The organism is Mesorhizobium sp. YR577 (genome assembly GCF_900116595.1).
Taxonomy (GTDB): Bacteria; Pseudomonadota; Alphaproteobacteria; order Rhizobiales; family Rhizobiaceae; genus Mesorhizobium_M.
Genome location: NZ_FPBI01000005.1, coordinates 169,899 through 226,149, shown reverse-complemented (window position 1 = coordinate 226,149; position 56,251 = coordinate 169,899). Strand labels below are relative to the sequence as shown.

At 61.1% G+C, this 56,251-nt stretch carries 53 protein-coding genes and 1 tRNA gene (1 of these 54 running past the window's edge); 25 read left to right on the top strand and 29 right to left on the bottom strand.

Features of this window, described 5'->3' with window-relative positions; translation table 11 throughout:
• Window positions 1-103: 103 nt before the first annotated feature.
• Complete coding sequence (locus BM413_RS09520) at window positions 104-6,916, top strand: hypothetical protein (RefSeq protein ID WP_091912686.1); 6,813 nt, start codon at window positions 104-106, stop codon at window positions 6,914-6,916.
• Between the two features lie 81 nt (window positions 6,917-6,997).
• Here the strand turns inward: BM413_RS09520 and BM413_RS09515 are convergent, their stop codons facing one another.
• The 4 genes from BM413_RS09515 to BM413_RS09500 all read right to left on the bottom strand — a co-directional run bounded on the left by BM413_RS09515 (window position 6,998) and on the right by BM413_RS09500 (window position 11,081).
• Entirely contained in the window at window positions 6,998-7,579 is a 582-nt protein-coding gene (locus BM413_RS09515; RefSeq protein ID WP_091912684.1) for an ABC-type transport auxiliary lipoprotein family protein, read from the bottom strand.
• A 110-nt stretch (window positions 7,580-7,689) separates the two neighbouring features.
• Window positions 7,690-9,063 carry an MlaD family protein gene (locus BM413_RS09510; RefSeq protein WP_091912682.1) on the bottom strand — a complete coding sequence of 458 codons (1,374 nt, stop codon included), beginning with the start codon at window positions 9,061-9,063 and terminating at the stop codon, window positions 7,690-7,692.
• Between the two features lie 14 nt (window positions 9,064-9,077).
• Window positions 9,078-9,902 (bottom strand): ABC transporter ATP-binding protein, encoded by an 825-nt coding sequence (locus BM413_RS09505; protein WP_175544290.1) that lies wholly within the window; start codon window positions 9,900-9,902, stop codon window positions 9,078-9,080.
• 3 nt (window positions 9,903-9,905) lie between these two features.
• The gene (locus tag BM413_RS09500; protein ID WP_091912680.1) at window positions 9,906-11,081 is read right to left on the bottom strand and encodes an ABC transporter permease; all 1,176 of its coding nucleotides are present in this window, start codon (window positions 11,079-11,081) and stop codon (window positions 9,906-9,908) included.
• A 78-nt stretch (window positions 11,082-11,159) separates the two neighbouring features.
• Here BM413_RS09500 and dgcA point away from each other — a divergent pair, with 78 nt between their 5' ends.
• Window positions 11,160-12,143 carry an N-acetyl-D-Glu racemase DgcA gene (gene dgcA, locus BM413_RS09495; RefSeq protein WP_091912679.1) on the top strand — a complete coding sequence of 328 codons (984 nt, stop codon included), beginning with the start codon at window positions 11,160-11,162 and terminating at the stop codon, window positions 12,141-12,143.
• On the opposite strand, the gene BM413_RS09490 is transcribed toward dgcA, so the two are convergent.
• Both BM413_RS09490 and BM413_RS09485 read right to left on the bottom strand, forming a co-directional pair.
• A complete protein-coding gene (locus tag BM413_RS09490; protein WP_091912677.1) occupies window positions 12,114-13,328 on the bottom strand; it encodes an MFS transporter in 1,215 nt (404 codons plus the stop codon). The genes dgcA and BM413_RS09490 overlap by 30 nt on opposite strands.
• A gap of 329 nt (window positions 13,329-13,657) precedes the next feature.
• Window positions 13,658-14,479 (bottom strand): UDP-2,3-diacylglucosamine diphosphatase, encoded by an 822-nt coding sequence (locus BM413_RS09485; RefSeq protein ID WP_091912869.1) that lies wholly within the window; start codon window positions 14,477-14,479, stop codon window positions 13,658-13,660.
• A gap of 121 nt (window positions 14,480-14,600) precedes the next feature.
• Here BM413_RS09485 and BM413_RS09480 point away from each other — a divergent pair, with 121 nt between their 5' ends.
• Window positions 14,601-15,380: an SDR family oxidoreductase gene (locus BM413_RS09480; RefSeq protein ID WP_091912675.1), complete on the top strand. Its 780-nt coding sequence runs from the start codon at window positions 14,601-14,603 to the stop codon at window positions 15,378-15,380.
• Window positions 15,381-15,545: 165 nt separating this feature from the next.
• On the top strand, window positions 15,546-17,876 hold the full coding sequence (locus BM413_RS09475) for an NADP-dependent malic enzyme (protein WP_091912673.1): 2,331 nt from the start codon (window positions 15,546-15,548) through the stop codon (window positions 17,874-17,876).
• A 275-nt stretch (window positions 17,877-18,151) separates the two neighbouring features.
• On the opposite strand, the gene BM413_RS33070 is transcribed toward BM413_RS09475, so the two are convergent.
• Window positions 18,152-18,451 (bottom strand): hypothetical protein, encoded by a 300-nt coding sequence (locus tag BM413_RS33070; RefSeq protein ID WP_165867612.1) that lies wholly within the window; start codon window positions 18,449-18,451, stop codon window positions 18,152-18,154.
• Between the two features lie 147 nt (window positions 18,452-18,598).
• Here BM413_RS33070 and BM413_RS33065 point away from each other — a divergent pair, with 147 nt between their 5' ends.
• Window positions 18,599-19,231 carry a DUF2865 domain-containing protein gene (locus BM413_RS33065; RefSeq protein ID WP_175544289.1) on the top strand — a complete coding sequence of 211 codons (633 nt, stop codon included), beginning with the start codon at window positions 18,599-18,601 and terminating at the stop codon, window positions 19,229-19,231.
• Here BM413_RS33065 and gltX read toward each other — a convergent pair.
• The 5 genes from gltX to BM413_RS09445 form a co-directional block, all read right to left on the bottom strand.
• Window positions 19,149-20,522 (bottom strand): glutamate--tRNA ligase, encoded by a 1,374-nt coding sequence (gene gltX, locus BM413_RS09465; protein WP_091912669.1) that lies wholly within the window; start codon window positions 20,520-20,522, stop codon window positions 19,149-19,151. The two genes, BM413_RS33065 and gltX, sit on opposite strands and share 83 nt — an antisense overlap.
• 83 nt (window positions 20,523-20,605) lie before the next feature.
• Entirely contained in the window at window positions 20,606-22,411 is a 1,806-nt protein-coding gene (locus BM413_RS09460) for an ABC transporter ATP-binding protein (RefSeq protein ID WP_091912867.1), read from the bottom strand.
• 381 nt (window positions 22,412-22,792) lie between these two features.
• Window positions 22,793-23,203: a GNAT family N-acetyltransferase gene (locus BM413_RS09455; RefSeq protein WP_091912667.1), complete on the bottom strand. Its 411-nt coding sequence runs from the start codon at window positions 23,201-23,203 to the stop codon at window positions 22,793-22,795.
• A gap of 5 nt (window positions 23,204-23,208) precedes the next feature.
• Window positions 23,209-24,894: an NAD+ synthase gene (locus BM413_RS09450; RefSeq protein WP_091912865.1), complete on the bottom strand. Its 1,686-nt coding sequence runs from the start codon at window positions 24,892-24,894 to the stop codon at window positions 23,209-23,211.
• Between the two features lie 111 nt (window positions 24,895-25,005).
• The gene (locus BM413_RS09445; RefSeq protein WP_091912665.1) at window positions 25,006-25,719 is read right to left on the bottom strand and encodes a DNA-3-methyladenine glycosylase I; all 714 of its coding nucleotides are present in this window, start codon (window positions 25,717-25,719) and stop codon (window positions 25,006-25,008) included.
• Between the two features lie 114 nt (window positions 25,720-25,833).
• On the opposite strand from BM413_RS09445, the gene BM413_RS09440 reads away from it, so the two are divergent.
• Window positions 25,834-26,397, top strand: a complete 564-nt coding sequence (locus BM413_RS09440) for a DUF1003 domain-containing protein (protein WP_091912863.1) — start codon at window positions 25,834-25,836, stop codon at window positions 26,395-26,397.
• Between the two features lie 11 nt (window positions 26,398-26,408).
• Here the strand turns inward: BM413_RS09440 and BM413_RS09435 are convergent, their stop codons facing one another.
• The 4 genes from BM413_RS09435 to BM413_RS09420 all read right to left on the bottom strand — a co-directional run bounded on the left by BM413_RS09435 (window position 26,409) and on the right by BM413_RS09420 (window position 28,770).
• Window positions 26,409-26,993 carry a hemerythrin domain-containing protein gene (locus tag BM413_RS09435; protein ID WP_091912663.1) on the bottom strand — a complete coding sequence of 195 codons (585 nt, stop codon included), beginning with the start codon at window positions 26,991-26,993 and terminating at the stop codon, window positions 26,409-26,411.
• Window positions 26,994-27,035: 42 nt separating this feature from the next.
• Entirely contained in the window at window positions 27,036-27,395 is a 360-nt protein-coding gene (locus BM413_RS09430; RefSeq protein ID WP_091912661.1) for a diacylglycerol kinase, read from the bottom strand.
• A 53-nt stretch (window positions 27,396-27,448) separates the two neighbouring features.
• Window positions 27,449-28,246 carry a DODA-type extradiol aromatic ring-opening family dioxygenase gene (locus BM413_RS09425; RefSeq protein ID WP_091912660.1) on the bottom strand — a complete coding sequence of 266 codons (798 nt, stop codon included), beginning with the start codon at window positions 28,244-28,246 and terminating at the stop codon, window positions 27,449-27,451.
• 104 nt (window positions 28,247-28,350) lie between these two features.
• Window positions 28,351-28,770, bottom strand: coding sequence for a GFA family protein (locus BM413_RS09420; protein WP_091912658.1), 420 nt, complete (start codon window positions 28,768-28,770; stop codon window positions 28,351-28,353).
• A gap of 378 nt (window positions 28,771-29,148) precedes the next feature.
• Between BM413_RS09420 and BM413_RS09415 the strand changes: the two genes are divergently transcribed.
• Window positions 29,149-30,222 (top strand): GGDEF domain-containing protein, encoded by a 1,074-nt coding sequence (locus BM413_RS09415; protein ID WP_091912656.1) that lies wholly within the window; start codon window positions 29,149-29,151, stop codon window positions 30,220-30,222.
• Window positions 30,223-30,308: 86 nt separating this feature from the next.
• On the opposite strand, the gene BM413_RS09410 is transcribed toward BM413_RS09415, so the two are convergent.
• The 4 genes from BM413_RS09410 to rpiA form a co-directional block, all read right to left on the bottom strand.
• The gene (locus BM413_RS09410) at window positions 30,309-31,682 is read right to left on the bottom strand and encodes a class II 3-deoxy-7-phosphoheptulonate synthase (RefSeq protein WP_091912654.1); all 1,374 of its coding nucleotides are present in this window, start codon (window positions 31,680-31,682) and stop codon (window positions 30,309-30,311) included.
• A 134-nt stretch (window positions 31,683-31,816) separates the two neighbouring features.
• On the bottom strand, window positions 31,817-33,208 hold the full coding sequence (gene gor / locus BM413_RS09405) for a glutathione-disulfide reductase (protein WP_091912652.1): 1,392 nt from the start codon (window positions 33,206-33,208) through the stop codon (window positions 31,817-31,819).
• 105 nt (window positions 33,209-33,313) lie between these two features.
• Window positions 33,314-33,901, bottom strand: a complete 588-nt coding sequence (locus BM413_RS09400; RefSeq protein WP_091912650.1) for a DUF2059 domain-containing protein — start codon at window positions 33,899-33,901, stop codon at window positions 33,314-33,316.
• Between the two features lie 19 nt (window positions 33,902-33,920).
• Entirely contained in the window at window positions 33,921-34,619 is a 699-nt protein-coding gene (gene rpiA, locus BM413_RS09395) for a ribose-5-phosphate isomerase RpiA (RefSeq protein WP_091912648.1), read from the bottom strand.
• Window positions 34,620-34,775: 156 nt separating this feature from the next.
• Between rpiA and BM413_RS09390 the strand changes: the two genes are divergently transcribed.
• A complete protein-coding gene (locus BM413_RS09390) occupies window positions 34,776-35,456 on the top strand; it encodes a phosphoglycolate phosphatase (protein ID WP_091912646.1) in 681 nt (226 codons plus the stop codon).
• 67 nt (window positions 35,457-35,523) lie between these two features.
• Window positions 35,524-35,598: transfer RNA gene (locus BM413_RS09385), tRNA-Val, on the top strand.
• Window positions 35,599-35,633: 35 nt separating this feature from the next.
• Here BM413_RS09385 and BM413_RS09380 read toward each other — a convergent pair.
• The 3 genes from BM413_RS09380 to BM413_RS09370 form a co-directional block, all read right to left on the bottom strand.
• Complete coding sequence (locus BM413_RS09380; protein ID WP_091912644.1) at window positions 35,634-35,822, bottom strand: hypothetical protein; 189 nt, start codon at window positions 35,820-35,822, stop codon at window positions 35,634-35,636.
• Between the two features lie 86 nt (window positions 35,823-35,908).
• Entirely contained in the window at window positions 35,909-37,825 is a 1,917-nt protein-coding gene (locus tag BM413_RS09375; protein WP_091912642.1) for a L,D-transpeptidase family protein, read from the bottom strand.
• Between the two features lie 217 nt (window positions 37,826-38,042).
• Window positions 38,043-38,951, bottom strand: a complete 909-nt coding sequence (locus tag BM413_RS09370) for an alpha/beta hydrolase (RefSeq protein ID WP_091912640.1) — start codon at window positions 38,949-38,951, stop codon at window positions 38,043-38,045.
• 47 nt (window positions 38,952-38,998) lie between these two features.
• Between BM413_RS09370 and BM413_RS09365 the strand changes: the two genes are divergently transcribed.
• A complete protein-coding gene (locus BM413_RS09365; RefSeq protein WP_091912638.1) occupies window positions 38,999-39,451 on the top strand; it encodes a MarR family winged helix-turn-helix transcriptional regulator in 453 nt (150 codons plus the stop codon).
• A 15-nt stretch (window positions 39,452-39,466) separates the two neighbouring features.
• On the opposite strand, the gene BM413_RS09360 is transcribed toward BM413_RS09365, so the two are convergent.
• Together BM413_RS09360 and BM413_RS09355 are read right to left on the bottom strand one after the other, a co-directional pair.
• Window positions 39,467-40,078 (bottom strand): pyridoxamine 5'-phosphate oxidase family protein, encoded by a 612-nt coding sequence (locus tag BM413_RS09360; RefSeq protein ID WP_091912636.1) that lies wholly within the window; start codon window positions 40,076-40,078, stop codon window positions 39,467-39,469.
• A 58-nt stretch (window positions 40,079-40,136) separates the two neighbouring features.
• Window positions 40,137-40,487, bottom strand: coding sequence for a gamma-butyrobetaine hydroxylase family protein (locus BM413_RS09355; RefSeq protein WP_091912634.1), 351 nt, complete (start codon window positions 40,485-40,487; stop codon window positions 40,137-40,139).
• Between the two features lie 205 nt (window positions 40,488-40,692).
• Between BM413_RS09355 and moaA the strand changes: the two genes are divergently transcribed.
• On the top strand, window positions 40,693-41,688 hold the full coding sequence (gene moaA, locus BM413_RS09350; protein ID WP_091912632.1) for a GTP 3',8-cyclase MoaA: 996 nt from the start codon (window positions 40,693-40,695) through the stop codon (window positions 41,686-41,688).
• A gap of 875 nt (window positions 41,689-42,563) precedes the next feature.
• Here the strand turns inward: moaA and BM413_RS09345 are convergent.
• The 3 genes from BM413_RS09345 to BM413_RS09335 all read right to left on the bottom strand — a co-directional run bounded on the left by BM413_RS09345 (window position 42,564) and on the right by BM413_RS09335 (window position 43,984).
• Window positions 42,564-42,830: a GIY-YIG nuclease family protein gene (locus tag BM413_RS09345; RefSeq protein ID WP_244537825.1), complete on the bottom strand. Its 267-nt coding sequence runs from the start codon at window positions 42,828-42,830 to the stop codon at window positions 42,564-42,566.
• A 101-nt stretch (window positions 42,831-42,931) separates the two neighbouring features.
• Entirely contained in the window at window positions 42,932-43,336 is a 405-nt protein-coding gene (locus BM413_RS09340; RefSeq protein WP_091912631.1) for a GFA family protein, read from the bottom strand.
• A 132-nt stretch (window positions 43,337-43,468) separates the two neighbouring features.
• A complete protein-coding gene (locus BM413_RS09335) occupies window positions 43,469-43,984 on the bottom strand; it encodes a winged helix-turn-helix transcriptional regulator (RefSeq protein WP_091912629.1) in 516 nt (171 codons plus the stop codon).
• A 132-nt stretch (window positions 43,985-44,116) separates the two neighbouring features.
• Between BM413_RS09335 and BM413_RS09330 the strand changes: the two genes are divergently transcribed.
• Genes BM413_RS09330 through BM413_RS09320 form a run of 3 tightly spaced genes read left to right on the top strand, consistent with a single transcriptional unit; the run spans window position 44,117 to window position 46,196 of the window.
• Window positions 44,117-44,776 (top strand): glutathione S-transferase family protein, encoded by a 660-nt coding sequence (locus BM413_RS09330; RefSeq protein WP_091912628.1) that lies wholly within the window; start codon window positions 44,117-44,119, stop codon window positions 44,774-44,776.
• 18 nt (window positions 44,777-44,794) lie between these two features.
• Window positions 44,795-45,466 (top strand): DUF899 domain-containing protein, encoded by a 672-nt coding sequence (locus BM413_RS09325; protein WP_091912626.1) that lies wholly within the window; start codon window positions 44,795-44,797, stop codon window positions 45,464-45,466.
• Between the two features lie 31 nt (window positions 45,467-45,497).
• Window positions 45,498-46,196, top strand: a complete 699-nt coding sequence (locus BM413_RS09320; RefSeq protein WP_091912624.1) for an alpha/beta fold hydrolase — start codon at window positions 45,498-45,500, stop codon at window positions 46,194-46,196.
• Window positions 46,197-46,209: 13 nt separating this feature from the next.
• Here BM413_RS09320 and BM413_RS09315 read toward each other — a convergent pair whose 3' ends face one another.
• Window positions 46,210-46,632, bottom strand: coding sequence for a DUF1801 domain-containing protein (locus BM413_RS09315; RefSeq protein ID WP_091912622.1), 423 nt, complete (start codon window positions 46,630-46,632; stop codon window positions 46,210-46,212).
• A gap of 242 nt (window positions 46,633-46,874) precedes the next feature.
• Between BM413_RS09315 and BM413_RS09310 the strand changes: the two genes are divergently transcribed.
• The 11 genes from BM413_RS09310 to BM413_RS09260 form a co-directional block, all read left to right on the top strand.
• Entirely contained in the window at window positions 46,875-47,795 is a 921-nt protein-coding gene (locus BM413_RS09310) for a DMT family transporter (protein WP_091912620.1), read from the top strand.
• Between the two features lie 10 nt (window positions 47,796-47,805).
• The gene (locus BM413_RS09305) at window positions 47,806-49,014 is read left to right on the top strand and encodes a multidrug effflux MFS transporter (protein WP_091912618.1); all 1,209 of its coding nucleotides are present in this window, start codon (window positions 47,806-47,808) and stop codon (window positions 49,012-49,014) included.
• 2 nt (window positions 49,015-49,016) lie between these two features.
• Window positions 49,017-49,634, top strand: a complete 618-nt coding sequence (gene mobA, locus BM413_RS09300; RefSeq protein ID WP_091912616.1) for a molybdenum cofactor guanylyltransferase MobA — start codon at window positions 49,017-49,019, stop codon at window positions 49,632-49,634.
• The gene (gene mobB / locus BM413_RS09295) at window positions 49,631-50,146 is read left to right on the top strand and encodes a molybdopterin-guanine dinucleotide biosynthesis protein B (RefSeq protein ID WP_091912614.1); all 516 of its coding nucleotides are present in this window, start codon (window positions 49,631-49,633) and stop codon (window positions 50,144-50,146) included. The genes mobA and mobB overlap by 4 nt, the downstream gene beginning before the upstream one ends.
• Window positions 50,147-50,349: 203 nt before the next feature.
• A complete protein-coding gene (locus tag BM413_RS09290; RefSeq protein WP_091912612.1) occupies window positions 50,350-51,132 on the top strand; it encodes an ABC transporter substrate-binding protein in 783 nt (260 codons plus the stop codon).
• A gap of 83 nt (window positions 51,133-51,215) precedes the next feature.
• The gene (locus BM413_RS09285) at window positions 51,216-51,929 is read left to right on the top strand and encodes an ABC transporter permease (protein ID WP_091912610.1); all 714 of its coding nucleotides are present in this window, start codon (window positions 51,216-51,218) and stop codon (window positions 51,927-51,929) included.
• Window positions 51,926-52,756, top strand: a complete 831-nt coding sequence (locus tag BM413_RS09280; RefSeq protein WP_091912608.1) for an ABC transporter permease — start codon at window positions 51,926-51,928, stop codon at window positions 52,754-52,756. The genes BM413_RS09285 and BM413_RS09280 overlap by 4 nt, the downstream gene beginning before the upstream one ends.
• A 107-nt stretch (window positions 52,757-52,863) precedes the next feature.
• Complete coding sequence (locus BM413_RS09275; protein ID WP_091912606.1) at window positions 52,864-54,018, top strand: GGDEF domain-containing protein; 1,155 nt, start codon at window positions 52,864-52,866, stop codon at window positions 54,016-54,018.
• A gap of 81 nt (window positions 54,019-54,099) precedes the next feature.
• On the top strand, window positions 54,100-54,969 hold the full coding sequence (locus tag BM413_RS09270) for an NAD(P)-dependent oxidoreductase (protein WP_091912604.1): 870 nt from the start codon (window positions 54,100-54,102) through the stop codon (window positions 54,967-54,969).
• Window positions 54,970-54,980: 11 nt separating this feature from the next.
• A complete protein-coding gene (locus tag BM413_RS09265; protein ID WP_091912602.1) occupies window positions 54,981-55,691 on the top strand; it encodes a DNA alkylation repair protein in 711 nt (236 codons plus the stop codon).
• Window positions 55,692-55,803: 112 nt separating this feature from the next.
• A protein-coding gene (locus BM413_RS09260; RefSeq protein WP_091912599.1) for a DUF3299 domain-containing protein crosses the window boundary here: on the top strand, window positions 55,804-56,251 show its 5' portion. It continues 113 nt past the right edge of the window; 448 of the gene's 561 nt are visible here — the first part of the coding sequence; the start codon lies at window positions 55,804-55,806; its stop codon lies off the right edge, out of view.

Here is a 56,251-nt window from a genome sequence, read left to right as displayed (position 1 = left end):
GCTGTGCCACTACGATACGGGCGGTCCATAATAAGCCTCGCACGCGGGCATATAAGCGCCGAAATTTGGCGACCTCGCGGCAGTAGTACAGGGTAACGGCGAAATGGCGAAAAAAACTTCGACAACGAAGAACCTCGACAGCGAAGTCGCAAAAGAGCTCGAGGAAGCCCTCGACTTCGACCTATCGGCAGGCGCCGATGAGCTGGATATAGCAGCCTCGATGGAAGATCTGGAGGCGCAGATATCGCAAGCCGCTGACGAGCTCGCACGCGAGAGCCGGGCTGAAAAAGCCGCTCAGCCTGCTGTACAGAATGCGCCCTCGAAGCCCTCGAGTTCCAATTCCAATTCTAAAAAGACAGCTGCTCCCGCTGCCGAGCTTCGCCCGGTCGAGCAGCCGAACGGACGCCCTTCCGGCTTTTCGCCGGCCAATGACGACCAGCAGCGCGACTACAGATCGGTTATGCACGGCATAAACCGGCGTTCGTCGAACGGCGTCTATTGGGTCGTGGCAATTCTCTCGCTGCTGTGGATCGGTGGCGGCTTTCTTCTCGCCAACATGCTGTTTACGCCAAGCATCCTTGAGATCCGATCGATCGATCAGGTCCTGGCGCGCCCGTACCTTATTCTGCTCGGCGTCCTCACCTTTACGCCGATAATCCTTTTCTGGGCGTTCGCGCTCATGATCCGCCGCGCACAGGACATGCGCATTGCCGCCCAGTCCATGACGGAAGTGGCTTTCCGCCTCGCCGAGCCGGAGAATCTGGCACAGGATCGCGTCATGACCGTTGGCCAGGCTGTGCGCCGCGAAGTGGCGGCCATGGGCGAAGGTATCGAACGCACGCTGGCCCGCGCTGTCGAACTCGAAACGCTGGTCCACACCGAAGTCAACCAGATCGAACGCTCCTATTCGGAGAATGAGGCCCGCATCCGCTCGCTCGTCGACGGGCTCGGCAGCGAGCGTGAAGCCGTGGTGACCCACGCCGAACGCGTGCGCGCGTCGATCACCGGCGCGCATGAGACACTGCGCGACGAACTGGGTTCCGCCAGCGAAGTCATTCGCGACAATATCCTGAACGCCTCGACCAAGCTGTCGATGACGATCAACAATTCCGGCGATACGCTGATCGATCGCATCAACGAAAGCGGCGCTTCGATCTTCGAGTCGATCGATCAGCGCCTCGACACGATCGGCGATCGCATCACCACGTCCGGCGAGGCTTTCGCCAGCCTTCTCGACACGCGCATCGCCAAGCTTACCCAGAGCACCGACGACATGACGCGGTCGCTCTCTGACCTGCTGGACGACCGCACCTCCGGCATGGTTTCCCTGCTGGGCGGCGCTGCCCGCACGCTGAATGCCGACTTCGAGGCGAGCCTCCAGGGCATCGAGCGCACGCTGGCCGAACGCGGCCAGGTCCTCATCAGCGAGTTCCAGACGCGCGCCGAAGCGCTCGACACCGGCACTCAGAAGCTCAATGCCGCCCTTGAAGCCCGCGCACGGCAGATCAACGAAACGCTGGTCGACCGCGCACGCGAGATCGCAAACACCTTCTCGGAAGGCAAGCAGAGCCTCTCGACCGTCATCGACGAAGGCCGGGCGCGGATCGGCTCCGAAATGGCGGATATCGTCATGTCGACCTCTTCCATGCTGGAAGCGCGCGCCGACGACTTCGCAACCCGGCTGGAATCGGCGCGCAATGTCGTTTCCGACGCCCTCGACGCAGACATCCAGAAGCTTAGCGAAGCGCGTCAAAGCATTGACGAGGCCGTCGAAAATCAGTCGCGCAAGTTTGCTGAGAGCGGCGAACGCATCGCAACAACGCTTCGTGGCGATCTGACCAAGTTCGAGGAAAGCCGTGCAGGCATCGAGGAGGCCGTCAGCCTCCAGGTGCTGAAGCTAGCCGAAGGCCGCACCCTGATCTCGCAGGCGCTCGATGAGGATTTGCGCAAGATTAACGAATCCCGCGCCACCATCGACGCATCCCTTGGCGATCATCTGGAGCGGCTGGCCGAAGGCCGTGCAAGCCTCACCCGCGCGCTCATGGAGGATTCGCAGAAACTCACTCAAACCCGTGCGGGCATTGATGAAATGGTCGCCGGCCATGTCGGGAAGCTGAGCGAAGGCCGCAGCATTCTTTCGCGCGCCCTCGAAGCCGATCTTGGAAAACTTGCCGAGAGCCGCTCGAGCATCGACAACCTCATCGACGGGCAACTCGAAAAGCTCGACGAAGGCCGTTCGCGCCTCACCCGCGCCCTGGAAGACGATCTCAACAAGCTCGCCGAGAGCCGCTCCGGCATCGACGGACTGGTCGCCGGACAGGTGGAAAAGCTGGCCGAAGGCCGCGATATTCTTAAGCGCGCGCTGGAAGCCGACCTTGCCAAGCTTGCTGAAAGCCGCAGCAACATCGACAATCTCGTTTCCAGCCAGGTCGAGAAGCTGGCCGAGGGCCGCGACATTCTCTCCCGCGCTCTGGAATCGGATCTGGGCAAAATCGCCGACAGCCGCTCGAGCATCGACAATCTCATCGACGGCCAGCTCGAAAAGCTTGACGAAGGCCGCCTGCGCCTCACCCGGGCTCTTGAGGACGACCTCAACAAGCTCGCCGAAAGCCGCTCCGGCATCGACGGTTTGGTCGCCGGACAGGTGGAAAAGCTGGCCGAAGGCCGCGATATTCTCAAGCGCGCGCTGGAAGCCGACCTTGCCAAGCTTGCGGACAGCCGCTCAAGCATAGACGGTCTCGTGGCAAGTCAGGTCGAGAAGCTTGCCGAAGGACGCGACGTTCTCTCCCGTGCCCTCGAAGCCGATCTGAACAGGATCGCCGACAGCCGTTCGAGCGTCGACAACCTGATCGACGGGCAGCTCGAAAAACTGGACGAAGGCCGCCTGCGCCTCACCCGGGCTCTTGAGGACGACCTCAACAAGCTGGCCGAAAGCCGCTCCAGCATTGACGGTCTCGTCGCGGGTCAGGTCGAGAAGCTGGCCGAGGGCCGCAATATCCTCAAGCGGGCGCTGCAGGAAGACCTGACCACCATCGGCGATATGGTCTCCGCCCATGCAGACAAGCTCGGTGAGGGTCGCGCAAATCTGACGCGTGCTTTGGAAGACGACCTCGGCAAGCTGGCCGAAAGCCGCTCCAGCATTGACGGGCTGGTCGCCGGACAGGTGGAGAAGCTGGCCGAAGGCCGCGACATTCTCCGCCGCGCCCTGGAAGCCGATCTGTCAAACATCGACCGCATGGTCTCCCAGCACGCTGACAAGATCAGCGGTCACCGCCAGCAGTTGACGCTCGCTCTTGAAGAGGACCTCAACAAGCTCGCCGAGACGCGCTCGGGGCTGGACGGCATCGTCTCGACGCATGTCGAGAAGCTCGCGCATGGCCGCGATATCCTCTCGCGCGCCCTGGAAGCGGATATGGCCAATATCGAGGGTCTCGTCGCCGCGCAGGTGGAAAAGCTTGTGGAAGGCCGCAAGGTGCTATCGAACGCCCTTGAGGCTGATGTGGCCAGCATCGAAGGCGTCATCGCCGGACAGGCTGAAAAGCTCGGCGAAGGCCGCAGCGTGCTCACCCGCGCCCTTGAGCAGGATATCGAGAGCATCGAAAACCTCATTGCCAGCCAGACCGAGCGTCTTGCCGAGGGCCGCGCCATGTTGGCCCGCACGCTGGAAGAAGATCTGCAGAAGCTCGCCGAGAGCCGTTCAGGCATCGACGGTCTCGTCGCCGGACAGGTGGAAAAGCTCGCCGAAGGCCGCGACATTCTCCGCCGCGCCCTGGAAGTCGACCTGCAGAAGCTCGCCGACAGCCGCTCGAACATCGACAACATCGTTGCCGGACAGGTCGAGAAGCTGGCCGAGGGCCGCAACATCCTCTCGCAGGCGCTTGAAGCCGACCTGCAGAAAGTCACCGACAGCCGCGCGGACGTGGACGGCATCATCGCCGCCCACATCGGCAAGCTCTCGGAAGGCAGGGATATGCTTTCCCGCGCCCTTGACGACGATCTGAACAGGCTCGCCGAAACCCGCAGGGAGATCGACGAAGCCGTTTCCGGTCACATCGAGACGATCGCCGGCAAGCGCGCCGACATCGCCGATGCCCTGTCTGCCGATGTCGAGAAGATCGAGGAAGCCTTCCGCCGCCAGACCGGTGTCATCGAGGAACGCACCGGCACCATGGAGCGTGCGCTTTCGACCGGCATCGACAATGTTCGTATCGTGTTGGAAAAGAGCGCCGTCTTCGTGGCCGGGGCACTTCGCGAGAAGGTTCTGGAAGTCACCGCCGCGCTGAACGAAGAAGCCGGCAAGGCCTTCACGGATGCCGACCGCCAGATCGCGGATCGCGCCGAGCAGACCTCGGCGGCGCTGCTTGCCCGCGCCGACGACATCACCCGCGCCTTCGAGGAAGCCGACGGCCGCCTCGCCGCCCGTGCGCAGGAAACGTCGTCTTCGCTGATCGCACGCGCCGAGGAAACCGCCGATACGTTGGCGCTGCGCGCCGGCGATATCGTCCGGACCTTCGACGATGCGGACCAGAAGCTGGTGGCTCGCGCTGTCGAGACCGCGAGCTCGCTCGCGGTTCGCGCTGGCGACATCCTGCGCAACTTCGACGACGCCGACCAACGCCTCAGCATGCGCATCGGTGAATCGGCCGATGCACTGGCCGCGCGTGCTGCCGAGCTCGGCCGCATCTTCGATGCAGCCGACCAGCAGTTCATCTCCCGCATTTCCGATGGCGCAACCACGCTCGGTTCGCGCGCTATCGAAATCGTGCGCAACTTCGAGGAAGCAGACGCCCGCCTCGCCGCCCGCGTCGGAGAGACCGCCGAAACCCTGGCCGGACGTGCCGCCGATATTGGCCGTGTGTTCGACACCGCCGACGAGCGTCTTGCTGCAAGGCTCAGCGAGTCTTCGTCTGCGATCGGAACGCACGCGACCGAGATCGCCAACGTCTTTGCCGAGACCGAGCAGCGTGTTGCTGATCGGGCCAAGCAGACCGCGGTAGAACTGGACGCTCGTGCACGCGCCATCGAAGAGACGCTCACCAATGCGGATCAGCGTCTTGCGTCGGGTGTCGAAGCCGTGGCTGCAAGGGTGGACGAGCATGTCGCCAATGCCGAAATCCGCCTCGCTTCGAGCGCCGAAAATGTCGGACAGAAGCTCAACGAGCAGATATCGCAGGCCGAGGCACAGCTTGTTTCCCGTGCCAACGTCATCGCCGAGACCTTCACCGCGGTCGGCCAGCATATCGGCCAGAGCACCAACGACGCCGCACGCACCATCGGCGCCAACACCCGCGAACTGAACACGATGCTTGCCGAGCGGTCCGCCGAGATCACCAAGATCCTCGACGAAACCGCCCGCCCGCTTGTCGAACGCTTCTCCGAAAGCGGCGACGAGCTGCAGAAGAGCCTCGAACTGGCCACCCAGAAGGCAACGGATCGTCTTCGTTCCGAAAACGCCGCTTTGGTCAATGCGCTCGCCAACCGCACCGCCGAGACCCTGTCTGCGGTCGAGGGCGCCCGCAACAATCTGTCCGAAGGCGTCACCGATCTCATCGTCCGGCTTGGAGCGTCCAGTTCACAGCTCAACGATCTCATCGAAAAGGCAGCCACAAACCTCGCCAATGTCGATGATCGCCTGGCGGGCAGCACGCAGAGCTTCGCCGCAACGACGGAGAAGGCCGCACAGACCTTCGCAAGCTCGGCACGGCTGGTGGATTCCAACACCACCCGCCTCACGGAACTGTCGTCCAACACGCTCAAGGAAGTGGCTTCCATCGCCACCCGCTTCGACGAGCACAGCCGCCTGCTGACGAGCGCTTCGGAACTGCTGAGCTCGGCCCAGAGCAATCTCGAGCACACGCTCGAGCGCCAGTCGTCGCTGGAGGATCTGGCGGTTGGTCTGGTCAAAAAGTCGGAAGACCTCGAGCGGGTCATGCGCTCCTTCGAAGACCTCGTCGGCAAGGCGCTGGACAAGGCCGAGGATCGCACCCTCGCCTCGACGGACAAGATCCGCATCGCGATTTCCGATGTTGTCGAGTCCGCGACGAAGCGCTTCGCCGACGCCACCGAGGACATGCGCCGCACGGCAAGCTCCATCAAGAGCGAGCTCGACGACACCCGCGCCGAGCTCAAGAAGGGCGTGCTCGACATGCCCGAGGAAGCAAAGCAGTCCACCACCGCCATGCGCCGTGCTGTTACCGAACAGATCAACGCCCTCAAGGAACTCTCCGAGATCGTTGCGAAGTCCGGCCGTACCGTCGACGTTTCCGACCGTACGGCACAGCGCCCGGCAGCAGCACCCCAGGCGCGTGCACCGGAACCGCAGCGTCGCGCGCCGGCCCCAGCCCCGCAGGCGCCGGCCGCGCCGCAGCCTCCTGCTCCTCACCTGCCGCTGCGCGGGACGCTGGAGATGGAACGCACGCCCGATCCGGCCCCGCGTCCGCGTGAAGGCAATTCGCGTGCACAACCCGGCGGCTGGGTCCGTGACCTGCTGAGCGGCGCATCGCGTGAAGAGGCCCGCCCCGAAGGCACCGCCAACGCCTCGCGTCCGGCAGCAAGCCCGCGTTCAGCCGCCCATGTGGTGGAATCGCTGAACTCGCTCTCGGTCGACATCGCGCGAGCGATCGATCATGAGGCGTCGATCGAGTTGTGGGATCGCTACAGACGCGGCGAGCGCGACGTGTTCACGCGTCGCCTTTACACGCTCAAGGGCCAGCAGACCTTTGACGAAATCCGCCGCAAATATCAGGCCGACGCCGAGTTCCGCGCCGCCGTCGACCGTTACTGCGACGACTTCGAAAAGCTCCTGAAGGACGTTTCGCGCAACGATCGTGACAACGTCATGGCCCAGACCTACCTGTCTTCGGATACCGGCAAGGTCTACACCATGCTTGCCCATGCAGGCGGGCGGCTGCGCTAAGCCGACAGAGGCATACAGACAAGCAAAAGGGCGGGAATTTCCCGCCCTTTTATTTGTCCTGAGACACCCGCATACCGGTGATCAGATCTCGGAATCGGTCCATTTGACGATATCGCTCGCGGCCTGGCCGAAAGCGCTGTTCAATGCCCGGACATAGGCGTCGTTGCCGCTACCCGAAACCGGTGCGCTGGCCTCGAATATCCGCGAAGCCCGCACAGTGCCGTTGCGGTCGTTGAGCAGGCGCACGAAAAGCTCGACCTCGGCATGCGATCCACCGTCAACGCGCACTTCGAAGGCCCGAACCTCGGCGATGACCTGATAGTCAATCGCCAGTCCCTCGCCCGGCAATCCGACGCCGGCAAAACTGCCCGAACGCTGGAACGTCTCAGCCAGCCGGGCCTGCACGATCTTCGGCAGCCGATCGGCCCATTGCGCGCCCTTCAGAAACTGGATCACGCCGGGAGCCGGCTTTATGACGATGTTTTCGCCATCCAGCGCCTTCAGGGCCGATGGCTCGGCAATCAGAATTTGCGTGCGGTTGCGCGCTTTCTGCGTTTGGCTGGCCGGTGCGGACAATTCATAGGTATCAAGCGGCGCAGGGCCTCCCCCGGGCAGGAGCGCGCATCCCGAAAGTGCCGCGGCGATAATGGTAGCACCAGACATCAGCTTAACTGTCTTCACGGCAGATCCTGTCCGAAATTTCCCCAACCCTTGCCGCGACCGGCGGATTTCTTCCCTTCGGCGAACTGTTTCATCATATACGCTCACCGATCTCAACGTCGTGTCCGCCCGTCGTACTGACGGACAGCCCCGTCGCCACCTGTAATGATGCGCTGCGGATTCTTTTCCAGATCGCTGATGGCCTGCTCGATCCGATTGATGGAGCGGCGGCTGTCGCGCACCAGCGAGTCGACATCCCGCAATCCCTGCCCCGAAAACCGTGCGAGCCCTTCGGTGATGACGCCGAGCCGCGCATTCAGCGTGTCGGCTACCTGGCGGAAGGATTTCAGCGTCGCGCTGGCATCAGCCATCACGCCTTGAGCCTCACCCGAGCCCAACAGGCTGTCGACCTTGGCCAGGACCCCGTCGATGCGCACGGAGGCAGCGTTGAGACGCTGCGTCAACTGGCCGGCATCGCTGATCATCTGGTCGATATCGTCGGTGCGTCGGCTGAACCTCTCGGTCACCTTCGACACGTCCGCCGCCGCGGTCTTCGCATCACGGCTGGCCATCTCGATATTGCCGAGTGCCGAGCGTACCGTTGCCGGATCGACGCCCTCCAGAATCTTGTCGACCTTGCCCACCGTGCCGCTGGTCTTCTGCGCGAAATCATTGATCGAAGCGACCGCAGTGTCGACGCCAGCAATGATCTTGTCGAACTGCTTGCTGTTCTCGCTAAGGCTCTTGGTGAAGGTTTCCACATTGGCGACAATGGACGAAACCTTATCCTTGTCGACGGCCTTCAGTATGTCTTCGGCGGCCTTGAGCGTACCGTCCAGCTTGCCTGAAACGCCGGCCAATTCTTCCGAGAGCTTGGAAACGCTGTCGAGAAACTTGTCGACCCCAGCGGCATTGCGGCCGAGCGCATCCGAGAATTTCTGCGCGTTTTTCACCGTATCGGTCAGCGGACCGCGCACGTCGCTGGTGAAGCCCTCAAGCTGGGACAGCACATTGTCGGCGCGCTTGAAGATATCCTGCGCCGTCTGCAGCAGATTGGTCACCGCCGAAGGATTGGCGGTGATTTCGGCCATCTTTCCAGAGGCTTCCGCCTCGTCGAGCAGGTTCGCTTCCGATTTGTCCGCTCCCTTCAGCTCGATATTGGCCTGGCCGGTAAGGCCGGCGAGACCGATATCGGCCTGGGTCGACTTTGTGATCGGCGTTGCCCTATCGATTTCAGTGTCGGCAATGGCAACCGTGGGATTATCGACATCGAGAAACACCCGCCGCACGTCACCGACCTTCACGCCGTTGAACAGCACCTGGCTTCCGCGGCCCAGCCCGGAAGCCGAACCCGGAATGCGCACACGCAGCATCGACGTCTCGCCGCGATCGCCGACCGCCGCCGTCCAATAGACGAATGCAAAGGCCGCGAGCACCGCAACAAGCGTGAAAATTCCGACGACGACGTAGTTGGCTCTGGTTTCCATTCCCGCCTTTTACTTTATGCCCTTGCAGCCATATCGATCTGCCGTGCGCGCTTGCCTCGAAAATAAGACTTGACCCACGGCTCGTCGCTTTCAAGCATGTTCTGGATCGTGCCTTCCACCAGAACCCTTTTCTTGCCAAGTACGGCAATTCGGTCACACACCGCAAACAGGCTGTCGAGATCGTGGGTCACCATGTAGACGGTCAAGCCCATCGTGTCGCGCAATTTGGCGACAAGTTCGTCGAAATCGGCAGCACCAATAGGATCAAGTCCGGAGGTCGGCTCGTCGAGGAATACGAGATCCGGGTCCAGTGCCAGTGCGCGTGCAAGCGCTGCACGCTTAATCATGCCGCCGGAGAGTTCGGACGGGAATTTGCCTGCTGCGTCCCGCGGCAGGCCGACAAGCTCGATCTTGAGCAGCGCCAGTTCGTCCATCAACCGCTTCGGCAGGTCGAGATATTCACGCATCGGCACCTGTACATTTTCCAGCACCGTAAGCGCCGAAAACAGCGCACCCTGCTGGAACAACACACCCATGCGCATGTCCAGCTTCATGCGATCGGCATCGCTTGCCTTGTCGACATCGACGCCGAAAAGCTTGATCGTTCCTGAGCGCTTCTGGTTCAGCCCCAGCACGGTGCGCAGCAGAACCGACTTGCCCGCGCCCGAAGCGCCGACAAAGCCAAGAATCTCGCCGCGCCTTATGTCGAGCGACAGATTTTCAAGCACGATCTTGTCGCCGAAGCCGACAGTGATGTCGCGCGCCGACAGCACGATATCGTCGGTCGGCGCCGCAGCGTCCCCGCTCTCCCTGGTCGAGTTTTCGCGCGTCATCGCCATCCCTTAAAAATCGATGGCCGCAAAGAAGATCGCGAACATCCCGTCCAGAATGACAACGATGAAGATGGATTTCACCACAGACGCGGTGACGTGCTGGCCGAGCGATTCGGCGCTACCCCCGACTTTCAGGCCTTCGACCGAAGCGAGAATGCCGATGATCATCGCCATGAACGGCGCCTTGATCAGCCCGGCAAAAATGGTGCTGAGGTCGATGCTGAGACGCAGCCGGTCGACGAACGCGGCCGGTGAAATGTCGGAATAGAGCCACGACACGAGAATGGCACCGCCGAGTGCCGCGAAATTCGCGGCAATCGTCAGGCATGGCAAGGCAATCACGAGCGCGACGAGGCGCGGAAACACGAGGACGCCGACCGGATTGAGGCCAATCACCTTTAGCGCGTCTACTTCCTCGCGCATCTTCATGGAGCCGATTTCGGCGGTAATCGCGCTGCCGGAGCGGCCAGCGACCATGATCGCCGTCATCAGCACGCCCAACTCGCGCAAAACCAGGATACCGACGAGATCGACGACGAAGATGTCGGCGCCGAAATAGCGAAGCTGGAACGCACCCTGCTGGGCGACGATGGCGCCGACAATGGCAGACATCAGCACCACGACGGGGATCGCGCCCACGCCCATGCGATCGATCTGGTTGAAGATCGCCGCCAGATTGACGCCATGCCCGCGCCCGAGCTTCATCTGGGCGCCGCGGATCGTCGAGCCGAGAATGCTCATCGCCGCCAAGAAATCGTCCAGCATGGCGTAGACGCCGCGGCCGATGTTTTCGAGTATCGCGATGATAAAGTTCGGGCGGGTTGCTACGGCATCGTCACCGGCCTTGTCGGAGGCCTCGCGGATCGCCCCGAGCAGGATAGACGCGACTTCGCTCTCGCCTTCCAGCTTCGCGCTCGTGCCGTGCGCCTCAGCTGATCTTATCAGCCGGTCGACCAGCCAGGCGCCAGCCGTATCGATCCTCTCGATGCCGGAAAGATCGAGCGTCATTGCGCCCGCGCCCTTCCGGGCTTCGATCTTTCGCACATCGGCGTCTATCAAGGCGACGGTGCGCGTTGTCCAGGCTCCGGACAAGGCGTAGGACAATGCGTCGCCTTTCCCCGTCTCCGTGATGCGGGGACCGGCCTCTTCTATCGCGCTCGTTTCCTTGCCGCCATTGAACAACATTGCGGCCTGTCTTATCCCGTCATTCAGGGTCTGTCACTTTCTCGGACTGTGCTGCACCGACTGGCGGAGAAGAAAAATATGGCGCGTGTCCTTTCGGTCAATGCCGAGCGATTTCCGATCGCCGGCACCTTCACAATCTCGCGCGGTTCAAAGACCGAAGCGGAAGTCATCGTCTGCACGATATCGGATGGCAATTTCCTTGGGCGGGGCGAATGCGTTCCCTACAAGCGTTACGGCGAGACCATGGAAGGCGTTCGTGATGCTATTGAGGCAATCGCGCCCGCAATAGCGGCCGGCATGGGTCGCAAGGCACTTATCAATGCGATGCCGGCAGGGGCCGCCCGCAATGCGGTGGATTGCGCACTGTGGGATCTGGAGGCCAAGACGTCGGGCAACCCTGTCTGGCGGAACCTTTCCCAGACCCCGCCGACATCGCTCGAAACCGCTTACACTTTGTCTCTCGGAACGCCCGAAGCCATGGCGGCGCAGGCGCGCGAGAATGCCGGCCGACCGCTGTTAAAGGTCAAGATCGGCGGCGACAACGACATTGCCCGCATTCGAGCGGTAACCGAGGCTGCACCCAGCAGCCGAATCATCCTCGATGCCAATGAAGGCTGGACGGACGAGAATATCCGCGAAAACCTTGCCGCTGCAGCCAAACTCGGCATCGCGCTAATCGAACAGCCGTTGCCGGTGGGCAAGGATGGCATTTTGCGCCATGTTCCTCACCTCGTCCCGCTATGCGCCGATGAGAGCGTGCATGGCGTTGACGACCTCGAAAAACTCGCCGGCTTCTACGACGCGATCAACATAAAGCTGGACAAGGCCGGCGGCCTGACTGCCGCGCTTGCATTGCGCGACCGCGCCAAGGATATGGGCTTTTCGATCATGGTCGGCTGCATGGTTGGAACATCGCTGGCTATGGCGCCGGCGGTGCTTCTGGCGCAGGGCGCAGACTTCGTCGACCTTGACGGTCCCCTGCTTCTGGCGCGCGACCGGGAGCCCGGACTGCTTTACCGGGGTTCTGAGGTCTCACCGCCGGATGCGGCGCTCTGGGGCTGATTTTGCCGCAAGCGCTATGAAAACCAGTCCAACCATCGCAACCGCAGCCATAACGTAGAAGCCGCCAATGCCGAGGCGTCCGTAAAGCGGTCCGGAAACCAGCGTCACCGTCGCCATCGAAAGGCCGTTTGCGAAGAAGGCAATGCCCTGGGCGGCCCCGGTGCGTTCTTCCACCACGGTTTCGGCAATCAGCTTTTGCACGCCGATCAGGATGAGAGCCGTAGAAAAGGCATGCAGCCACTGGACGGCGAAGAAGCCGCCGACGCCAAGCCCCAGCGGCCAGATCAGCGGAAAGGCAAGCCAGCGGACAATTGCGGCCAACCCCGCCATCAGAAGCAGCGTCGGCGGCCGCATCCTGCCGAAGATGCGCGTGAAGATCATGAACATGCCGACTTCGGCCACAACCGCAGAGGCCCACAGCAAGCCGATCACCGTGTCGTTGATGCCGATCGATTTCCAATAGATAGAGATGAAGCTGTAGAGAAAGCCGTGGCTCGCGACGATGATGCCGGCTCCAGCCACGAAGAACACGAAATAGCGGTTGAGAAGCTTTGGCGCCGATTCCTGAATATCGACGGCAGAGAGCGGGGATGCGCGCCGTGGCCGTCCGATACGGGGAGCAATGAACGATACTGCCAGGATTCCAACCAATCCGATGGAAATCATGACCGGCACCGCCTCAGCACCCGTAAACGACAGGATGGCTCCACCGGCAAGATTGGCGCCGAGAAAGGCCGCCGAGCCCCAGATTCGCATATTGGCATAGGTGGAACCGAAACGCCTGACGCCTGAAAGCGCCAATGAATCGGTAAGCGGCGCATGCGGCGTCCATGCCACCGCCAGCGCAAGCGAAACGCCGAGCACGGTCACATAGGTGGGTGGCAGAAAATAGCCCGCCGAGATCAGCAGCGCCGCCGCAACCATCACGATCAGCACATTGGCGCGATCCTTCGCCTCGTCGGCCATGGCAGAGATGAACGGCGTTGTGACGACGCGCAGAAACATTGGCGCGGCAAGGATGATGGCGATCTTCTCCGCGTCGAAGCCTTTTGCCTCCAGCCACAACGGGAAATAAGGAAGATGCACGCCCTGCGGAATGAAAAGAGCAGCAAAGATCAGCGAAATGCGCAGTTCGAAATGACGCGGCTTGACGAGCTGTTCAGGCGAGAGCGGCGGCAATGACATTGAGGGCGCGCAGTCCAGGTAGCGCGACTCATGCGAAAAGATTCAGCCGCGTAGCTGGCTCACTTAACACGGTGAGGATGGCTGCGAAACGTCCTGGTCCAGCCATTTCCTGCGCCAGGCGCTTATGGCTCCGCGGCAAAACCATTGGCTGCGCTGCAGCGTTCCGCACTGCCGGCTGGTGGCCCTGATGATTGCCGAGCACGCCAAGTCGCATGGCGCGCCTGCTTGCCGGTTGCGGCGTCGTCGATGACGCCGGGGCATGCAGTGGCAAGCCTTCGGCGCGCTTGCGGCGCCCGTCTGCCAGATCTCTAAACATGGTCGATTGCCCGTCAGGCTGCCTTGACGCCGCCGCCTTCGATTACCGTCGGCACAAAAGTTGTTTCGGCGGCCGGAGCTTTTGCCTGAACCTGCGGCCACCACAGGATTTCCATCGAACCGTCGAAATGCTCCACCACCGCCGTGCAGCTTTCAACCCAATCGCCGGTGTTGATGTACCGCACGTCGCCGAAATCCTCGATCACCGCGTGATGGATATGACCACAGATGACGCCATCGACATCCGAACGGCGCGCCTCCTCGGTCAGGACATCTTGGAAGGCGCCGATGAAATTCACCGCCTTCTTGACCTTGACCTTGGCCCAGGACGAGAACGACCAGTACGGCATGCCGAACAGACGCCGCGCCCGCGAGACGACCCGGTTGACGATGATGGCCATGTCGTAGGCCTTGTCGCCGAGATAGGCGAGCCAGCGGGCATTGTGAACGATCGTGTCAAACTGGTCGCCGTGAATGACGAGATAGCGCTTGCCGTCGGCAGCCTCGTGAATGGCGCGGTCGGCAACGACGATGCCGCCAAAATGCACGCCCTGGAACATGCGCAGGAACTCGTCGTGGTTTCCGGCGATGTAGATGATGTTGGTGCCCTTGCGCGCCTGGCGCAGCAGTTTCTGGACGACATCATTGTGGGTCTGCGGCCAGTGCCAAGACCTGCGCAGCCGCCAGCCGTCGACGATGTCGCCGACGAGATAGATGGTCTCCGCCTCGTGATGGCGCAGGAAATCGATCAGGAACTCCGCCTTGGCCGGCTTGGAGCCCAGATGGACGTCAGAAATGAACAGGGTGCGGAATGCGCGAGGTGCTTCGCCGGACATGGGTTCTGTTCCGTTGCTGTCGCGCAGCCTATGCCCCGATTCATGCAACAGGCGTATGACGGTTGCGGTTTGCGTCACCGACGCGATAGGTTGGCCGCCTGCAAATCGGAGAAAGCGCATCATGGATCTCGGCATTCGGGGAAAGACAGCGATCGTCTGCGCATCAAGTCGCGGGTTGGGACGCGGCTGCGCTATCGCCTTGGCGGAAGCCGGCTGCGATCTTGTCGTCAACGGACGCGACGCGGCGATCCTGGCGAAAACCGCGCAGGAGATTCGCGACCGCTTTGGCGTGAAGGTTATCGAAGTTCCGGGCAGCGTTTCCGACTCGGAGGTTCAGAAGCAATTGCTGGCGGCAGCCCCCGCACCCGACATTCTGGTCAACAACAATGGCGGGCCGCCCTTCCGCGATTTCAAGGAACTCGACCGGCAGAAAATGCTCGACGGCGTCGTCAACAACATGATCACGCCGATCGAGCTCATCCAGTCCGTAGTCGGGGGCATGGCCGAGCGCGGCTTCGGCCGCATCGTCAACATCACGTCGCTGTCGGTCTATGTGCCGATTCCCGGCCTTGATCTGTCGTCGGGTGCGCGTGCCGGCCTGACATCGTTCCTGGCTGGCGTTGCCCGCACGGTTGCCGACCGCAACGTGACCATCAACAACATGCTTCCGGGCAAGCTCGACACAGACCGGCTTCGTGGCCCGCACGAGCCAGGCAGCGTCGAGTCGCCCGAAGCAGCACGTGAGCGCAAGACGCGTATCAGCGCCGACGTTCCGGCCAAACGCCTCGGCACGCCGGAAGAGTTCGGCCAGATCTGCGCGTTTCTCTGCTCGGTTCACGCGGGTTATCTCACCGGCCAGAACATACCCGTCGATGGCGGGCTCTATGTGAGCGCCTTCTAGCGGGAATTCACCGGCCGATTCATTTCGCGAGATTCTGACGGCAAATGACTGGAATCATGGGAACTTCCCGATTCCAGTTATTTTCGTTCACGGACCGCCTCGAAAAACCGGAATCGCATGATAAAACACAGTCGAAACGATCGAATACGGGGTTAGACCGCAACCATGGACAACGAGAAAAACAACGATGCGGCGCGTTCCGATTTCGAAGAGGCGGCGCTGTATTTCCATAAATACCCGGTGCCGGGAAAGCTGGAGATTCAGGCAACCAAGCCCCTCGGCAATCAGCGCGACCTGGCGCTGGCCTATTCGCCAGGCGTGGCCGCACCGTGCCTCGCGATCAGGGACGATCCCGCAACGGCTGCGGACTATACCGCGCGCGCCAATCTGGTCGGCGTGGTCTCGAACGGCACTGCCGTGCTCGGCCTCGGCAATATAGGTCCCCTCGCCTCCAAGCCGGTGATGGAAGGCAAGGCCGTCCTGTTCAAGAAATTCGCCGGCATCGATGTGTTCGACATCGAGATCGACGCGCCTGAGATCGACCGCATGGTCGAGACCATTTCGGCACTTGAGCCGACTTTCGGCGGCATCAACCTCGAAGACATCAAGGCTCCCGAGTGCTTCGAGGTGGAGGAGCGTTTGAAGGCTAGGATGAAAATCCCGGTCTTCCACGACGACCAGCACGGCACCGCGATCATCGTTGCGGCAGCGGTGCTGAACGGTCTCGAATTCGCCGGCAAAAAGATCGAGGACATCAAGATCGTCACGTCGGGTGCTGGAGCAGCCGCCCTTGCCTGCCTCAACCTCCTGGTTTCGCTTGGCGCCAAGGTGGAAAACATCTGGGTCACCGACCGTTTCGGCGTCGCCTACAAGGGGCGGCTGGACGAGATGGACCGCTGGAAAGACCCTTATGTGAAGGACACCAATGCGCGCACGCTTGAGGATGTCATCGGCGGCGCGGACGTATTCCTCGGCCTCTCTGCAGCAGGCGTTCTGAAGCCTGAACTGCTCAAGCACATGGCGGAAAAGCCGCTTGTCCTGGCACTTGCCAACCCCACGCCGGAGATCATGCCGGAAGTCGCTCGCGCGGCTCGGCCGGACGCCATGATCTGCACCGGTCGGTCGGATTTCCCCAATCAGGTCAACAACGTACTGTGCTTTCCTTACATCTTTCGCGGTGCACTCGACTGCGGCGCGAGCGCTATCAATGAAGACATGAAGATGGCCGCCGTCCGCGCCATCGCCGCCCTTGCCCGCGAGGAGCCGTCAGACGTCGCGGCGCGTGCATATTCCGGCGAGACGCCGGTCTTCGGACCCGATTTTCTGATCCCCTCGCCGTTCGATCCGCGCCTGATCCTGAGGATCGCACCGGCGGTTGCAAAGGCCGCCTGCGACACCGGGGTTGCAACGCGACCCATTACCGATTTTCCGGCCTATATCGACCGGCTCAACCGCTTCGTCTTCCGCTCCGGCCTTGTCATGAAGCCGGTGTTTTCCACCGCGAAGATGTCGACGGCCAAGCGCGTCATCTATGCCGACGGCGAAGACGAGCGCGTGCTGCGCGCCGCACAGGTGGTGCTTGAGGAAGGCATTGCCGAGCCGATCCTTATCGGCCGCCCGAATGTCATCGATGTCCGGTTGCGGCGCTACGGCTTGCGCATTCGCCCCGGCACGGATTTCGAACTGATCAACCCCGAGGACGATCCGCGCTACCGCGACTATGTCGATCAGCTGATCGAGCTCACCGGCCGTCGCGGCGTGACCCAGGAAGCTGCGCGCACCATGGTCCGCACGGATACGACGGTCATCGCCGCACTTGCCATGCGGCGCGGCGATGCCGACGCCATGATCTGCGGCCTCGAAGGGCGATTTGCCCGTCATCTGCGCAATGTGACACTGATCATCGGACCGCGCGCCGGCGTCAGCGACCGTGATCTCTCCACACTGTCGATGCTGATTTCGAGCCGTGGCGTTACCTTCTTCACCGATACCTATGTGACGGTTGATCCCACCGCTGAGGAAATCGCCGAGATGACCATACTGGCGGCCGAGGAAATCCGCCGCTTCGGCATCGAGCCCAAGGCGGCACTGCTGTCGCACTCGAACTTCGGCTCGCGCGATTCTCCGAGCGCACTGAAGATGCGCGAGGCAGCAGCGATCCTGAAGAGGATCGCGCCCGACCTTCAGAGCGACGGTGAAATGCACGCCGACTCCGCTTTGTCGGAACATTTGCGGCAACGCGTCTATCCGCATTCCACGCTCAAGGGCGAAGCCAATCTCCTTGTCTTCCCCAATCTCGACTCCGCCAACATCGCGCTGACCACGGTGAAGCAGATGACGGACGCCCTGCATGTCGGGCCGATCCTGCTCGGCACCGAGCAACCCGCGCATATCCTGACGCCGTCGGTGACCTCGCGCGGCGTGGTGAACATGACCGCACTTGCAGTGGTGGAAGCAGCCCAAAAGGCACAGGCAACGATAGCCAAGGCAGGATGAAAGCCATCAACTAAAGCGATCACGAAAAGGTCAACTGTCCAAACGCAAATAAACAGTTAACCTCATATGTGGTAACGGAGTGACGCCTGATCAGCGGCGGAATCTTTGATCAGGCATAGCAAACGTTCGGGGGGCACCTGATGGCCGGGTTGAACGGTTTGGCACGTGCATTGGCGACGCTGTTCGCCTTGGCTTCAATCCTTTTCACAACTTCGGCGATGGCCGCCAGTTCCCGCGTTTGCCGTCAGCTCGAGGCCGAGCTTGCGTCCGCTGGTTCAGGCGGTGGCGGCTCTGCACAATTTCGCAGATACGATGCAGCCCTGAGCAAACAACGTCAGCAGCTTGCTGCCGCGAAGAGCAATGCGCGCGCCGCCGGCTGCGGTTTTTCCCTGTTTGGCAGCAATGTGCAGCAATGCGCCAGGATCAACGCAAACGTCCAGAAGATGGAGCGCAACCTCGACACACTTCAGCGCAGGCGCGATCAGTCTGCCGGACGTGGCGGCGGAAGGTCGCGGGTGACCATCCTCGCTTCTCTCAATGCCAATGGCTGCCGCAATCAAGTAGTTGCGCGTCAACCATTTGCTCCTGGCACGGACAATTCGGATAGAGGCAACTATCTGGTCGTGCAGCCAAAGGTTGAGACCGTCGAGCGGCGCGAGACAATCGACAACGCTCCAGTGCGTACCGCTAGGCAGGTCGCCAAGCCCAGTCAAGCATCTGGCATGCAAACGCCGAGCGGCCAGTATCGAACCGTCTGTGTGCGCACATGCGACGGATATTATTTCCCGATGTCGTTTGCGTCATCCAAGCGCGAATTCGCCCGCGACCAGCAGAATTGCCAGGCGATGTGTCCGGGCGCCGAAATGCAGGTCTTCTTCCATCAAAGCAGCCCTGTGGCAGTGCAGGAGGTCAAGGAAGGCGAAGAGGCACCCGAGATCACCGACGAGTCGGCCGATATGGTTTCCGCAGTCAACGGCAAGCCGTATTCCGAGATGCCGGCTGCTTATCTCTACAAGCGCGAAAGCCTGCCGAAGCCGGAAGGCTGCAGCTGCAACGCGCCTAAGAATTTCGAGGTGATTGCCGGAAACCCGCCACCGTCAAGCGAGGCGACCTCCTCGACGGAACCTAGCGCGTCTCCATCGATCATGCCCGTCGAGCCACCTGCCGTGCAGGAAACCCACGCAAGCTCCATTCAAAAGCTGGGACCGGAAACTTCGACGCCTGAAGAAACAAAGCCGTCCGAGGCAGCACCGCTGGACCCCAACCGCAGGGTCAGGGTCGTCGGGCCTGTATTTTTGCCTGATCCAGAAGGGGCAATAAATCTGCGAGCTCCGGCCCAGAGGCAAGTCCCGTAAGCGCCAGCCGCAAAGGCATGAACAACGTCTTGCCCTTGCGCTTGGTTTCTTCTTTTACGGCACCGGTCCAAGCCTTCCAGGTCGACCCGTCCCAAGGCTCTTCGGGGAGCATATCGAAAGCCTGGTTCACGAATTCACGGTCCTTGTCCGAGAGTTCGACGGGCTCTTCCGGGCCCTGATTAACGATGCGCCACCAGGTGACGGCGTCGGCGAGCTTCTCAAGATTTCCGCGCACGGCCAGCCAGAAAGGCTCAGCCTTCTCGCCCGAGACGCCGAGCGCCGAAAGCCGATCCTGCGCTTCGTTGAACGGCAGCTGATGAAGCAGTGCGCGGTTGAGCACGATGAGCTCGGCGGGATCGAATTTCGATGCGGACTTCGACGTGGCTGCTGGATCGAAACGGTCCGCAAGCTCTGACATATGGGGCATAGCGGTCACGCTTTCCGAAGTCCCAATCAAAACCGCAAGCGAGGCAACCGCCATTGGCTCCAAACCGGATTCGCGTAGGCTGCTGATCGAAAGCGCGCCGGTGCGCTTCGAAAGCCCCTCACCGGTGCTCGTCGTCAAAAGATTATGGTGCCCGAATGCCGGCGGCTCAGCGCCAAGCGCCTTGAACAGCGCAATCTGCACACCTGTATTGGTGACATGGTCGTCGCCGCGGATGACATGGGTCACGCCCATGTCGATATCGTCGACGACGGACGGCAGCGTATAGAGATAAGTGCCATCCTCGCGCACCAGAACCGGATCCGAAAGAGAAGCGAGATCGACGGTTTCTTCGCCGCGCACGACATCGTCCCATTGGATTTCGGTGCGTTCCGTCTCGAATGGGTTGTCCCTGAAATTCGGTAGCAGGAAACGCCAATGCGGCTTGCGGCCTTCGGCCTCCAGCGCCTCGCGCTCTTCACTCGTCAGCTTCAGCGCCTCGCGGCCATAAACCGGGGGCAGCTTGCGGGAGAGGCGTATCTTGCGTTTCAGCTCCAGCTCTTCCGATGTCTCATAGCAGGCGTAGAGCAGGCCCGCCGCCTTCAGCTTCTCGACGGCTGCGTCATAGGCATCGAAGCGCCGCGACTGATAGTCGGTGGCATCGGGAAAGATACCAAGCCAATGCAGGTCGTAGAGGATGGCGTCGGCATATTCCTGCTTCGAGCGCAGCACGTCGGTATCGTCGAAGCGCTGGATGAAGCGGCCGCCGTTCTTCATGGCAAACAGCCAGTTGAACAGCGCAGTGCGGGCATTGCCGATATGGATAAGGCCTGTCGGCGACGGAGCAAAACGAACGGTTACTGTCATTTTCCCCGGTTAACGGATGGATATGGCCTTGGCAAGACTGCACCCGCCGGCCACGCAGAAGCGCAGCCGGCGGATTTGGCCCTTTAGACCGCGAGGCCCTTGGTCAGTTCCAACGCCTGCCGTTCGAACAGGCGGCGATAGATGCCGCCTTTCAGACGGATAAGCGCCTGGTGATCGCCCTCTTCCACGATCTTGCCATTGTCGAACACCAGCAGCCGGTCGAGCGCGCGCACCGTCGAAAGCCGGTGCGCGATGACCAGCGTCGTGCGCCCGATCATCAGCCGCTCCATCGCCTGCTGGATCAGCACCTCCGATTCCGAATCGAGGCTCGAGGTTGCCTCGTCCAGTATCAGGATCGGTGCATCGGCAAGGAACGCCCGCGCAATCGCCACGCGCTGACGCTCACCGCCCGACAGCTTCACGCCGCGTTCACCCACGAGCGTGCCGTAGCCCTTGGGCAGCCGGGTGATGAAGTCATGCGCGCTGGCGAGCCTTGCGGCATTCTCGATCTCGGCCTGCGAGGCACCGGGACGTGCATAGGCGATGTTTTCCGCAAGCGACCTGTGAAACAGGATCGGCTCCTGCTGCACGATGGCGATCTGCTGGCGCAGCGATGCCTGCGTCACCTGCGAAATATCCTGCCCATCGATCACGATGCGGCCATCGCTGACGTCGTAAAGCCGCTGGATCAGCTTGACGAAGGTCGTCTTGCCCGATCCCGAATGGCCGACGAGACCGACACGCTCACCGGCTGCGATCGTCACCGAGAAATTCTCGTAGAGCGGCAGCCTGTGATTTCCATAGTGGAAGGTGACGTTCTCGAAAGCGATCCGTCCGACGGTGATCTCGATCGGCTTGGCATAGGGCTTGTCCTCGATGCCGAGCGGCTGGCCGTGGATATCGACCAGTTCCTCCATATCGTTGACCGAGCGCTGCAGGTTGCGAACATGCATGCCGACATCACGCAGATAGCCCTGGAGCACGAAGAACGAGGTGAGCACGAAGGCGATATCGCCCGCACTCGCCTGCCCGCGCGACCACAAAAGCAGCGCAAAGCCGATCACCGCCGCGCGCAGCACGAGCAGCGTCGCACCTTGCGTCGTGCCGTTGATGGTACCGCGAACCCAGGTCCGCCGCGTCCGATGCTGCCATTTGGCTGTCACCTTGGCGAGCCGGCCGTCCTCGCGCCTTTCCGCGCCGAAAGCTTTGACGACGGAATTGCAGCTCACCGCATCGGCCAGCGACCCGCCAAGGCGCGTGTCCCAGCGATTGGCGAGGCTTGCAGCCGGCGCGACATAGCCGAGCGACAGCGATACCGTCACTGCGATGTAGATCAACGAGCCGATACCGATGATCACGCCCATCATCGGCCAGTACCAACCGAGCAGCAGCGTCGAGCCGATGAGCATCACGAGCGACGGGAACAAGGCCACCAGTATCGTGTCGTTCAGCAGGTCGAGCGCCCACATGCCGCGCGTCACCTTGCGCACGGTCGAGCCGGCAAAGCTGTTGGCATGCCAATCCGTCGAAAAGCGCTGGACGCGATTAAACGCGTCGGCCGCGATATCCGACATCATGTTCAGCGTCAGGTCGATGATACCCATGAAGGCGATGTGGCGCATGACGATGGCGCCGAGCGCCAGCGCCAGCAGCGTGAAGAACGCCGCGAGTGCGGCATTCCATGCAACCACATCCGTCGCCGCGCCATTGGCGACAGCGTCGACCAGACGGCCGGAAAAGAGCGGCGTCAGCACGTCGGCCATGGTCGAAACCAGAACCGCAGCCGCGATGACGGTCACCCGGACAGGCTGACGCTGCCAGTGGCGGGCGGTGAAGCCCAGGACGCTGCGGAAAGCGCCGCCGCGCCAGTCGATACGAAAACGAGCCATGATGTCATTCGGGCGAAAAGCGTCACCCGATCCCAGTAAAGTCAGTTTTGAAAACACCGCGAAGGACGACAAAACGTCCGGAATGCGGGTACGAAGCGAATTTGGCTGCAAGCCCGCGTTACGCGGGCGGCGACCGAGATCGAAGAGTGCCAGGCTCTGAACTTGCTCCAAACCGCCAAGCAATCAGCTTTGGCGACGGAGCATCGCAGACCTAGGCCTCAAGACCTCGCATGTAATTGTCAAATCCTGGCATTCGCACCCTCCCAAAAGGGAATCGCAGAAATTTGCTTATATGTGAGGCCCGCGTCTTCGCCAAGATAGGCCGTGTCGCAAAATGCAACTGGCACAAACGGTGAGGCGCTTTTGCAACAGCCGCGTGTGTCAGGCAGGCTTTCGTGCCAGCCGCATATACATGCCATCCGTCGAGGTGACGAAACCGAACTGTTCGTAAAGCTTGTGCGCGTCGCCGGTTCGGAGGCTCCAACTGCCAACCGCTGCGAGATCAGGATGAGCGAGAAGTGCCGCCATGAGCTTCTTGCCGATTCCTTCGCCGCGCCGCTCCGGCCAGATGATGACGTCGCAGAGATAGGCGAAGCAGGCATAGTCGGTGACGACGCGCGCGAAGCCGACCTGCTCTCCATTTATGAAAGCAGCAGCACAGAATGAATTGTTGAAGGCACGATGGTGTGTTTCGTCAGTCCTGCCCTCGCCCCAGTAGCTCTCCTTGATGATCTCAGAGGTCTTCTGGAAATCGATCCGGGAGCGATCGAAGCTGATCTCGACATCTGCCATTTTGATCAGCCCCGATCGCGGTACCGGTTGGTAATGGGATAGCGGCGGTCGCGGCCGAAATTCTTCTTGGTGATCTTCACGCCCGGTGCCGACTGCCGCCGCTTGTATTCGGCGATGTAGAGCAGATGCTCGATGCGGTGCACGGTGTCACGGTCGTGGCCGCGCGCGACGATGTCGTCCACGCCCATCTCATTCTCGACAAGGCATTCGAGGATATCGTCCAGCACGGGATAAGGCGGCAGCGAATCCTGGTCGGTCTGGTTCTCGCGCAGTTCCGCTGAGGGCGCCTTGTCGATGATGTTGGCCGGTATCACTTCGCCCGAAGGTCCAAGAGCCGTCGGCGGCACATGGCCGTTGCGCCAGCGGGCCAGCGCATAGACCTGCATCTTGTAGAGGTCCTTGATCGGGTTGAAGCCGCCATTCATGTCGCCATATAGCGTGGCGTAGCCGACCGACATCTCCGACTTGTTGCCGGTGGTGACGACCATCGAGCCGAACTTGTTGGAAATCGCCATCAGGATCGTGCCGCGCGCACGGCTCTGCAGGTTCTCCTCGGTGATGCCTTCCTTGGTGCCTTCGAACATCTGTTCGAGCGCGTGAAGGAAGCCTTCGACCGGCTCGAATATCGGCACGATGTCGTAGCGGCAGCCGAGCGCGCGGGCGCAGTCCTCGGCGTCCTTCAGCGAATCCTTCGACGTATAGCGATAGGGCATCATGACGGCGCGCAGCCGCTCTTCGCCCAACGCATCGACGGCAAGTGCGGCGCAGATGGCCGAATCGATGCCGCCCGACATGCCGAGCACGACATTCTTGAAGCCGTTCTTGTTCACATAGTCACGCAGGCCCAGCATGCAGGCGCGATAGTCGGCCTCTTCCTTTTCGGGGATTTTCGACATCGGCCCGCCGGTGCAGGCCCAGCCCTCGGCGCTACGCTTCCAGGTGGTGACGGAAAGTTGCTCCTCGAACTGCGACATCTGCATGGCAAGCGTCTTGTCGGCGTTGATCGCGAAGGACGCTCCGTCGAAGATCAACTCGTCCTGCCCGCCAAGCTGGTTGGCGAAAAGCAGCGGCAGTCCGCTCTCGATCACCTGCCGGATCGCCACCTGATGGCGGATATCCACCTTGCCGCGGTAGTAGGGCGAGCCGTTCATGACCAGCAGCAGCTCCGCACCGCTTTCGGCCAGCGTCTCGCACACGGCCATATCGTTCCAGATATCCTCGCAGATCGGAAGGCCGAGCCGCACGCCGCGGAAATTCACCGGTCCGGGCATGTCCGGACCAGGCTGGAACACGCGCTTCTCGTCGAACTCGCCATAGTTGGGCAAATCAACCTTGTAGCGCTCGGCGATGATCTTGCCGCCGTCCAGCACCATCACCGAATTGTGCGTGCCGGTCTTGCGCTTCAGCGGCGTGCCGATGATGACGCCGGGGCCGCCATCAGCGGTATCCTTCGCAAGATCCTCTACCGCCCTTTCGCACGCAGCCAGCAGCGCCGGCTTCAAAACGAGGTCTTCGGGAGGATACCCGACGATGAAAAGCTCGGTGAACAGGACGATGTCGGCGCCCTGGCGGGCAGCATCTGCCCTCGCCTCACGCGCCTTGGCGAGATTGCCGGCGATGTCGCCGACAGTCGGGTTCAACTGGGCGACTGCGATGCGCAGGATCTCGGGAGCGGAAGTCTTCTTTGTCATATCAGCGGTGTAGCGCGGCGGCTTTATGCTTGCAACGGACAGCGTCGGCAATGATTTGGGCCACAATGCTCAATGTGAGCATAACGCCCTGCAACGTGCGCGCTGCTCACCCTACTCACCTGTATATTCGCGGATCGTCTCGGGCGCGTGGTTCTCGCCGATCGACATCGCCAGGATACGGGAAATATGCTTGCGCGGCAGTCCGGTCTCCTGCACCCAGTTGTTGATCTGAATCTGTATCCGGGACAGATCGCGTTTCGACGTCGGGTTTTCGCTGATGTCGAGACCTGCGTCGCGCAAAGCCGCGCCCATATCCTGTGAGATGATAAAGCTATCCCAATCCAGCCAGCGCAGGAGATACTGACCGGTGTTGCCACCGAGCCGGCTGCCATGCTTGGCGAGATAGGCGGTCAGGCCAATCTGGTCGTCGGCAGGCCACTGGCTGAGGAACTTGCCAAAACTGCCATGTTCCTTCGACATGCGCTCGACGAAAGCGGCATTGTCGCGGACCGATTTTATCTTCTGCGGATTGCGCACGATGCGCTTGTCCGCGGTCAGATCATGCCAGAAATCGTCCGGCTGGAAGAGCAGACGCTTGGGCTCGAAACCCAGAAAAGCCTCCTCGAAGCCCGGCCATTTCTGCTCGATCACCCGCCATACGAAGCCGGCGGCAAAGACACGCTCGGCCATGGTCGAGAGAATGCGGTGGTCGGGAATTTTCGCCAAAGCCGCATTGTCGGGTGCTGAGCCCAGCAGGGAGGCAAGAACCGCCTCGCTACCCTTGCGCTTTGCCGCGCGAGCACGGATTTTATCGAAGTCGAGCATTGCGGCCTCCCTGCAACTTGGCACATCGTAGCATTTTCAATGGCATCGAAGCATCCGTCCATCCCGCTCGATGCGACCACTGACAGTCCTGACGACAAGCACATGGAGAAGATGATGCACAAGACCGTGGCCGACCTGGCGGGCCGCTGGCTGACCCGCAAGCCGGACGCTTTGACCGACCTCGAACATCGCGTGCTTCAAAGCGCTATCGACCGAAAAGCGATAGCGAAGAACACGGCCAAGGCTTACAAGGATCGCCAATCTTTCGGCGAACGTCTCGCCGATTCCATCGCGCGCGTCGGCGGCTCTTGGACGTTCATATTATCCTTCGTGCTCTTCCTCGTGGTCTGGACAGTGGCAAACGTCTACCTTCTCCGGACCGACGCCTTCGATCCCTATCCTTTCATTTTCCTCAATCTGGTCCTCTCCATGCTGGCTGCCATACAGGCGCCGGTCATCATGATGTCGCAGAACCGGCAAACCGAACGCGATCGCATCGACGCCACGCACGACTACGAAGTCAACCTGAAGGCTGAAATCGAGATCATGGCCTTGCATGAGAAACTCGATGAACTTCGGCATCAGGAGATGATGGCTATGCGGGACAAGCTAAGCGAATTGACGGAAATGATGCAGCGGCTGGAAGCGCGGCTCGCCGCTAGTGACAAAGCGGGTTGAGCAACCAGCGTTCAGCCGATACCCAGCCCTCGGTCACCGCGATCCAGTATCAACGGAATGATCAAATCTTCCTCATCGGCCAGATGCCGAGTGAGCATCGCCACGAGCCGCGTGTTTTCATCGGCATAGGCGTCTGCCGCGAAGCGTTGCTTGTCGTCGGTATCCTGCAACGCCCGCAAAAAGGCATTGGCGGTTTCCGCGTTTCGCTCAAGACCTTCATGGATCGTATGATGATCGGCATCGAGAATGTCGAAGCCGCGTTTCAAGCGCTTTTCAGCATTGGCGAAGACGGGGAAATAGTGGTCATCCTCGACCCTGTGATGTCCGTCGAGCTGACCCAAGAAGAAGTTGAGGCGCGGCGCGAAAAACTGCGCGAATTGAGGCGCGGTCAGTTTTCCCTCACGATAGTCCGCAATCACATTGGTAAGGACACCGCCCAGTTCGCGAAACATGTCGTGGCGCTGCAGCCACATGTTGGCCATGCCGCCAATATTGACGTGCGCCTGCCAGTCCTCGCGCGGGTATTTCGCCGCGAGCCAACGCAAGTCCTCCGGCAGGCCGGGGCGGCGTTCAAGCTCGGTGAGAATTTCGCTCATGATGCGGGTATCCTTGTGCCCCGCGCATATAGGAAGTCGCGGCTAAAGCGGTAGGCCGGTGAACCTCTCGATGATGGCAATGCCCCAGACGCCTGCCGCGATGATCACCGAGATCAGCACGGCCAGCGAGCCGCAGTCCTTGGCAAGCTGGATGTCGATGTTGAACTCACGCGAAACGGCATCGCAGGCAGCCTCGATGCCGGTGTTCAACACCTCGACCATTATCAGAAGCAGCAGCGCCCCTATCAGCAAGGCATAGCCGCGCCAACTCGAAGCTACGAGCCAACCGACAGGGATTGCGATCGCCAGCAGGATAACCTCCTGCTGAAATGCCTTCTCGGAGCGGATGAGCCGGCTAAAGGCTCTGACCGAATTGTGGAAAGCGTTTATCAGCCGTTCCATTGCACAAATCCCCCGCCGAATCGCCGGAAGGGGATCATGTAGCGCACCAGAACCTAGTGGAATAGATAGGAATCGTTGGCGAAAAAGCCGTGGTCGACCGAATCGTGAACCCGCTCCGCCCTCACCTTCTCACCTGCAGCACCATAGGCGAAGAAGATGGGCATCAGGTGCTCGTCTGTCGGATGGTTCTCGGCGGGAAACGGCGCTTTGTTCTTCCAGTCGAGGATCGACGCTTTATCGTTTGCAGCCAGCCTCTCCTCGAACCACTCCGTAAAGGCATTCACCTTGGCCGCGAGTGACGGATCGGGCGCTGCACCCTGACGCATGACCGAGAAGAACGCGCGAAGGTTGTGCGTGATATGGCCGGAGCCGATCAGCAATACGCCGTCTTCGCGCAAGGGCGAAAGGGCCTGCCCGACCGCGTAATGCCAGGCAGCATCCCGGTTCGGATCGATCGAAACCTGCACGATCGGTATATTGGCCTGCGGGAAGGCCAGTTTCAGAGGCGTCCAGGTGCCGTGATCATAGCCGCGCTTTCCGAGCCTTGCAGGATCGAGCCCTGCCTGTTCGAGAAGCGCCAGCACCCTTTCGGCAAGCTCCGGCGCACCGGGAGCCGCGTAAATCATCTTGTAAAGCTCTGGAGCAAAGCCACCGAAATCATAGATCATTTCGGGCCTCGGATCGGTCACAACGGTCACGCCATGCGTTTCAAAATGCGCGGAAACGATGACGATAGCCTTCGGTGTCGGCACACGGTCAGAAATAGTCTCAAGGTAATGCCGCGCCGGCGTGTCGCTGATGACGATATTGGGGCCGCCGTGGGAAATGAACAGTGTGGGCATGGTGGTCATGGGCTTTCTCCTTGACCATCATATACGCCCGTTGAGACAGGCTGGGCAGACCGCGAGCCGTCGACGAACCGTTCAACAATCGAGAACGTTTTGAATTTTCCCGTTCAGTTTCCCGCCACTTTGATAGCAGGCGTCGATTTCGGAAATTGCGGCAGGCCGTCATCGATGTCGTAATAGTCGCCCTTGTCGGCGACGAAGATATGGCTGTCGGCTTCCAGCCCGCTCGGCGTATCGAAGGCGCCGGCCATGACCGAAATCGTATCGAGTTCGTCATGCTTCCAAAAGAGAACCGAACCGCAAATGCTGCAAAAGCCACGCCTGGCACTATCCGAGCCACGATACCATGTGACGTTGCTTGCCCCTTCGATCATGATTCTGTCATCGGGCACGTTGGTTGCTGCGAAGAAATGACCACTTTGCTTTCGGCACTGCTTGCAGTGGCAATAGATCACGCCGCGCAATGGTCCCGATGTCGCGAAATGGACAGCGCCGCAGCTACAAGAACCAGTTCGTTTATCGTTCATCTCGTACCCGCAATGCTAAAAGGTGGCAGATTTCGTTGATGCCGCTCTCATCGCCATAAGTATATTCAACTTACTTTGGCAATTGCGACATCGATCCAGAAAATCCACGCTCAACCTCGTGGGTGTGCGATTGTGAAACAATCTTTCCCCAAATCGATGCCCGTCAACTTGCGCCTGTTCTATCAGTCAATTAAGGAAACTTTAGCTCGATAGCATATAGCATGAATGCAAGCAGAGGTCGCAGGGGGGCGTCCTCATGGGCCGGTACGGTTGTATACGCCGGCGCAAACTCTCATCCCCGATCGTTCGTTTGGTCGTCAGGCTGTCTGACATTGGAAACGGGGCCGGCTTCGGTTCCAATGGTGAAGTGGAGCAACAATGCAGCCTGCGGTCGCCACAGGTGAGGAAATCAACGACCTCGCCATCAACACGGTCATGACCATGCGCCAGATGGGCGTCGTGGCCTTGCCGCGCAACTACGAGATTTTCTACGAGGCCCTGTCAGGCTCGAACCCGAAGCTCAGCCTCGAGGTCATCGCCTTGGGCAATCGGCCGCCCCAGGATCAGCTCGACCAGATCGGCCGCAAATATTTTGCGCAGAACCACACCCAGAGCATTGTCGAAAATGCCCGCGAAGTGATCGCCAAGGAATTGGAAGATATCGCCGGCATCATTCGCAGCGAGCGCAACCACATCGAGCGATACGGCCAAATTCTCGACCAGACGGCAGACGGGCTGAACAGCCGCACCGCGATTTCCAGGGAATTGCTGCAGAAGATCGCCGGCGTAATGTCGACTGCCACGAATTCGACGATCGACCACGGAAAGCAGGTGGCGAATACGCTCAGCGAAAAATCGGCTGAGCTCGAAAGCGTCAAATCCAAGCTCGAAGAATACAAGAAGCTTGCAGATACCGACCCGTTGACGCTGATCTGGAACCGCCGCGCTTTCGACAAGGAAATCGCCAAGGTCTACAACAGCAGCAGAGGCATCCTCTTCAACGCCCTGATCCTTGCCGACATAGACCGCTTCAAGGAAATCAACGATCGTTACGGCCATCCCGTTGGCGACAAGATCCTCCAGATCATCGCCGGCATCTTCCGCACCAGCATTCGCGAGGACATGTTCGTCGCCAGAACCGGTGGCGAGGAATTCGCGCTGATCGTCGAAGGCGCCAGCGAACAATCCACGTTCGACATCGCCGAGCGCATCAGGCTGCTGATAGAGCACACTTCCTTCTCCAGCGGCGGCCAGACGAACGTCAATTACGGGCCGATCACCGTGTCGATGGGCGTCTGCATGGCCTCTGAAGCCGAAAGCGCTGAAGACCTCTACGCCAAGACCGACCGCGCCCTTTACCGTTCGAAACTCAACGGCCGCAACCGCGTTACAAAGTTCTCCGAGATTCCCGAGCGCTCGAGCAAGAGCTGGCTGCTCTATCGAAAGGATTGAGGTCGAGAGTTGCGCAACAGAATCTTCAAGCTGAAACAAAAAAGGCGCTGGAAACCAGCGCCTTTTTCATTTTCGAAACCTTGAGATCAGCCGTTCACGACTTTCTTCTCAGTCGTGCCGGCGTCCTTCTTGAGCAGATCCGACACGAGGAAGGCCAGTTCGATCGCCTGATCGGCGTTCAGGCGCGGGTCGCAATGCGTGTGATAGCGGTCCTGCAATTCCTCGTCGCGGATGGCGCGTGCGCCGCCTGTGCATTCGGTCACGTTCTTGCCGGTCATCTCGATATGGATGCCGCCCGGATGGGTGCCCTCGGCGCGATGAACCTGGAAGAAGCTCTGCACCTCGCGCAGGATGCGGTCGAAGGGCCGCGTCTTGTAGCCGGCAGCCGTGATCGTGTTGCCATGCATCGGGTCGCACGACCAGACCACGTTGCGGCCTTCCTTCTTCACCGCGCGCACCAGCTTCGGCAGATGCTCGCCGACCTTGTCGGCGCCGAAACGGGCGATCAGCGTCAGGCGGCCCGGCTCGTTTTCGGGGTTCAGCATGTCGATCAGTTCGAGCAGGCCGTCCGGCGTCAGCGAAGGACCGCACTTCAGGCCGAGCGGGTTCTTGATGCCGCGGCAATATTCGAGATGGGCATGGTCGGGCTGGCGAGTACGGTCGCCGATCCAGATCATGTGGCCTGAGGTCGCGTACCAGTCGCCCGAGGTGGAATCGACGCGGGTCAGCGCCTCCTCGTATCCGAGCAGCAGCGCCTCATGGCTGGTGTAGAAGTCGGTCTCGCGCAGCGCATAGTTGGTCTCTGACGTGATGCCGACGGCCTTCATGAAGTCCATCGTCTCGGTGATGCGATTGGCGAGAGATTCGTATTTCTCACCCTGCGGGCTGTCGGAAACGAAGCCCAGCATCCAGCGGTGAACGTTCTCCAGGCTGGCATAACCGCCCTGCGCGAAAGCGCGCAGCAGGTTGAGCGTCGCCGCCGACTGGCGATAGGCCATCTCCTGCCTTGCCGGATCGGGAATGCGCGACTTTTCGTCGAACTCGATGCCGTTGATGATGTCGCCGCGATAGCTCGGCAGCGTCACGCCATCCTTGGTCTCGTTGTCGGACGAGCGCGGCTTGGCGAACTGGCCGGCAACGCGGCCTACCTTCACCACCGGCTGCGCGCCGGCGAAGGTGAGCACGACCGACATCTGCAGGAAGACGCGGAAGAAGTCGCGGATATTGTCCGCGCCATGTTCGGCGAAACTCTCGGCGCAATCGCCGCCCTGCAACAGGAAAGCGTCTCCGGCGGCGACCTGCGCAAGCTGCTTCTTCAGCTTGCGCGCCTCACCTGCAAAAACGAGCGGCGGAAACGATGCAAGACGAGCTTCGGTTTCCGCAAGAGCAGCCTGATCCGGAAAGGCCGGAACCTGTTGAATCGGCTTGTCTCTCCAGGAACTCGGGGACCATTTCGTCATTGTCGCACCCAATACAATCTTCAGGGCAGGAATTGCCCAGCAAATCTCCCGCTTTCGGGAACGGCGCTCTATACAGGAAGCCGGCTGGCTATTCTACCCTGGAATTCCGCGGAAATCGAACGGTTCCGCCTGCCCTATTCGACCCGCTCGCCATTCCTGACCAGATAGGTCGGCTTGTACATGGTGACCAGTTCCTCGGCCGCCGTCGGATGCACCGCCATCGTGCGGTCGAAATCATCCTTCGTGACACCTGCTTTCAGCGTAATGCCGAGAAGCTGCGCCATCTCGCCGGCATCCGGGCCCAGAATGTGAGCGCCGATCACCTTTCGCGTGTCGGCGTCCACCACCAGCTTCATCAGCATCTTTTCCTGACGCCCGGAAAGCGTGTGCCGCATCGGACGGAAGGTCGCGCGATAGATTTCCAGATTTGCAAACTTCTTGGCCGCGTCGTCTTCGGAAAGACCGACCGTGCCGATTTCCGGCTGCGAGAAAACGGCCGTCGCTATACAGTCATGATCGGGTTGCGTCGGATTGTTCTTGAACGCCGTCTCGACAAGACACATCGCCTCGTGGATGGCCACAGGCGTCAACTGAACGCGATTGGTGACGTCGCCGATCGCCCAGATGTTGTCGACATTGGTCCGCGAATAGCCATCGACAATAATCTCGCCTATCTTGCCGAGTTCGACACCGGCATTTTCCAGCCCAAGGTTTTCAGTGTTGGGAATACGGCCGATGGCGAGCATCACCTGATCGACCGTAAGCACCTCGCCGCCCTGCAGATGCGCATCCAGCCGGCCATCCGGACGCTTGTCGATGGCCCTGAACATCTCGTGGCATAGAATCCGAATGCCCTTCTTTTCCATTGTCTCATGCAGCGTATGCCGCAGATCCATGTCGAAGCGGTTCAGTATCTCCTTGCCGCGATAGATCAGCGTCGTCTCCACACCGAGACCATGAAAGATGTTGGCGAACTCGACGGCGATATAACCGCCACCGGCAATCACGATCGCCTTGGGCAGTTCCGGAAGATCGAAAGCTTCGTTGGAGAAGATGCAGTGCTCATGACCAGGCAGTGCCACGTGCGGATTTGGCCTGCCGCCGGTGGCAACCAGAATCTGGTCGGCGGTGACGGTGCGGTTTTCGTTCTCCAGCCTTATCGTATGCCGGTCGACGATGGTCGCCCGAGTGTGGAACACCTCGCCGCCTGCCCCTTCGACATTGCGCTGGTAGATCTGTTCCAGCCGCGAGATTTCTTTGTCCTTGTTGGCAACAAGCTTGCGCCAGTCGAAGCTCGCCTCAGGCACGGTCCAGCCATAACCGGCGGCATCCTCGAAATGCTCGGGAAACTGGGAGGCATAGACGTAGAGCTTCTTCGGAACGCAGCCGCGGATGACGCAGGTGCCGCCGAACCGGAATTCCTCGGCGATCGCCACCCGTTTGCCGAGTGCAGCCGAGACGCGCGCGGCACGAACCCCACCGGAGCCTCCGCCAATGACGAAAAGATCGTAGTCGTATGCAGTCATGATTCTGTCTCCGTGCGCGGCAAGTGACAGTTAGGAGCCAAAGCCGCAAAAGAAAAGCCCGGCAAGGGCCGGGCTTTTCTACCATGCAATTTTGTGAAGGCTCGATCAGTTGGCGGGAGCAGGCGCAGGCGCCGGTGCTGTCGCGTCAGGCGTCGGCGTTGCCGGATCGGTGATTGCCGGAGCGGACTTGCCCTCGAGCGCCTTGTCGAGCGCCTTGCCGGTTTCCTCGGCGAGATCGCGAGCGACGCCACGCTGCCAGATATCGGCGGCCTTGCTGACTTCGCGCGCCACGATCGGGCCATCGGAAAGAAGCTTTTTGCCCGGTGCCGAATTGTAGAAAGTGGCAATGCCGTTGAGATCCTCGACCGAGAACACCCGCGCATAGGCAAGCGCTGCTTCCTTCTCCAGGTCGGAGCGGCGGCCAGCAAGCTTCAGTGTCGTTTCGTCAACCGTCTTGGTGATGACTTCCTGAAGGTCCGGATTCTTCTGGATAAGCTGCGCCTTCAGCGCTCCCGCTGCCTGGGGCAGGATGTTGTCGTACAGGTCGGTGGCATGAATCGCCGCCACCGCCTCGCGGGCTGCCTTCAGGTGCGCGTCCGAGATTTCCTGCGAAAAGGCCGGCGACGCAATTGCGACCATTGCCGAAGCCGCCAGAACCGCGGAGAAGCGGCGAACACGATTGACCAACGTCATAATGGATAAAACTCCCTCTTTATTGGGTCGCGCGGACCGTTCTGATGCCGTCCGCACCCGCGATGACTGCCGCCTGCGCCAAGCCCAGGAACAGACCGTGCTCGACAACCCCCGGAACGGCGTGAAGACCATTTGATAGCGCTCTTGGATCGGGAATGCGGCCAAAAGATGCGTCGACGATAAAATGTCCGCCGTCTGTAACAAAAGGCGCGCCGTTCGTCATCCTCAATGTCAGCGGGCCCGAAAGGCCAAGATTTTCGGCAACGGCAGCGATTGCCAGCTCGGTCGCCTTCAGTCCGAATTTGTTCACCTCTATCGGCAGCGGAAACTTGCCCAGCGTGTCGACCAGCTTCGATTGATCGGCAATCACGATCATTTTCTTCGAGGTTGCAGCCACGATTTTCTCGCGTAAGAGCGCGCCGCCGCCGCCCTTGACCAGCGTAAGCTGCGCATCGACCTCGTCGGCGCCGTCGATCGTCAGGTCAAGCTCCGGCGTCTCGTCAAGCGTCGACAATGGAACACCCAGTTCGCGGCACAGCGCGGCGGTGCGTTCGGAGGTCGGAACACCGATGATCTTCATGCCCGCCGCCACCTTTTCGGCAAGCAGCCGGACGAATTCCTCGGCGGTCGAGCCGGTGCCGATGCCGAGCCGCATCCCGTCCGTGACATGTTCAAGCGCGGCCCGCGCCGCCTCGATCTTCAATGCTCTTGCATCCATGGGAATTTCGCCACGTCCTCGTTCGGTCGCGCTCCTAGCATCTTTGGCTGTTTCGGCAAAGGTTTTCTGGCCTTCAGGCCCAATCAACTTTGCTTGCGCCGCAAGGTCACTCAGGCTATGCGCGACCGACTTATTCATTAAGCAGCAGGACATCTCATGAGCAGCCCAATCATCGTATTCGACCTTGACGGAACATTGGTCGACACGGCGCCGGATCTGCTCGAGAGCCTTAATCACAGCCTCGGCGCCGGCGGCGTGCCGCATACCGACGCGACAGGCTTCCGCAGCTTCGTCGGCCATGGCGGCCGTGTGATGATCGAACGCGCCTTCGCTGCCAGCAGGACGCCTCTGCCGGTTGCAGAACATGACCGGCTTTTTGCGCTCTTCATCGACCACTACGGTGAAAACATTCCCGGCAAGTCCCTGCCCTATCCGGGCGTGCTGGATGCGCTCGATCGTTTCGCCGATGCAGGCTTCCTCATGGCGGTCTGCACCAACAAGACCGAAGGTTTTTCGCGCAAGCTGCTCGAAGCACTCGACATGACCCGGTACTTCGCCGCGATCTGTGGCCAGGACACGTTCGCATTCCGCAAGCCGGACCCCCGGCATCTGACCGAAACCATCGCAATGGCCGGAGGCGATCGTGATCGCGCGGTGATGGTCGGCGATTCGCAAACCGACATCGACACGGCCAAGGCAGCCGGCATTCCGGTCGTCGCGGTCGATTTCGGCTATACCGACCGGCATGTGCGCGAATTCGAGCCGTCGAAAATCATCTCGCACTTCGACGAACTCACGGTGGCGCTGGCCGACAAACTTATCGCGGCGGCAAACTGATCGGTGCCTTGACTTCGGTCATTCCCGTCCCTTATATCGCGGCTCGCTTGGCCTTCGGGCAACGAGCGGGCGATTAGCTCAGCGGGAGAGCACACCCTTCACACGGGTGGGGTCGCAGGTTCAATCCCTGCATCGCCCACCATATCCCTATCCGAATTTTCCTATTTGTAGCTGGCTTCAGCGCATCGTCGGCCAAAGCATCCAAAGAACCGCGGCAAGCAACAGGTAGTTGCTTGCAAAGAGCCGCATGATCCAGCGGGCAGCACCATCGTTGTCGCGGCAAACCAGATGCACGACCAGATGCGCATATAAAAAATAGCCGGCCGTCGGAACAATGACGGCTAGCAGCACGACAATTTCGAACATACCCAACGCAATAAAACCCGCCCCAGACGCAAGGCAGTATGCTTATTTTGCGTACTGTTTCACCACCCGTTTGGGGTGCCTGAAGTTTAGAACTCGCTATCGGCCTGGGAGACTTGCCGGATGCTTGGCGGCGTACGCACGGCCTCGGCCTTTTCCAGGGCCATCTTCAGATGCGCATCGCGGTCGTAGACGTCGCCGAAATACTCGACCTTGCCGTTCATCTCCGGCCAGGCGGTGAAATAGGCGACATAGACCGGAATTTTTCGCGTGACGCGCTCCGACGAATGGCCTTGCTTCAGCTTCTGCGCGATGTGGTCGACCGTCGTGTCCAGCACCGCCGCTGCCATGCCGCGCGGATCCTTCAACCTGACGCAGCCATGGCTGAATGCGCGCGAATCACGGTCGAACAGGCTCTTCTGCGGCGTGTCGTGCATGTAGATCGCATGCTTGTTGGGAAACAGGATTTTCAGTTCGCCGAGAGCGTTGGCTTCGCTGGGGGTCTGCCGCACGCTGTAGGGAATCTTTGCGCCATACTGCCCCCAGTTGATCGAAGACGACGGAATTTTCCGTCCCTTCGAATCGGTCACCTCATAGCCGGAACGGTCGAGATAACCGGGATCGCGGCGCAGTCTTGGCAGCATCTCGTTGACGATGATCGACTGGGGAACGCCCCAATAGGGATTGTAATCCACCTGCTCGATTTCATCGTAGAAGAAGCTCGTCTGATTGGTCGGCCGGCCGATGACGACGCGCATCTTCAGCTTTTCCGTATCGCCGTCGATATAGCTTGCCGTGAATGCGGGCTGGTTGATGAAAACGCGGGGACTGCCGAGATCGGAGGGCAGCCAGCGCATCTGTTCCAGCGCGAAAAGCACCTTGTCGATGCGGTCCGCCTTGGACGTTCCGGCGAGCTCGCCCACGGTGCGCGGCCCGATCACGCCGTCCGGCTTCAGACCGACTTTTTCCTGAGCCATCTTGATGACTGGCACCAGCTCGTCGACATAGGCCTCACTCGCGCCGAGCCGACCCAGCACCTCGGAATATTGGCCGATGTCGTCGGGATAATCGCGTGCGATAAGCTGCAGCAGCTTCGGCAGTTCCGGGCTGCTTTGGCCCGGCCGCAAGAACAGCTTCGGATCGACGACGATGTCGTTTTCCGAACTGGCTTCCAACGACTCAAGTTCGACGCGCAAAGCCTGGTATTCCGCGTTCTGCGGATGCCAGGATTCCATATAGGGGCGCACTTCGCTGGTATGAGCCAGGGTCTTCAGGACGTTGACCATGTCCAGCGGCTTGGCTGGAAAATCGTGGTATCCGGAAATCCTGTTCGGATCGACGCGGCCGTTCTGCGCATCGCGAACATAGCGCAGCACACGTGCCGAGAGCGTCATCTCGAAGCGCATCAATTCGCGCTGGCGCGCAGCCATGTCGTCGAGCGAATAGCCGGTGGCGGGCACCGTGACGGCGTAGTCGGCAGCGTCCAGTCCATGGGTAGGCGCCTCGCCCAGAACCCGAACCGCATCCTGCGCCCGTGCATTGGCGGTCGCGCCGCTTACCCAGATGTAATCGGGATTGGCCGCGTAATAGTCGGTAAGGGCTTTGGCGACATCCTTTTCAGCCGAGAGGTCAAACCCGTCCAGACCGGCAAGTCCCTCCCGAAAGGAGGTTCCACCCAACGATGGCTCGAACGACACCGGCTGCGTAATCTTCGACAGCGCGCCGAGGTCCACGCGAACGAGCGGATCGGCTTTGTAGGTGTAATAGGTCGGCCCGGTGATCTTGGCCACCGCAGCAGGAGTTCCCGTTGCCGTACGCTTGGGTTTGGGCACCCGCCTCTCGGCGTGCGGCGGCGGTGGAAATTCTTCCCTCTGCATCCGCTGGACGCGCCCGCCTCCGAACAAGGCATCGAATAACCCTTGAGCGTCTGCTGGTGCGCCGAAAGCCAGCGAGGCGGCAAGAACCGTTATCGGCAGCGCTACGGTTCTTTTCAGAGAGAAATTCATCGATCATCCGTCTCCGCCCGGTATCTCGGACGGTTTCCCGTTTCTCGCCGCGCCGAGAACGATCGGCTCGTTCACTACCGATGTAGGACGCGACTATATCGATTCATACCGATTTCGTTAAGGGAAGATAAATTTCGCCAACGTTGTTGCCTCGCCGCTTCACAAGGGCGTGAGCGACGCCGGAAACAGATCGGTCGCGATGCTGTAGCGGTGACTGCTAATGGACGACGGCTTGCTCGCGTGGCTGTTCCACGAAACCCACCGCTTCCGACACGACATTCTGGTCGGATAATATGCGGCGATGCCCGAGGTTTTCGGCCCACAAAAGCCTGACATGGTCGCCGGCAGCCGCAAGTGTCTTTGCGTCTGAAGCCGGCACCTCCGCATCGTTGGGCGCGTGGATGACCAATGTCGGTATCTGCATCTGCGCGATATATCTGGACGCTACGAACTCGGCCATCGGATGACCGGAGATTCGCTTGATCTGCTTGTCGAGCGCACGGGCCGATTTTTCCCCGACATTCGTATGTCTGCGAAATCCATTGAGCACGTCCGTCAGCGCGTTTGGCGCTGCGATCATCACGAGACGTTCCGTCGGCAGAGGCGCTGTGCCCTTGATCATGCCGGAGGCCGCACAAGCTGCGACCGCGCCGCCGAAAGAGTGGCCGACAACCGCTGCAAACGGGCCGAACCATTGCGCCGCCGCTGCGGTCGCTTCGACGGCCATGGCCATGTTGAGCCTGCGGCCCGTCGACCCGCCGTGCCCCGGCAGATCGAGCGACATCACGCGAAAGCCCGCCTTGCGGTATCCGTCGATGAGGGCGCGCATATATTCGGTGCGCGAGCGCCAGCCATGGATGACGAGCACGGTTGCGGTTGCGGGATGGCCCTCGGGGCGAAACTCGTGAACGCTCACGCATCCTGAGCCGACTTTCAGCCGGTGATGCCGCGCCTCAGCCATGAAGCCCCTGGCCGCTTCGACCGCGCGCCGCTCGCCTGCACTCAGCTTTTTCGGGTCAGGTGTTCGGCAGAAGAGCTCAAACGCAGCGCGTCCGCCCAATCGCGGTGCTATATGTTCGGCAGCACCGAAGACACCCCGGATGACCTTCAAACCAATTGATGCCATATTGACGATCCGACCAACGGTTCAACTGTGAACATAATAGTTCAAACATGAACAATAAGCAAGACCTCCCCTGGGACAATCCGCGGTTCCGCAACTGGATCGCTTTGGTGCGCGCCGAAAAGGCCGTCGTGGCAGCCTTGAGCAAGGCGCTGCAGCCGCTCGACCTGAAACTCGCGCAGCTCGACATGCTGATGAACCTCTACCGGCATCCGGGCATGTCCCAGCATGATCTCGCCCGCAAATTGCTGGTCGGACGGTCGAATATTACCATGCTTCTGCCCCAGCTGGAAAAGCGCGGCCTGCTTACCCGCGAAAACGACGCCAAGGACAAGCGAATCATGCGGCTGACCCTCACTGGCGACGGAGAGACGCTCCTGATGGAAGCGCTGCACATCTATAACGGCCTGATCGAGACGGTGATGGCCCAGACCTCCCCGTCCGAATGCGACCGCATGGGCGCTATGATGACACGCATTTCCGAGGTGATGAAAAACACCTGAAGCCGGTCGCGCCACCTACCACATGCTGGCTTTTGCGCGCTCCGGCCATTCGCGATCGTACTTCTCGCCGTCGATGTTTTTCCGGCTTGTCACCGCAAGTATCTGGCCCGGCGTCGGCAGAGACTTCGGATCGACGTGCTTTTCCGGGTTCCACAATTCGGACCGGACGATGGCCCGCGCGCACTGGAAATAGACGGCTTCGACCTTGATTACAGTAACCGAGCGCGCCGGCTTGCCTTCGACCGTGAAGGACGCGCATAGCTCGGCATCCGTGGTGATGTAGGCGCGGCCGTTGACCCGCAAGGTCGTGCCGGAGCCCGGGACGAGAAACAGCAGCGCCACCTTGTCGTCGCGGATGATGTTCTTCAGCGAATCGGCGCGGTTGTTTCCGCGCCGGTCGGGCATCATCAGCGTCCGCTCGTCATGGATGCGCACGAAGCCGGCAAGATCGCCGCGCGGCGAGCAGTCGAGACCTTCAGGGCCGGTGGTGGCAAGGGCAGCGAAGGGCGACGCCTCGATGAAGGCCGCATATTCGGGAATGATGTGGTCGAGTTCCTTGACCAGCGAGGTCTCGCCGGGCAGGCCGTAGAGCGCTTCGAGCTGTTCGACGGTGGTGATTTTCGACATTCCCAAACCTCCGTTTCCTGCTCGCGCCGTATGCTAACTCGATGACGCTTTTAAGACGCTATCCCCGGCTCATGCCCTTTTGCTGAAGCTCGGCGAGATAGGCGTTCCAGCGCTCGTCCTTCTCGTGGCCCAACGTATGCAGATAGTTCCAGGTGAAGATGCCGGTGTCGTGCGTGTCGTCGAAGACGATGCGCACCGCATAGTTTCCGACGGGCTCGATCCTGGAGATTGCCACGTTGCGTTTGCCCGGCACCGTGACGCGCTGTTCCGGCGAATGCCCCTGCACTTCGGCCGAGGGCGAGGCAACGCGCAGCAGTTCGGCCGACAGCTCGAACGGATGGTGGTTGGGAAACGTCACCGTCAGCGTGCGGCGATCCTTCGATACTCTCAGTTCAGTTGGCGCCGTCATCGTCCTGCCCTTGTTTCGGCCCCTTCCCTACGCGCCTTCGGGTTCACCGAAAAGGTGAAAAAGCTGTGCCACAAAGCCGACATTGCAGCGTCGGCTACGGAGATGTTACCAAAGACCGATATCACCTATCTTGAATGACGGGTACGAATACACGACATTCAGGGGCAAGAGCCGTCACGCTGACGGCATGAGGAAGCGCCTTCGCATGAACATGATCGATCCATTCGGTCGCACGATCAGCTATCTGCGCGTGTCGGTCACCGACCGCTGCGACTTCCGCTGCACCTATTGCATGGCGGAAGACATGACCTTTTTGCCGAAGAAGGATCTGCTCTCGCTCGAAGAGCTCGACCGGCTGTGCACCGTCTTCATCGAGAAAGGCGTGCGCAGATTGCGGCTGACCGGCGGCGAACCGCTGGTGCGCAAGAACATCATGCATCTGGTGCGCGAGCTGTCGCGCCACCTCAAGAGCGGCGCTCTGGAAGAGCTGACGCTGACCACCAACGGCTCGCAGCTCGCTCGCTTCGCCGGCGAGCTCGCCGATTGCGGCGTCAAGCGCATCAATGTTTCGCTCGACACGCTTGATCCGGAAAAATTCCATGCCGTCACCCGCTGGGGTCATCTCGACAAGGTGATGGCCGGCATCGACGCCGCGCAGGCTGCCGGGCTCAAGATCAAGCTCAATGCAGTAGCGCTGAAGGGCTTCAACGATATCGAACTGCCGGAGATGCTGCGCTGGGCGCACGGCCGCGGCATGGACCTGACCGTCATCGAGACCATGCCGATGGGCGAGATCGATCTTGACCGCACCGACCAGTATCTGCCGCTGTCGCTGCTGCGCGCCGATCTCGAGCGCCAGTTCACGCTGACCGACATTCCCTACAAGACCGGCGGCCCGGCGCGCTATGTCGAGGTTGCCGAGACCGGCGGCCGGCTCGGCTTCATCACGCCGATGACGCATAATTTCTGCGAAAGCTGCAACCGCGTGCGGCTGACCTGCACCGGCACGCTCTATATGTGTCTCGGCCAGGAAGACGCCGCAGACCTGCGCGCGCCGCTGCGCGCTTCAGAAGGCAACGAGCTTCTGTCCAGCGCCATCGACGAAGCCATCGGCCGCAAGCCCAAGGGCCACGATTTCATCATCGACCGCCGCACCAGCCGCCCCGCCGTCTCGCGCCATATGAGCGTTACGGGCGGGTGAAGCCGCGGCGTTCCCCTCCTCCTTGAGGGGAGGGTGGCGGCGAAGCCGCCGGGTGGGGTCGCTACGGCAGTGCTCGACGTTCCTTTGCGCCGAGCGCGGCATGAAAGACCCCCTCTGGCTGCTTTGCAGTCATCTCCCCCTCAAGGGGGGAGAATACGCTGGCGCACTTCATCATCACCACGCCTGCTTTCGCATCTGGCCATTGTCAAAGAACTCCCTCTGCGAGGGTGGGAATGCGGGGCGCAGGGGCCTTGCCTTCCTAAGTGTAAATTCGTGGCGCAGCCATTGCGCCCCGCCAGCGCTCTTGTCCCGCTCAGTCGCCTCCACATTCGCGTGGCCAGCCGTAGCCAAGGACCCGGGCTTAGGGGTTCATCACCCAGCAGTGCCACCGCAGCACCACCAGCCCGGACGCCGACGCTTCCCCCTGATACCCGGTGCGCACCAGGGATCCCGTTGGAAGCGGATTTGCGAGGACGAGTATGAGCGAGGCTGGAAAGAGGGGGATAAATCGGATGTGAGAAAATGTGCGGTGTGAATGAAAACAATGGGTTGAGTGGAAATTGGGTGAGAATCTTTCCCCCACAGTTCCCGCTGGTTTCAGCTTCGGCAGTTCTGCACCGCAGCGGCTTCATCGATGTTCCGGCATGGATCCCCGGGCTCTTCGCCCTTCGCTTCGCTCGTGCTGCGACCCGAGGATGACGAGCTTGGTATTTGCGCGTCTGCAAATCACCAACGCGTGAGATTAGCGGCAAGCCCAAATGCAATTCGTCATTCTCGACCTCGTGAGCGAGGAACGAGCGGAGAGTGTCGGAAATCCATGCCTGAACGGCAACGCGAGCCGGCGGTGCGGAACAAGCGCAACGGAATGCCTCCCGTCAAAGCAAATGCCACGAAATGTCGCGCCAATGTGGATTGTGTTCCTCGATGAGGTTGATCTTCCACCGACGTGGCCACTTCTTGATCACCTTCTCGCGGGCGATGGCATCGACGACCAGATCGTATTCGTCGAACCAGACAAGGCGCATGACGCCATATCGGGCGACGAATTTCGAACCGGTTCCGGTCTGGTGCTGCAGCAAACGGCCGGCAAGGTCTGACGTGACGCCGACGTAGAGCGTCCCGTTCTTCCGTGAAGCGAGAATGTAGACTTACCCCCGTCTGCCCATATCGCCGAGTGTAAAGCCAAAGCTTTGCGGAGCAAGGGCGTCTACTCTCTTACCGCCGCCCCATCGTCCACCTTCCCCTACTCCGTCCCCGCCTCCACATGCCACCATTTCGGCCGTCCGCCTCGGTTGGTGTGATAGGTGGGCATCAGTTCCTTTGCCGCCGGCTTGTCGAAGGCTCCGAGCAGCAGGGCGACGACGGGGTTGTCGTCGATCGCGCCGAGCGAGCTGCCGCAGGTGGGGCAGAAAGCGCGGCTGGAATAGTCCGACGAGCGATAGACGGACGGCTTGCCGGCGGGTCCGGTCCACGCCACCCGGTCGCTTGGGAACTCGACCCAGGGCGCCGTCAATGCGCCGGTGTGGCGCTGGCACATGCGGCAGGAGCAGGTGTGCGGCTTTTCAGCCGGGCCCGTCGCCTCGAAGCGAACGGCGCCGCAAAGGCACCCTCCGGTGTGCAGCTTTGGTTTTTTCGCGCGCTCTTTCATCAGCCCCCCACGGCAAAGTCCGCAATCATAAACCCGGTGCGGAATCTCAGACTGGATCGGTTCTGATCGAGTCTCAAGCCATGAACAAGCCAGATTAATCGCCGTGCCTCGCGCCGCCGGACGGCAGTTGCCTCACTTCGCTGTGGCCCGCTCCGCCTGCTGCCGCGCGATCACCTCAAGATAGGCCGCCTGCAGCGTCTCGCGCACCGTCGGGCCGGAAGTGGTACTCGGCGCGCCAAGCTGCTCGACACGCAGTTCGGCCATGAATTTTTCCCACATCGGCAGCCCGCCCTCCTCCAGCAGCCGGGCGCGGATGCTGAGCTCCTCGCTGACCGGAAGCCATTTGCGGCCCCATGCGCCGAGATGGGCCATGATCGGCACCAGTTCGATCGCCATCTCGGTCAGGCTGTAGATCGCCTTCTGCTTGTGGCTCGGGTCGTCGGTCTTGGTCAGCATGCCCTCTTCCAGCAGCATCTTCATGCGGTCGGCCAGGATGTTGGACGAAATGCCCTCTTCCGACCGCAAAAGCTCGCGAAAGTGGCGTTTGCCGCCGAAGATCATGTCGCGAAGGATCAGCAGGCTCCATTTGTCGCCGAACACTTCGAGCGAGAGGTTTATCGGGCAGCCCGAGCGATGAGCAGCGTCCATCAAAAAATTCTCCGAAAAACCGGTTGCAATTCCATATCAGTACTATTATCGTGCAACTGGTTTCAAAATACAATCACTAATTAGTCAGCTTGGCGTGCGGGCTGACGAACGGCGCGAGAAAGCGATCATTCCATGTCACTCACCTATCATTTCCATCCCCTCGCCTCCTTCTGCCACAAGCCGCTGATCGCGCTATATGAAAACGACACGCCGTTCGAAACGGTGCTGGTCGATCTTGGCGACGAAAGCTCCAGCGCTGATTTCAAGGAATTGTGGCCGGTCGGCAAGATGCCGGTGCTGCGCGACGCCGCCCGCGACCGCGTCGTGCCGGAATCGACCATCATCATCGAATATCTGGACAAGTATTACCCTGGAAAAATCCGCTTCATACCGGCCGACCCCGAAGAAGCCTGGCGCACCCGCCTGTCCGACCGCTTTTATGATCTCTACGTGCAGGAGCCGATGCAGAAGATCGTCGTCGACCGCATTCGCCCGGCAGGCCAGCACGATGGCTTCGGCGTCGAACAGGCACGCGAGACGCTTCGAACCGCCTATGGCATGATCGAGCGTGACATGGCCACGCGGACATGGGCGATGGGCGACGCCTTCACCATGGCCGACTGCGCGGCAGCACCCGCGCTGTTCTATGCCGAGAAGGTCGAGCCATTTGCCGCCACGCACAAGCACATGGCCGCCTATTTCGACCGGCTGCTGAACCGCCCGTCCTTCGCCCGCGTGCTGAAGGAAGCCGAGCCCTATTTCAAATTCTTTCCGACGCGGAACCTGAACTGAATTCGAAAGGAGACAGACATGGAACCGCAGAAAATCGTCCCGCACGGCGAATGGGTGGCAGCACGCAAAAAGCTACTCGCCCGCGAGAAGGAAATGTCGAGGGCGCGCGACGCCCTGAACGCCGAACGCCGGGCCCTGCCGATGGAACTGGTCGAGAAGGACTATGTCTTCGACGGGCCGAACGGCAGAGCGAGCCTTGCCGACCTGTTCGAGGGGCGTCGCCAGCTCCTCATCTACCACTTCATGTTCGACCCGGAGTGGGAGAATGGCTGCCACGGCTGCACCAGCTTCGCCAACAGCCTGCCGGATCTGTCCGAACTGCATAAACGCGAAACCACACTGGCGATGGTCTCGCGCGCACCTTTCGGCAAGCTGGCCGGCTACAGGCAGAAGATGGGCTGGACGGTGCCGTGGTATTCGTCCTTCGGCAGCGACTTCAACTACGATTTCCACGTCACGCTGGACGAGAATATCGCGCCCATCGAGATCAACTACCGCGGCAAGGCCGAATTCGAGGCCGCGAAAGGCGCCTGGGACCAGTGGGGAACCGAACTGCCGGGCCTCAGCGTCTTCCTCCGCGACGAAGGCCGGATCCTGCACAGCTATTCGACCTATGCGCGCGGCCTGGAACCATTGGTGCCGGTCCTCCACTATCTCGACCTTGCACCGCTGGGCCGGCAGGGCTCATAAGCCAGCGAATTCAAATACTTGGGAGGATGAAATGACCGACTCAAAGAAGAACGGGCGCGCTACCTTTGCGCTCGTGCATGGCGCATGGGCGGGCAGCTGGTCGATGATGCGGGTTGCCGATGCGCTGACGGCCAAGGGCCACCGTGTCTTTGCGCCGACGCTGAGCGGGCTTGGCGAGCGGTCGCATCTGGCGGGCAAAGAGATAAACCTGACCACCCACATCAACGACGTCGTCAACGAGGTGCTGTGGAAGGACCTCGAGAATATCGTGCTGGTCGGGCATTCCTATTCCGGCATCGTCATAACCGGGGTGGCCGAAAGGATCGGCGAGCGCATCGCCTCGATCATCTATCTCGACGCGTTCATACCCGCAGACGGCCAGTCCTTCGCCGATTTCGCCGAAGGCTGGGAACTGGTCGGCGAAACCATCCCCGCTCCGCCGACCTCGAAGGGCGATTACCTCGACGAGGGCGACCGCGCCTGGGTCGACGCCAAGGCAACGCCGCACCCGACGGCGTCGCTGAAGGAAAAGCTCCGCGTGACCGGCGCCTATCAGCGCGTGCCGAAGAAGACCTATATCCAGGCGACCGGCTGGGACAGCCCGTTCGGCCAGACTGCCGACGCGCTGGGGAAGGATCCGAGCTGGACCGTCAGGCAGATCGCCTGCGGCCACGATGTCGGCATCGACAAGCCGCAGGAACTGGCCGAACTTCTGATCGAAGCCGCCTAGACCTGCAGGAGCTTCATCTCTCCTTGCTGGACGGGCCTTTCGATCGGGCAGCCGCCGGCGCTTTCTTCGTCTTCTTCTTGGCCTGATTGAACTCGATCGCGGCGCGGATCAGGTTTTCCAGGGCGTGCTCGTCGATCGTATCCCCTTCGAAAACATCGATCGCCCGCCACACCTTGCCGCCGAAGCCCGCATTGAAGAGCTTGTCAGGATCGGCGAGGCTCGCGCCGTGGGAAAAGGTGAGCTTCACCTTGTCCTTGTGGGCGTTGCCGACCGCGATGATGCCGTCGCGGGACCATACCGGGCTTCCCATCCACTTCCATTCCTCGACGATCTCCTTATCGGCCTCAAGGATGCTCCTGCGCAGGCCGGCGAGCGTCTTGCCGCGCCAGTCCGTTAGTTTTGCGATGAGCTGGTCGATCTGTTCCGATGGATTCATGGGATCTTGTACCTCGAATTCCTGGCCCCTTCCGGCGCTGCGAATTTATCATATCCGGCCGGTTATGCATCATCGCTCTCGATCATGCGCGGCCGCGCGGCATCATTAGCCGGCAAAATTATGCCTGCCGATTTCTCGCAGTAGCAGGACAGGCACCCTCTCCGGTGGCCCAGTGCTTTGGCATTGCTGTTTCGGCACCGGATGTTACATCCTTTGCCTAACAATAAAGAATCGGAAACGCCTTGGCACTTTCTCCCAACCTTCGCGGCGCCATGTTCATGGTGGTGTCGATGGCCGGGTTCACCTGCAACGACGCGTTGATCAAGCTGGCGTCGATGCACATGAATTTCGGCCAGGTGATCCTCGTGCGCGGATTGTTCGCGACGACGTTGATCACCCTGCTTGCCTGGCATCAGGGCGCGCTGAAGATGCCGCGGCTGATATTCCACCCGATGATCGGCCTTCGCGTGCTGGGCGAACTCGGCGGCACGATTTTCTTCCTGATCGCGCTCCAGCACCTGCCCATCGCCAATGTCTCGGCCGTGCTTCAGGCCCTGCCGCTAGCGGTGACGATGGGCGCGGCGCTGTTTCTGGGTGAAGGCGTCGGCTGGCGCCGCTGGCTGGCGATTGTCGCCGGCTTCACCGGCGTCATGGTCATCGTTCGGCCCGGCTTCGAGGGTTTCAACATCTTTGCATTGTCGGCGCTGATATCGGTCGCCTTCTGCGCACTGCGCGACCTGGCGACCAGACGCCTGCCGCCGCACGTCCCGTCGCTTCTGGTTTCCGCAGTCACCGCCACGGTGATCATGCTGTGCGGCGCAGTGCTCATAACCCCGCTCGGCGGCTGGACGCCGATGGAATATGAATACATCGCGCTGCTCGGCCTGGCAGCCGTGCTCGTCCTGGTCGGCTACCAGTTCGTCATCATGTCGATGCGCACCGGCGACATCTCATTCATCGCACCGTTCCGCTATACGGCCCTGCTCTGGGCGATCGTGCTTGGCTATCTCATCTTTGGCGACATTCCCGACATCGCCATGATCGTCGGCGCGATCATCATCGTCAGCTCCGGCCTCTACACGCTCTATCGTGAACAGGTCGCCGGGAAGACCGCGCCGGCCGCGCAAAGCACCAGCCCGGCAATGGCGCCGGACGGCATCTAGGCGCGGGCACATGGCCGCAGGGTTCCTGAACAAGGCGACGCCGCCGCATGTCTTCACGCTGGTGACGGCAGCGGCAGCCAGCACGCTGTCGATGAATATCTTCCTGCCGTCCCTGCCCGGCATGGCGAAGCATTTCGACGCCGAATATGCGGTGGTGCAGCTGGCCGTTTCGCTCTATCTCGCCGCCACCGCCGTCCTGCAACTGTTCATCGGGCCGGCCTCCGATCGCTTCGGCCGGCGGCCGGTGATGCTGTTCTGCTTCGCCCTTTTCATTCTCGGGACGGTCGCGGCGATCTACGCGCCGACGATCGAACTGCTGCTTGCTTGCCGGTTGCTGCAGGCCAGTTCGGCGGCCGGCATGGTGCTGTCGCGCGCCATCGTGCGCGACACGGTCGAAGCAACCGAGGCGGCAAGCAAGATCGGCTACATCACGATGGGCACCAGCCTGGTGCCGATGATCGGGCCGATCATCGGCGGGTTCCTCGATGAACTCTACGGCTGGCAAGCGACCTTCCTGCTCATGCTTGCGGCCGGGCTCTTCGCCTTCGTCATCGTCTGGCTCGATCTCGGCGAAACGAACCGGCAGAAATCATCGAGCTTTGCTGCTCAGTTTCGCAGCTACCCCGAGGTTATCGGCTCGCGCCGCTTCTGGGGCTACACGCTGACGGCGGCCTTCACCTCCGGCGCTTTCTTCGCCTTTCTCGGCGGCGGACCGTATATTTCATCCGAAATCCTGCACCTGACACCGTCGCAATACGGCATGTACTTCGCCATCGTCTCGATCGGCTACATGCTCGGCAACTTCATGTCGGGCAGGTTTTCGCGAACGGTGGGCATCAACCGCATGATGCTCTACGGCAACATCGTGACGGCGCTGGGCATGATGCTGTCGATCGCACTGTTCTGGTCCGGCTACAATCATCCGCTGTCGCTGTTCGGCCCTGTCTTCTTCGTCGGCGTCGGCAACGGCGTCACGCTGCCCAACGCCAATGCCGGTATCGTCACCGTCAGCAGCCACCTCGCAGGCTCGGCCTCCGGCCTTGGCGGCGCATTGCAGATCGGCGGCGGCGCGGCTCTTTCGGTGGTCGCAGGTGCACTGCTGACGCCCGACACAGGACCCTACCCGCTGCTGTGGGTGATGCTACTTTCGGCGCTGGCAGGCGCGCTTTCAACCCTTTATGTGATGTGGGTGTCGCGGCATCCGGCCAGGGAAGCGTGAGCGTGCAGGAAACCATCGCGGGATTGATCCTTTCGGGCGGCCGCGCGACGCGAATGGGCGGCGGCGACAAGACGCTGCGCCCGCTGGGCGACGGGACGATCCTGTCGCATGTGATTTCCCGTCTTGCCCCGCAGGCCGGAAGCATGGCGATCAGCGCCAACGGCGACCCGGCGCGTCTTGCCGGGTTCGGGCTCCCAGTGATCGCCGACACCGCAGGCGCCGGACCCTTGGCCGGGATTCTGGCGGGAATGGACTGGGCGCGCCCTGTCGCCAGCCATATCCTGACGGTTGCCGGCGACACGCCCTTCTTCCCCGCCAATCTTTGCGAAAAGCTCGATGCAGCCAGAAAGGGCGACGCAGGCCGCATTGCGGTGGCATGCTCGGACGGAGAACAGCACCCGACATTTGCGCTGTGGCCGGTTACGCTTCACGACGAACTGCTGGTCTTCCTCGGCGGACAGCACAAGTTTCGCGTGCGCGCCTTCATCGAAAGCCACGATTTTGTCGAGGTCGATTTCCCGATGCTGGACCTCACGGCAAAAATCGTCGATCCCTTCTTCAACATCAACACCCCCGGCGACCTTCAGGAAGCTGAGGCGATCGTGCGGGCCATGATTTGACACAGCGCGTATTCGGCATCACCGGCTGGAAGAATTCGGGCAAGACCACCCTGACCGAAAGGCTTGTGGCTGAACTGACCGCGCGCGGCTGGCGCGTTTCCACGGTCAAGCACGCGCATCATGAATTCGACATCGACAAGCAGGGCACCGACAGCTTTCGCCACCGCGCGGCCGGCGCCGGCGAGGTCGCCATCGTCTCCGGCAAACGCTGGGCGCTGATGCACGAACTAACCAGTGAGGACGAGCCTTCGCTCGACGCCATACTGGCGCGCCTTTCGCCCTGCGATATCGTGCTGGTCGAGGGCTACAAGCGCGAGGCGCACAAGAAGATCGAGGCGCGCCGGCTGGAAGCGAAAGACACGGCACCGCTATCGGCCAACGATCCCAACATCGTCGCCATCGCCGCCGATCATCCGGTGTCGGGAGAACGCCTGCCAACATTCGGCATCGACGACATTGCCGCGATAGCCGATTTCATCGAAACCACGACCGGCTTGAAAAAGCTGACGTAACGTCATGTCCCGGCAGCGATTTATGCCGCCGGAATGAACTTGCGTACACACCGGCAAGTTGACGTAAAGTCGTTTGCCGGGGGCGTATTTGCAGTTGCTTTCTTCCTGAAAACAGACGCAGTATCGCGTTCTGCGGGTCACCGGGAGGCGGCCCTGGACGACGCCGCAATCATCAGCGGCGGGCAACAACAGAGAGGAACATCATGCGTATTCTTATGCGTGTCGCGCTTGGGGTATCTGTCATGGCGCTGGCGATCGGCGCAGCCCAGGCCCAGGAAAAGACCATCAAGATCGGCACCGAAGGAGCCTATCCGCCCTTCAACAACCTCACCGCCGACGGCAAGCTGGAAGGCTTCGACATCGATATCGCCAACGCGCTGTGCGAAGAGATGAAGGCAAAGTGCGAATTCGTGACCCAGGACTGGGACGGCATCATCCCCGCCCTTCAGGCCGGCAAGTTCGACGCCATCATCGCTTCCATGTCGATCACGCCGGAGCGCCTGGAAAAGGTCGACTTCTCCGAGAAGTACTACAACACGCCTTCCGCCATCGCCGTGCCGAAGGACAGCGAGCTCAAGGGCGTGACCAAGGAAGACCTCGCCGGCAAGACGATCGGCGTGCAGGGCTCCACCACCCACTTCAACTACGCGGAAAAGACCTTCACCGACAGCGAGGTCAAGGCCTATCCGACCGCGCAGGAATACCAGCTCGATATCGCCAATGGCCGTCTCGACGCCGTGGAAGACGATATCGTCGTGCTGTCGCAGTGGCTTGATTCCGCCGACGGCGCCTGCTGCAAGCTGCTGGGCCAGCCCTCGCCGCAGCCGGTCGAAATCTTCGGACCCGGCGCCGGCATAGCGGTCCGCAAGGGCGACGCGCTCGCAGCCGAATTCAGCGCTGCGATCAAGGCGATCCGCGCCAACGGCAAGTACAAGGAAATCAACGACAAGTACTTCAAGTTCGACGTCTACGGCGCCGAATCCTGATCCTCTTGAAGCGTGAGGGTGGCGGCCCGATCGCCGCCCTCGCCTTTTGAACCTGCGAGGACAAACGGGAGACTGGCGCGCCGATGGAAAACGTCTGGACGCTGCTCAGCTGGGGCCCACAGGGGTGGAGCGACGACATCGCCTGGGGCGTTCTCGTCACGGTCTCGCTCGGGCTCGCCACGCTTCCGGTCGGTCTGCTCATCGGCTTCCTGGTGGCGCTCGCCAAACAATCGCCCGAACCGTCGCTGCGAATTGCCGGCAACGTCTACACCACAATCTTTCGCGGCCTGCCCGAACTGCTGACGCTGTTCCTCGTCTTCTACGGCGCGCAGATCGGCCTGCAGCAACTGCTTCATTTTTTCAGCCCCGGCACCAATATCGAGATCAACAGCTTCGTCGCCGGCATGGTGGCGCTGGGCGTTGTCTTTTCCTCCTATGCCAGCGAGGTTTTTCTCTCGGCCTTCCGCGCGATCCCGCAAGGGCAATATGAGGGCGGCTATTCGATCGGCCTTTCCAAGGGCCAGACGATGCGGCTGGTGGTGCTGCCGCAGCTGATCAAGATCGCACTGCCCGGCCTCGCCAATCTCTGGCTCATCCTGCTCAAGGACACCTCGCTCGTCTCGGCCATCGGCCTTGCCGACATATTGCGCCAGAGCGGCATTGCCGCACGCGTCACCAAGCAGGCCTTCCTGTTCTTCGGCTTTGCCTGCCTGATCTATCTGGTGCTGGCGATCATCTCGTCCTTCGGCATCAACGCCATCGAACGCTGGGCTGGCCGCAGGGAGGCGCAACGATGAGCGCCGTAACGGAAACCAGCACCGACGTCGACCGCCCGCCGGCGATCCCCAGGCCATGGACTGCCGCGCGCATAACCGGGCACGTCTTCATTGTGCTGTGGCTGATGCTCGGCGTCGCCATGGTGGGCTATCTCGTCAACGCCTGGAACCCGGACCTTTTCGAGAAATATGCGCCCTATTACCTGTCGGGCCTGCTGGTAACCATCAAACTGGTGGCGATCTCGATCGTGCTGGGCGCACTGCTGTCTATACCGATCGCCTATGCGCGCATGTCCAAGAACAAGGTGCTCAATGCGCTCGCCTATGCCTATGTCTATTTCTTCCGCGGCACGCCGCTTCTGGCGCAGACGTTCCTGATCTATTACGGCCTCGGCTCGTTCCGGCCGCAGCTTGAGGCCGTCGGGCTGTGGACGTTTTTCCGCGACGCCTGGTATTGCGCGGTCTTTGCCTTCTCTCTGAACACCGCAGCCTATCAGGCCGAGATCCTGCGCGGCGCCATCGAAAGCGTGCCGAAGGGCCAGTGGGAGGGCGCTGAATCGCTCGGGCTGCACAAGTACCAGATCCTGCGCAAGATCGTGCTGCCTCAGGCGCTGATCGTGGCTCTGCGCCCCTATGGCAACGAGATCATCCTGATGATCAAGGGCTCGGCGATTGTCGCCATCATCACCGTCTACGACCTGATGGGCGAGACGCGCCGCGCCTATTCGCGCACCTTCGATTTCCAGACCTACCTCTGGGCGGCACTGATCTACCTGTCGATGGTCGAGACGCTGCGCCACGGCATCGAATGGATCGAGCGGCGCATCACCCGCCACCTGAAGCGCTGAGAAATCAGTCGCCGCGCCCGCAATTTTATTGACGCAGCGGCAATTCCCTTTACGACGGCTTCACCACTGACGCCTATGCTGGACGTCATACGGGGTGCGGCGGCCGAATGGCTTTTCAAATCGATCTCAACACGTTGATGCTTTGCTCGATGCTGGTGACGGCAACCTGCGGGGTGCTGTTCCTGCTCGAGGCGTGGCGGCGGCGCGAAATCGCCTCCAGCCTGTGGTGGGGCATCGGCTTTGCCTGTTCGACCGTTTCGCTGCTCTTCTACATCGCCTCATCGGCCCCTCAGCTCGATTGGCTCGGCCCCGTTGGCAATGGTTTCGTCGTGGCAACCATGTCCTTCATCTGGGTTGGCGCGCGCTCCTTCAATGGGCGTTCGGCTGCCATTGTTCCGGCACTCGTCGGACCTTTCCTGGTCATCATCGTGCCGCTGCTGATGTCCCGGCCGCTCGTGGCCTGGAGCGGCGCAGTACCGTTTTTCTTCGTGTTCTCGCTCTTCAGTCTGATGGCCGGCTTCGAATTCTGGCGCGGCGGGGCCAATCGCTACCAGAACGCCATGATCCTGGCCGTGACCAGCAGTTTCAACGGCCTGTACTATGCCGGGCGCGGCACGGTGCTCTGGCTGACGAGCCCGGATCATCCGTTCTTCATCGCCTATTTCGGCTCCAAGGTGGCCACCATCGAGGTGATGCTGCTGATCCTGATTTCCAGCTTCACCCTCGTGGCACTCGGCCGCGAACAGACCGAAATGGCACTGCGCCGCGCCGCAACCCACGATGTGCTGACCGACGTGCTCAACCGGCGCGAATTCATCAGCCGGGCCGAACAGCTGCTGCAGCGCCTGGCACTCACCCGCGCACCCGTGACCGTTCTGGTCATGGATCTCGATTTCTTCAAGAAGATCAACGACACCTACGGCCACCCCGTCGGCGACCAGGTGCTGGTGATGTTCGCGGCCATGGCCAAGAGCACAATTCGCGGCAGCGATCTTCTTTGCCGCCACGGCGGCGAGGAGTTCGTCATCTGCCTGCCCGGCGTCGGCCAGAGGCGGGCGATCGATATTGCCGAGAGTATCCGCGCGCGCTGCGCCGAGATCGCGATTGTCACCGAACGCGGCACGCTGCGGCCGACCATCAGCATCGGCGTTGCGTCCGCCCCCTTCTCCCAGCGTGATCTGCCGTCATTGATCGCAGAGGCCGACGAAGCCCTCTATCTGGCCAAATCCGAAGGCCGCAATCGCGTCGCCACGGCTGCCTGAGCCAATCCTTCATCCTTGACGAATCCGCTTGATGGCATAGACCTGACGCCAACAGTTGGAACATAGTTGAAGAGGCAGAAAATGGCGTCAGTAGCATTCCTGGGACTTGGCGTGATGGGCTATCCGATGGCAGCGCATCTCAAGAACAAGGGCGGACATGACGTCACCGTCTACAACCGTAGCGCAGCCAAGGCGCAGAAATGGGTCGGCGAGCATGGCGGCAGCCACGCGCCGACGCCGCGCGAGGCAGCCAAGGACAAGGATTTTGTCTTCTCCTGCGTCGGCAATGATGACGATTTGCGCAGCGTCACCATTGGCCCGGACGGCGCCTTCCAGTCGATGAAGAAAGGCGCGATCTATATCGACAACACCACCGCCTCGGCGGAAGTCGCGCGCGAGCTCGGCGAAAAAGCCACAGAGTATGGCATCTCCTTCCTCGACGCGCCGGTGTCCGGCGGTCAGGCGGGTGCTGAAAACGGCGCGCTGACCGTCATGGTCGGCGGCGAGCAGGATGTCTTCGACAAGGCCAAGCCGGTGATCGACGCCTATGCCAAGATGGTCGGGCTGATGGGCGCGACGGGCGCCGGCCAGCTCACCAAGATGATCAACCAGATCTGCATCGCCGGGCTGGTTCAAGGTCTGGCCGAAGGCATCCATTTCGGCAAGAAGGCCGGGCTCGACATTGAAAAGGTAGTCGAAGTCATCTCCAAGGGCGCTGCCGGCTCATGGCAGATGGAAAACCGCCACAAGACGATGAATGCCGGCAAATATGATTTCGGCTTCGCCGTCGACTGGATGCGCAAGGACCTCGGCATCTGCCTCACCGAGGCCGACCGCAACGGCGCATCGCTCCCGGTCACGGCTCTTGTCGACCAGTTCTACAAGGATGTGCAGGGCATGGGCGGCAAGCGTTGGGACACGTCCTCGCTGCTGGCACGACTGGAGAAATAGGCGCAGACGCCATGGCCGAGCTTTCGCCGAACTCCAGCGCTGCGGAAATCATCACGCACCTGCGCTCGATCGGCTCGGAAGAAAACCGCCGCGGAATGCTGCGCTATGGCATAAAGATCGATCGCGCGCTCGGCATCTCGCACGGCGTGCAGCGGCAGATCGCCAGGCAGATCCAGCGCAACCATGAACGCGCCTTCGAGCTTTGGGAAAGCGGCATCATGGAGGCGCAGTTCATCGCTTCCGTGACTGCCGACCCGAAGCGATTTACCGCTGAGAATGCAAGGCGTTGGGCTGCAAGCTTCGACTCCTGGGATATCGTCGATGGCGTCTCCGACCTCTTCGTCGACACGGACTGCTGGCGCGAACTGATCGCGGAATTCGCGGCAGACGATCGCGAATTCGTCCGGCGCACCGCCTTTGCCATGATGGCCTGGTCGGTCGTTCATCGGAAGAAGGAACCGGACGCGACCTTCCTCGATTTCCTGCAGCTGATCGAGGCTCACGCCACCGACAGCCGCAACTTCGTGAAAAAAGCCGTCAACTGGGCGCTTCGCTCGATGGGCAAGCGCTCGTTCGCCTTGCATGGACCGGTGCTTGCCATGGCCGAAAAGCTGGCAGCATCGCCGGACAAGACGGCGCGCTGGATCGGCAAGGACGCAGTGAGGGAACTGACTGGCCCCAAAACGCTGGAGCGCCTGCAACGGAAAGCGGACGCGCAATGAGCGGTCGGGCGCAGCGCTTCGGCAATGCCGGAACAGGCCAATCGCGCCTTTGCTTATTGACCCGACCTTCCCGAGCGATTTTACTCAGGCTCGTGCCCGTGGAGTGTGACCGTTGAATTTTGTCCTCAGATCAGCCGTCGCGGCTGCAGCCACGCTTCTGGCATTCAGCGCGAACGCCGCCTCGCCGGTTGCCACGACCATTTTCTGGAAAGATCTTCGCCCAGCCGGGCAACAGGCCGCCGAAGGCCCCGGACTGCCGATGGTCGCTGCAAAAATGCCGGACCATGGCGAAACGCTGTCGACAAATCTGGACGGAAAGACGGTAACGCTGACCGGCTACGCGCTTCCGGTCGACCGCGATGGCGACCTTGTCTATCAGTTCCTGCTCGTCCCCTGGACCGGCGCATGCAGCCATATGCCGACGCCGCCGCCGAACCAGATCGTTCTCGTCACCATGCCCAAGCCCTACAAGCTGGCGAAAGCCTATGAGGCCGTGTCGGTGACCGGCACGCTGAAGCCCGGCATGGAGAAGAGCCAGTTGTTCATTCTCGACGGCGTCT

Coding starts and splice junctions, on each gene's coding strand:
- BM413_RS09505 (WP_175544290.1), bottom strand. CDS start 9,902: ATGGCGATGACGCGCGAAAACTCGACCAGGGAGAGCGGGGACGCTGCG.
- BM413_RS09450 (WP_091912865.1), bottom strand. CDS start 24,894: ATGACAAAGAAGACTTCCGCTCCCGAGATCCTGCGCATCGCAGTCGCC.
- BM413_RS09400 (WP_091912650.1), bottom strand. CDS start 33,901: ATGACGTTGGTCAATCGTGTTCGCCGCTTCTCCGCGGTTCTGGCGGCT.
- dgcA (WP_091912679.1), top strand. CDS start 11,160: ATGGCGCGTGTCCTTTCGGTCAATGCCGAGCGATTTCCGATCGCCGGC.
- BM413_RS09370 (WP_091912640.1), bottom strand. CDS start 38,951: ATGGCATCAATTGGTTTGAAGGTCATCCGGGGTGTCTTCGGTGCTGCC.
- BM413_RS09335 (WP_091912629.1), bottom strand. CDS start 43,984: ATGGACGCTGCTCATCGCTCGGGCTGCCCGATAAACCTCTCGCTCGAA.
- BM413_RS33065 (WP_175544289.1), top strand. CDS start 18,599: ATGCAAACGCCGAGCGGCCAGTATCGAACCGTCTGTGTGCGCACATGC.
- BM413_RS09520 (WP_091912686.1), top strand. CDS start 104: ATGGCGAAAAAAACTTCGACAACGAAGAACCTCGACAGCGAAGTCGCA.
- BM413_RS09270 (WP_091912604.1), top strand. CDS start 54,100: ATGGCGTCAGTAGCATTCCTGGGACTTGGCGTGATGGGCTATCCGATG.
- BM413_RS09330 (WP_091912628.1), top strand. CDS start 44,117: ATGTCACTCACCTATCATTTCCATCCCCTCGCCTCCTTCTGCCACAAG.
- BM413_RS09485 (WP_091912869.1), bottom strand. CDS start 14,479: ATGTCCGGCGAAGCACCTCGCGCATTCCGCACCCTGTTCATTTCTGAC.
- BM413_RS09455 (WP_091912667.1), bottom strand. CDS start 23,203: ATGGCAGATGTCGAGATCAGCTTCGATCGCTCCCGGATCGATTTCCAG.
- BM413_RS09275 (WP_091912606.1), top strand. CDS start 52,864: ATGGCTTTTCAAATCGATCTCAACACGTTGATGCTTTGCTCGATGCTG.
- BM413_RS09325 (WP_091912626.1), top strand. CDS start 44,795: ATGGAACCGCAGAAAATCGTCCCGCACGGCGAATGGGTGGCAGCACGC.
- BM413_RS09420 (WP_091912658.1), bottom strand. CDS start 28,770: ATGAACGATAAACGAACTGGTTCTTGTAGCTGCGGCGCTGTCCATTTC.
- BM413_RS09320 (WP_091912624.1), top strand. CDS start 45,498: ATGACCGACTCAAAGAAGAACGGGCGCGCTACCTTTGCGCTCGTGCAT.
- BM413_RS09355 (WP_091912634.1), bottom strand. CDS start 40,487: ATGACGGCGCCAACTGAACTGAGAGTATCGAAGGATCGCCGCACGCTG.
- BM413_RS09490 (WP_091912677.1), bottom strand. CDS start 13,328: ATGTCATTGCCGCCGCTCTCGCCTGAACAGCTCGTCAAGCCGCGTCAT.
- BM413_RS09435 (WP_091912663.1), bottom strand. CDS start 26,993: ATGAGCGAAATTCTCACCGAGCTTGAACGCCGCCCCGGCCTGCCGGAG.
- gltX (WP_091912669.1), bottom strand. CDS start 20,522: ATGACAGTAACCGTTCGTTTTGCTCCGTCGCCGACAGGCCTTATCCAT.
- BM413_RS09480 (WP_091912675.1), top strand. CDS start 14,601: ATGGATCTCGGCATTCGGGGAAAGACAGCGATCGTCTGCGCATCAAGT.
- BM413_RS09280 (WP_091912608.1), top strand. CDS start 51,926: ATGAGCGCCGTAACGGAAACCAGCACCGACGTCGACCGCCCGCCGGCG.
- BM413_RS09415 (WP_091912656.1), top strand. CDS start 29,149: ATGCAGCCTGCGGTCGCCACAGGTGAGGAAATCAACGACCTCGCCATC.
- BM413_RS09510 (WP_091912682.1), bottom strand. CDS start 9,063: ATGGAAACCAGAGCCAACTACGTCGTCGTCGGAATTTTCACGCTTGTT.
- BM413_RS09340 (WP_091912631.1), bottom strand. CDS start 43,336: ATGAAAGAGCGCGCGAAAAAACCAAAGCTGCACACCGGAGGGTGCCTT.
- BM413_RS09375 (WP_091912642.1), bottom strand. CDS start 37,825: ATGAATTTCTCTCTGAAAAGAACCGTAGCGCTGCCGATAACGGTTCTT.
- BM413_RS09380 (WP_091912644.1), bottom strand. CDS start 35,822: ATGTTCGAAATTGTCGTGCTGCTAGCCGTCATTGTTCCGACGGCCGGC.
- BM413_RS09460 (WP_091912867.1), bottom strand. CDS start 22,411: ATGGCTCGTTTTCGTATCGACTGGCGCGGCGGCGCTTTCCGCAGCGTC.
- BM413_RS09445 (WP_091912665.1), bottom strand. CDS start 25,719: ATGCTCGACTTCGATAAAATCCGTGCTCGCGCGGCAAAGCGCAAGGGT.
- BM413_RS09305 (WP_091912618.1), top strand. CDS start 47,806: ATGGCCGCAGGGTTCCTGAACAAGGCGACGCCGCCGCATGTCTTCACG.
- BM413_RS09425 (WP_091912660.1), bottom strand. CDS start 28,246: ATGACCACCATGCCCACACTGTTCATTTCCCACGGCGGCCCCAATATC.
- BM413_RS09360 (WP_091912636.1), bottom strand. CDS start 40,078: ATGTCGAAAATCACCACCGTCGAACAGCTCGAAGCGCTCTACGGCCTG.
- gor (WP_091912652.1), bottom strand. CDS start 33,208: ATGACTGCATACGACTACGATCTTTTCGTCATTGGCGGAGGCTCCGGT.
- moaA (WP_091912632.1), top strand. CDS start 40,693: ATGAACATGATCGATCCATTCGGTCGCACGATCAGCTATCTGCGCGTG.
- BM413_RS09440 (WP_091912863.1), top strand. CDS start 25,834: ATGCACAAGACCGTGGCCGACCTGGCGGGCCGCTGGCTGACCCGCAAG.
- BM413_RS09285 (WP_091912610.1), top strand. CDS start 51,216: ATGGAAAACGTCTGGACGCTGCTCAGCTGGGGCCCACAGGGGTGGAGC.
- BM413_RS09265 (WP_091912602.1), top strand. CDS start 54,981: ATGGCCGAGCTTTCGCCGAACTCCAGCGCTGCGGAAATCATCACGCAC.
- BM413_RS09315 (WP_091912622.1), bottom strand. CDS start 46,632: ATGAATCCATCGGAACAGATCGACCAGCTCATCGCAAAACTAACGGAC.
- BM413_RS09365 (WP_091912638.1), top strand. CDS start 38,999: ATGAACAATAAGCAAGACCTCCCCTGGGACAATCCGCGGTTCCGCAAC.
- BM413_RS09500 (WP_091912680.1), bottom strand. CDS start 11,081: ATGTTGTTCAATGGCGGCAAGGAAACGAGCGCGATAGAAGAGGCCGGT.
- BM413_RS09390 (WP_091912646.1), top strand. CDS start 34,776: ATGAGCAGCCCAATCATCGTATTCGACCTTGACGGAACATTGGTCGAC.
- BM413_RS09410 (WP_091912654.1), bottom strand. CDS start 31,682: ATGACGAAATGGTCCCCGAGTTCCTGGAGAGACAAGCCGATTCAACAG.
- BM413_RS09290 (WP_091912612.1), top strand. CDS start 50,350: ATGCGTATTCTTATGCGTGTCGCGCTTGGGGTATCTGTCATGGCGCTG.
- BM413_RS09515 (WP_091912684.1), bottom strand. CDS start 7,579: ATGTCTGGTGCTACCATTATCGCCGCGGCACTTTCGGGATGCGCGCTC.
- rpiA (WP_091912648.1), bottom strand. CDS start 34,619: ATGGATGCAAGAGCATTGAAGATCGAGGCGGCGCGGGCCGCGCTTGAA.
- BM413_RS09430 (WP_091912661.1), bottom strand. CDS start 27,395: ATGGAACGGCTGATAAACGCTTTCCACAATTCGGTCAGAGCCTTTAGC.
- BM413_RS09475 (WP_091912673.1), top strand. CDS start 15,546: ATGGACAACGAGAAAAACAACGATGCGGCGCGTTCCGATTTCGAAGAG.